The 56969-nt window shown below is 70.0% G+C and carries 50 protein-coding genes, 2 tRNA genes and 2 pseudogenes (2 of these 54 running past the window's edge); 29 read left to right on the plus strand and 25 right to left on the minus strand.

Going from position 1 to position 56969, the window contains the following annotated elements; genetic code table 11:
* Positions 1 to 162 carry the beginning of a VOC family protein gene (locus LVY72_RS13470; RefSeq protein ID WP_237821682.1) on the minus strand. 375 nt of this gene lie to the left of the window's left edge, so only the first 162 of its 537 coding nucleotides appear in the window; its start codon is at positions 160 to 162; its stop codon lies off the left edge, out of view.
* A 75-nt stretch (positions 163 to 237) separates the two neighbouring features.
* Here LVY72_RS13470 and LVY72_RS13475 point away from each other — a divergent pair, with 75 nt between their 5' ends.
* Positions 238 to 2190 (plus strand): FAD/NAD(P)-binding protein, encoded by a 1953-nt coding sequence (locus tag LVY72_RS13475; protein WP_237821684.1) that lies wholly within the window; start codon positions 238 to 240, stop codon positions 2188 to 2190.
* 73 nt (positions 2191 to 2263) lie between these two features.
* Positions 2264 to 2821: a DM13 domain-containing protein gene (locus LVY72_RS13480; protein WP_237821686.1), complete on the plus strand. Its 558-nt coding sequence runs from the start codon at positions 2264 to 2266 to the stop codon at positions 2819 to 2821.
* A gap of 77 nt (positions 2822 to 2898) precedes the next feature.
* On the opposite strand, the gene LVY72_RS13485 is transcribed toward LVY72_RS13480, so the two are convergent.
* From LVY72_RS13485 to LVY72_RS13500, 4 genes and pseudogenes are all read right to left on the minus strand, one after another.
* Complete coding sequence (locus tag LVY72_RS13485; protein WP_237821688.1) at positions 2899 to 5445, minus strand: ExeM/NucH family extracellular endonuclease; 2547 nt, start codon at positions 5443 to 5445, stop codon at positions 2899 to 2901.
* Positions 5446 to 5471: 26 nt separating this feature from the next.
* A pseudogene (locus LVY72_RS13490) lies at positions 5472 to 7331 on the minus strand (bifunctional metallophosphatase/5'-nucleotidase); the annotation flags it as partial.
* Between the two features lie 303 nt (positions 7332 to 7634).
* Positions 7635 to 8429, minus strand: a complete 795-nt coding sequence (locus tag LVY72_RS13495) for a VOC family protein (protein ID WP_237821690.1) — start codon at positions 8427 to 8429, stop codon at positions 7635 to 7637.
* A 142-nt stretch (positions 8430 to 8571) separates the two neighbouring features.
* Positions 8572 to 8659, minus strand: a tRNA-Ser gene (locus LVY72_RS13500).
* Between the two features lie 87 nt (positions 8660 to 8746).
* Between LVY72_RS13500 and LVY72_RS13505 the strand changes: the two genes are divergently transcribed.
* The 6 genes from LVY72_RS13505 to LVY72_RS13530 all read left to right on the plus strand — a co-directional run bounded on the left by LVY72_RS13505 (position 8747) and on the right by LVY72_RS13530 (position 14187).
* Positions 8747 to 9727 (plus strand): NAD(P)H-quinone oxidoreductase, encoded by a 981-nt coding sequence (locus tag LVY72_RS13505; protein WP_237821692.1) that lies wholly within the window; start codon positions 8747 to 8749, stop codon positions 9725 to 9727.
* Positions 9728 to 9887: 160 nt separating this feature from the next.
* Positions 9888 to 12188: a carbon starvation CstA family protein gene (locus LVY72_RS13510; protein ID WP_237821694.1), complete on the plus strand. Its 2301-nt coding sequence runs from the start codon at positions 9888 to 9890 to the stop codon at positions 12186 to 12188.
* On the plus strand, positions 12188 to 12400 hold the full coding sequence (locus LVY72_RS13515) for a YbdD/YjiX family protein (protein ID WP_237821696.1): 213 nt from the start codon (positions 12188 to 12190) through the stop codon (positions 12398 to 12400). Before LVY72_RS13510 ends, LVY72_RS13515 begins: the two co-directional genes overlap by 1 nt.
* A 199-nt stretch (positions 12401 to 12599) precedes the next feature.
* Positions 12600 to 12998, plus strand: a complete 399-nt coding sequence (locus LVY72_RS13520; protein WP_237821698.1) for a sortase — start codon at positions 12600 to 12602, stop codon at positions 12996 to 12998.
* Positions 12999 to 13075: 77 nt separating this feature from the next.
* The gene (locus tag LVY72_RS13525; protein WP_237821700.1) at positions 13076 to 13708 is read left to right on the plus strand and encodes a bacterial proteasome activator family protein; all 633 of its coding nucleotides are present in this window, start codon (positions 13076 to 13078) and stop codon (positions 13706 to 13708) included.
* A gap of 5 nt (positions 13709 to 13713) precedes the next feature.
* Positions 13714 to 14187 (plus strand): hypothetical protein, encoded by a 474-nt coding sequence (locus LVY72_RS13530; RefSeq protein WP_237821702.1) that lies wholly within the window; start codon positions 13714 to 13716, stop codon positions 14185 to 14187.
* On the opposite strand, the gene malQ is transcribed toward LVY72_RS13530, so the two are convergent.
* Entirely contained in the window at positions 14184 to 16355 is a 2172-nt protein-coding gene (gene malQ, locus LVY72_RS13535) for a 4-alpha-glucanotransferase (RefSeq protein WP_237821704.1), read from the minus strand. The genes LVY72_RS13530 and malQ overlap by 4 nt on opposite strands.
* A 158-nt stretch (positions 16356 to 16513) precedes the next feature.
* Positions 16514 to 16678 carry a hypothetical protein gene (locus LVY72_RS13540; RefSeq protein WP_237821706.1) on the minus strand — a complete coding sequence of 55 codons (165 nt, stop codon included), beginning with the start codon at positions 16676 to 16678 and terminating at the stop codon, positions 16514 to 16516.
* Positions 16679 to 17065: 387 nt separating this feature from the next.
* Between LVY72_RS13540 and LVY72_RS13545 the strand changes: the two genes are divergently transcribed.
* Both LVY72_RS13545 and LVY72_RS13550 read left to right on the plus strand, forming a co-directional pair.
* Entirely contained in the window at positions 17066 to 17923 is an 858-nt protein-coding gene (locus LVY72_RS13545) for an HNH endonuclease (protein WP_237821708.1), read from the plus strand.
* Between the two features lie 125 nt (positions 17924 to 18048).
* On the plus strand, positions 18049 to 18336 hold the full coding sequence (locus tag LVY72_RS13550) for a hypothetical protein (RefSeq protein ID WP_237821710.1): 288 nt from the start codon (positions 18049 to 18051) through the stop codon (positions 18334 to 18336).
* Positions 18337 to 18613: 277 nt separating this feature from the next.
* Here the strand turns inward: LVY72_RS13550 and LVY72_RS13555 are convergent, their stop codons facing one another.
* From LVY72_RS13555 to LVY72_RS13570, 4 genes are all read right to left on the minus strand, one after another.
* Entirely contained in the window at positions 18614 to 19432 is an 819-nt protein-coding gene (locus LVY72_RS13555) for a hypothetical protein (protein WP_237821712.1), read from the minus strand.
* Positions 19433 to 19812: 380 nt separating this feature from the next.
* The gene (locus LVY72_RS13560) at positions 19813 to 20310 is read right to left on the minus strand and encodes a hypothetical protein (protein ID WP_237821714.1); all 498 of its coding nucleotides are present in this window, start codon (positions 20308 to 20310) and stop codon (positions 19813 to 19815) included.
* 167 nt (positions 20311 to 20477) lie between these two features.
* Positions 20478 to 20945, minus strand: a complete 468-nt coding sequence (locus tag LVY72_RS13565) for a GatB/YqeY domain-containing protein (protein ID WP_237821716.1) — start codon at positions 20943 to 20945, stop codon at positions 20478 to 20480.
* A gap of 82 nt (positions 20946 to 21027) precedes the next feature.
* Positions 21028 to 21297: a helix-turn-helix transcriptional regulator gene (locus tag LVY72_RS13570; protein WP_269092517.1), complete on the minus strand. Its 270-nt coding sequence runs from the start codon at positions 21295 to 21297 to the stop codon at positions 21028 to 21030.
* 8 nt (positions 21298 to 21305) lie between these two features.
* Between LVY72_RS13570 and LVY72_RS24910 the strand changes: the two are divergent.
* A pseudogene (locus LVY72_RS24910) lies at positions 21306 to 21461 on the plus strand (anthrone oxygenase family protein); the annotation flags it as partial.
* A gap of 38 nt (positions 21462 to 21499) precedes the next feature.
* Here LVY72_RS24910 and LVY72_RS13575 read toward each other — a convergent pair.
* A complete protein-coding gene (locus LVY72_RS13575; protein WP_237821720.1) occupies positions 21500 to 21916 on the minus strand; it encodes an ester cyclase in 417 nt (138 codons plus the stop codon).
* 227 nt (positions 21917 to 22143) lie between these two features.
* Between LVY72_RS13575 and LVY72_RS13580 the strand changes: the two genes are divergently transcribed.
* Positions 22144 to 23580, plus strand: coding sequence for an amino acid permease (locus tag LVY72_RS13580; RefSeq protein WP_237821722.1), 1437 nt, complete (start codon positions 22144 to 22146; stop codon positions 23578 to 23580).
* 87 nt (positions 23581 to 23667) lie between these two features.
* Here the strand turns inward: LVY72_RS13580 and LVY72_RS13585 are convergent, their stop codons facing one another.
* Both LVY72_RS13585 and LVY72_RS13590 read right to left on the minus strand, forming a co-directional pair.
* Complete coding sequence (locus tag LVY72_RS13585; protein ID WP_237821724.1) at positions 23668 to 24690, minus strand: zinc-dependent alcohol dehydrogenase family protein; 1023 nt, start codon at positions 24688 to 24690, stop codon at positions 23668 to 23670.
* Positions 24691 to 24729: 39 nt separating this feature from the next.
* Positions 24730 to 25992, minus strand: coding sequence for a multidrug effflux MFS transporter (locus tag LVY72_RS13590; protein WP_237821726.1), 1263 nt, complete (start codon positions 25990 to 25992; stop codon positions 24730 to 24732).
* 100 nt (positions 25993 to 26092) lie between these two features.
* Here LVY72_RS13590 and LVY72_RS13595 point away from each other — a divergent pair, with 100 nt between their 5' ends.
* On the plus strand, positions 26093 to 26983 hold the full coding sequence (locus tag LVY72_RS13595; RefSeq protein ID WP_237821727.1) for a helix-turn-helix domain-containing protein: 891 nt from the start codon (positions 26093 to 26095) through the stop codon (positions 26981 to 26983).
* A gap of 44 nt (positions 26984 to 27027) precedes the next feature.
* A complete protein-coding gene (locus tag LVY72_RS13600; RefSeq protein ID WP_237821730.1) occupies positions 27028 to 27438 on the plus strand; it encodes a (R)-mandelonitrile lyase in 411 nt (136 codons plus the stop codon).
* A gap of 87 nt (positions 27439 to 27525) precedes the next feature.
* Here LVY72_RS13600 and LVY72_RS13605 read toward each other — a convergent pair whose 3' ends face one another.
* The 3 genes from LVY72_RS13605 to LVY72_RS13615 all read right to left on the minus strand — a co-directional run bounded on the left by LVY72_RS13605 (position 27526) and on the right by LVY72_RS13615 (position 30388).
* Positions 27526 to 28011 carry a hypothetical protein gene (locus LVY72_RS13605; protein WP_237821732.1) on the minus strand — a complete coding sequence of 162 codons (486 nt, stop codon included), beginning with the start codon at positions 28009 to 28011 and terminating at the stop codon, positions 27526 to 27528.
* A gap of 95 nt (positions 28012 to 28106) precedes the next feature.
* A complete protein-coding gene (locus LVY72_RS13610; protein WP_237821734.1) occupies positions 28107 to 29654 on the minus strand; it encodes an insulinase family protein in 1548 nt (515 codons plus the stop codon).
* Positions 29655 to 29731: 77 nt separating this feature from the next.
* The gene (locus LVY72_RS13615) at positions 29732 to 30388 is read right to left on the minus strand and encodes a TetR/AcrR family transcriptional regulator (protein ID WP_237821737.1); all 657 of its coding nucleotides are present in this window, start codon (positions 30386 to 30388) and stop codon (positions 29732 to 29734) included.
* Positions 30389 to 30528: 140 nt separating this feature from the next.
* Between LVY72_RS13615 and LVY72_RS13620 the strand changes: the two genes are divergently transcribed.
* The 3 genes from LVY72_RS13620 to LVY72_RS13630 all read left to right on the plus strand — a co-directional run bounded on the left by LVY72_RS13620 (position 30529) and on the right by LVY72_RS13630 (position 35807).
* A complete protein-coding gene (locus LVY72_RS13620) occupies positions 30529 to 31296 on the plus strand; it encodes an ABC transporter ATP-binding protein (RefSeq protein ID WP_237821739.1) in 768 nt (255 codons plus the stop codon).
* 2 nt (positions 31297 to 31298) lie between these two features.
* Positions 31299 to 33827 (plus strand): ABC transporter permease, encoded by a 2529-nt coding sequence (locus LVY72_RS13625; protein ID WP_237821741.1) that lies wholly within the window; start codon positions 31299 to 31301, stop codon positions 33825 to 33827.
* 876 nt (positions 33828 to 34703) lie between these two features.
* Positions 34704 to 35807, plus strand: coding sequence for a DUF998 domain-containing protein (locus LVY72_RS13630; protein WP_237821742.1), 1104 nt, complete (start codon positions 34704 to 34706; stop codon positions 35805 to 35807).
* 19 nt (positions 35808 to 35826) lie between these two features.
* Here the strand turns inward: LVY72_RS13630 and betT are convergent, their stop codons facing one another.
* Positions 35827 to 38094, minus strand: coding sequence for a choline BCCT transporter BetT (gene betT / locus LVY72_RS13635; RefSeq protein WP_237821745.1), 2268 nt, complete (start codon positions 38092 to 38094; stop codon positions 35827 to 35829).
* Between the two features lie 1241 nt (positions 38095 to 39335).
* Positions 39336 to 39411: transfer RNA gene (locus LVY72_RS13640), tRNA-Thr, on the minus strand.
* Positions 39412 to 39647: 236 nt separating this feature from the next.
* On the opposite strand from LVY72_RS13640, the gene LVY72_RS13645 reads away from it, so the two are divergent.
* Entirely contained in the window at positions 39648 to 40361 is a 714-nt protein-coding gene (locus tag LVY72_RS13645; RefSeq protein ID WP_237821747.1) for an HAD family hydrolase, read from the plus strand.
* On the opposite strand, the gene LVY72_RS13650 is transcribed toward LVY72_RS13645, so the two are convergent.
* From LVY72_RS13650 to tmk, 3 genes are all read right to left on the minus strand, one after another.
* Positions 40358 to 41878, minus strand: coding sequence for an alpha/beta hydrolase (locus tag LVY72_RS13650; RefSeq protein ID WP_237821749.1), 1521 nt, complete (start codon positions 41876 to 41878; stop codon positions 40358 to 40360). The two genes, LVY72_RS13645 and LVY72_RS13650, sit on opposite strands and share 4 nt — an antisense overlap.
* A 79-nt stretch (positions 41879 to 41957) precedes the next feature.
* Positions 41958 to 43097 (minus strand): DNA polymerase III subunit delta', encoded by a 1140-nt coding sequence (locus LVY72_RS13655; protein WP_237821751.1) that lies wholly within the window; start codon positions 43095 to 43097, stop codon positions 41958 to 41960.
* Positions 43094 to 43702: a dTMP kinase gene (tmk, locus tag LVY72_RS13660; RefSeq protein WP_237821781.1), complete on the minus strand. Its 609-nt coding sequence runs from the start codon at positions 43700 to 43702 to the stop codon at positions 43094 to 43096. The genes LVY72_RS13655 and tmk overlap by 4 nt, the downstream gene beginning before the upstream one ends.
* Positions 43703 to 44145: 443 nt before the next feature.
* Between tmk and LVY72_RS13665 the strand changes: the two genes are divergently transcribed.
* Entirely contained in the window at positions 44146 to 45312 is a 1167-nt protein-coding gene (locus LVY72_RS13665) for a trans-sulfuration enzyme family protein (protein WP_237821753.1), read from the plus strand.
* A 47-nt stretch (positions 45313 to 45359) separates the two neighbouring features.
* Positions 45360 to 45695, plus strand: coding sequence for a DUF2516 family protein (locus tag LVY72_RS13670; RefSeq protein WP_237821755.1), 336 nt, complete (start codon positions 45360 to 45362; stop codon positions 45693 to 45695).
* An 82-nt stretch (positions 45696 to 45777) separates the two neighbouring features.
* Here LVY72_RS13670 and LVY72_RS13675 read toward each other — a convergent pair whose 3' ends face one another.
* Positions 45778 to 46626, minus strand: a complete 849-nt coding sequence (locus tag LVY72_RS13675; RefSeq protein WP_372463710.1) for a class I SAM-dependent methyltransferase — start codon at positions 46624 to 46626, stop codon at positions 45778 to 45780.
* 264 nt (positions 46627 to 46890) lie between these two features.
* Here LVY72_RS13675 and LVY72_RS13680 point away from each other — a divergent pair, with 264 nt between their 5' ends.
* Positions 46891 to 47862, plus strand: coding sequence for an aldo/keto reductase (locus tag LVY72_RS13680; RefSeq protein WP_237821757.1), 972 nt, complete (start codon positions 46891 to 46893; stop codon positions 47860 to 47862).
* Positions 47863 to 47929: 67 nt separating this feature from the next.
* A complete protein-coding gene (locus LVY72_RS13685; RefSeq protein ID WP_237821759.1) occupies positions 47930 to 48688 on the plus strand; it encodes a phosphoglyceromutase in 759 nt (252 codons plus the stop codon).
* A 110-nt stretch (positions 48689 to 48798) separates the two neighbouring features.
* On the opposite strand, the gene phoU is transcribed toward LVY72_RS13685, so the two are convergent.
* A complete protein-coding gene (gene phoU / locus LVY72_RS13690; protein WP_237821761.1) occupies positions 48799 to 49446 on the minus strand; it encodes a phosphate signaling complex protein PhoU in 648 nt (215 codons plus the stop codon).
* Between the two features lie 185 nt (positions 49447 to 49631).
* Here phoU and LVY72_RS13695 point away from each other — a divergent pair, with 185 nt between their 5' ends.
* On the plus strand, positions 49632 to 50834 hold the full coding sequence (locus tag LVY72_RS13695; protein WP_237821786.1) for a sensor histidine kinase: 1203 nt from the start codon (positions 49632 to 49634) through the stop codon (positions 50832 to 50834).
* On the plus strand, positions 50831 to 51511 hold the full coding sequence (locus tag LVY72_RS13700; RefSeq protein ID WP_237821763.1) for a response regulator: 681 nt from the start codon (positions 50831 to 50833) through the stop codon (positions 51509 to 51511). Before LVY72_RS13695 ends, LVY72_RS13700 begins: the two co-directional genes overlap by 4 nt.
* 130 nt (positions 51512 to 51641) lie before the next feature.
* Here the strand turns inward: LVY72_RS13700 and LVY72_RS13705 are convergent, their stop codons facing one another.
* Positions 51642 to 52205, minus strand: a complete 564-nt coding sequence (locus tag LVY72_RS13705; RefSeq protein WP_237821765.1) for a hypothetical protein — start codon at positions 52203 to 52205, stop codon at positions 51642 to 51644.
* Positions 52206 to 52462: 257 nt separating this feature from the next.
* On the opposite strand from LVY72_RS13705, the gene LVY72_RS13710 reads away from it, so the two are divergent.
* From LVY72_RS13710 to rlmB, 5 genes are all read left to right on the plus strand, one after another.
* Positions 52463 to 52945 (plus strand): CarD family transcriptional regulator, encoded by a 483-nt coding sequence (locus LVY72_RS13710; RefSeq protein ID WP_237821767.1) that lies wholly within the window; start codon positions 52463 to 52465, stop codon positions 52943 to 52945.
* A 141-nt stretch (positions 52946 to 53086) separates the two neighbouring features.
* Positions 53087 to 53860, plus strand: coding sequence for a 2-C-methyl-D-erythritol 4-phosphate cytidylyltransferase (gene ispD, locus LVY72_RS13715; protein WP_237821769.1), 774 nt, complete (start codon positions 53087 to 53089; stop codon positions 53858 to 53860).
* Between the two features lie 2 nt (positions 53861 to 53862).
* The gene (gene ispF / locus LVY72_RS13720) at positions 53863 to 54369 is read left to right on the plus strand and encodes a 2-C-methyl-D-erythritol 2,4-cyclodiphosphate synthase (RefSeq protein WP_237821771.1); all 507 of its coding nucleotides are present in this window, start codon (positions 53863 to 53865) and stop codon (positions 54367 to 54369) included.
* A 261-nt stretch (positions 54370 to 54630) separates the two neighbouring features.
* Positions 54631 to 56118, plus strand: coding sequence for a cysteine--tRNA ligase (gene cysS / locus LVY72_RS13725; protein ID WP_237821772.1), 1488 nt, complete (start codon positions 54631 to 54633; stop codon positions 56116 to 56118).
* Between the two features lie 100 nt (positions 56119 to 56218).
* Positions 56219 to 56969, plus strand: the 5' portion of a protein-coding gene (gene rlmB, locus LVY72_RS13730; protein ID WP_237821774.1) for a 23S rRNA (guanosine(2251)-2'-O)-methyltransferase RlmB. It continues 233 nt past the right edge of the window; the window shows 751 of its 984 coding nt (coding positions 1-751); its start codon is at positions 56219 to 56221; its stop codon lies beyond the right edge, outside the window.

Here is a 56969-nt window from a genome sequence, read left to right on the forward strand (position 1 = left end):
CAGGTCCGTGCGGTCCACGAGCACGGCGCCGAAGACCCGGGCGTAGAAGCCCAGCGCCCCGGCGGCGTCGGCCAGGGCCAGGAACGGGGTCAGGGAGGTGAAGCCGCGCGGGACGCCGTGGACGGTGTGCTCGCCGTGCGCGGCCTGGGTGCTGGTATCCATGCCTCCACGCTAGGCGGGCCGCTGCCGGCCGGTCTTGAAGATTTGCGCCAACGTTGCGGCGATATTCTAGGGGACATGGATCGCAGGAAGGGCTACCGGGTAGCCATTGTGGGAGCCGGCCCGCGGGGCACCTCGGTGCTCGAACGGCTGCTGGCCAACCAGCGCCTGCGCGCGGACGGAACCGGCCTGCAGGTCCACCTGGTCGACCCGTACCCGCCCGGCCCGGGCCATGTCTGGCGGCCGGACCAGTCCCGGCTGTTCCTGATGAACACGCCCGCGCTGTTTCCCACCGTGGTACCCGCGGCCGGGGACAGCGGCGGCGGGCTCGAGGCCGGGCCGGTGGCCGGGATGTCCTTCGACGCCTGGCGCGAGGCCGCGGCTGCCGGCCGCCTCCAGGACATTCCGCCGGCGGACCGCGAGGAGGCGGCGGCGCTGGGCCCGGCCGGGTTTCCCAGCCGTGCGCTGTACGGCCGGTACCTGGCCTGGACCTTCGCCCGGCTGGCCGCGGCGGCGGCCGAGGCCCGGTCGGTGCGGCTGAGCGTGCATGCCGCCGACGCGGTGCGGCTTTCGGCTGCCGGGGACGGCTACGAACTGACGCTGGCCGACGGCGGCAGGCTCGCCGCCGACGCCGTCGTCCTGGCGCTGGGGCATGTGCCCGCGGCACTGAACGCCGAGCAGCAGGACCTGCAGGACCAGGCCGCCCGGCACGGACTGCACTACCTGCCGCCGAACGTGCCCGGGGACGTGGACTGGAACCGGATCCCGGCCGGCCGGACCCTGCTGGTGCGCGGCCTGGGGCTGAATTTCTTCGATCTGATGGTGCAGCTGACCGAGGGCCGGGGCGGACGGTTCCGTGCCGCGGCGGACGGGCGGCTGGCCTACGAACCGTCCGGCAAGGAGCCGCTGATCGTCGCCGGTTCGCGCCGCGGCACGCCGTACCGGGCCAAGGCGGCGCTGGACAGCTACATCCCGGCCAGCCTGTCGCTGGAGCACTTCACCCGCAGTGCCGCCGGGGCCCTGTACGAGGACGGGATCGTGCCCGGCTTCGACCACGACTTCTGGCCGCTGCTGCACCGGGACGTGCTGCGCATCTACTACGGCACGCTGGCGCGGGTGGAGCCCGGGGTGGTCAAGGGCCACCCGCTGGTGTTCCTCGAGGGCCTGGACCAGCTGCTGGCGCTGCAGTCCGTGCGCGGCAGCCGCGCCCTGTTGGACCGGGTCCGCGCCTACGTGGCGGACTTCGTCCCGGCGGAGCACCGGCTGGACGTGGAGGCGCTGGCCCGGCCGTTCGGCGGCCGGAACTTCGCCTCCGCCGCCGAGTACCACGCGGCGATGCTGGCGTACCTGGATGCCGATGCGGCCGGCTCGGCACGGGGCGAGGACGACCCGCTGAAGATGGCGATCGGGGCGCTGAACGCCGGCCGGAGCCTGATCAAGGAGCTGGTGGCCGACGGCGGACTGACCGAGGAAGCCTGGCAGTCCGAGCTGCGCGGCTGGTTCGAGCCGCTGGTGGAGGGGCTGGCCAGCGGGCCGCCGCCGCTGCGCATCAGCCAGCTCGCCGCCCTGGTACGGGCCGGGACCGTGGAGTTCGTGGGGCCGGACCCGCACTATTCGGTGGACCCGGAGACCGGCCGGTTCCGGGCCGTTTCGCCGTGGGTGGCGGACAGCGTGCACGAAGCGGCACACCTGGTGGAGGCGATGATGCCGGCGAACCGGGTGGGCCGGTCGCTGTCCCCGCTGCTGCGCCGGCTGCTCGAGGACGGCCTGGGCCGGCCGCGGCTGATGCTTGGGGTGGAAGGCGGGCCGGAGGAGACCTCGGGGCTGGACGTGACCAAGCCCCCGTACCGGCTGGTCGGCGCCAATGGCCGGGTGAACGAGGGCCTGTATGTGCTGGGGCTGCAGCTGTCCTCGGTGCAGTGGGGGACCTCCATCGCGGCCGAGGCCGGCGCCTCGGTGCACGGCGGTGCCCGGACGCTCAAGGACGCCGACGACATCGCCCGGGACATCCTGGACCGGGCCACCCGCTAAGCGCCGGCCAGTCCCCGTCCACACCCGGCGGACGGGGCCCGAACTATCGGTACGCCCACATCGTTGTATGGACATGAAACGCCGTTACCTGCTGATCGTTGCCGGCGTGCTGGGCGCGGCCGTCCTCGCCGCGGGCCTCTTCCTGTTCGAGCCGTGGCGGCTGTGGACCAGTTCAACCGTTGTCGAGCAATTGCCGGGAGCGCCGGCAAGCTCGGCACCGGCAACGGCCGGGGCACCCTCTGCGCAGGCGCCGTCCACGGCGCGGAGCGAAGCTGCGGTGCCCATCGTGCTGCGCGCCGGCCGGTTCATCAGCCACGAGCACGCCACCACCGGCCGGGCACTGGTGGTCCAGTTGCCGGACGGCAGCCGGGTGCTCCGCCTCGAAGGGCTGGATACCTCCGACGGGCCGGACCTGCGGGTCTGGCTCACGGACGCGCCGGTGCTGGAGGGCCCGGACGGCTGGCATGTCTTCGACGACGGGCGGTATCTGGACCTGGGGGCGCTCAAGGCGAACCGGGGCGACCACAACTATGTCATCCCGCCGGGGACGGATCTGGAGCAGTACAGTTCGGTGTCCATCTGGTGCCGGCGCTTTGCGGTCTCCTTCGGCGCGGCGTCCCTGGCCGCCTAAACCCCATCGACCTGCCAGCTAACGCCGTTCCCAGGGGTGAAAAGGGCGCTAAGTGGCAGGTCGATGGGGAGGAGGGGCTACTTCTTCTTGGCGTGCGCCTGGTCCCGGGCCGTAGGCAGGTCCAGGCCGACCACCAGCGGGTCATGGTCGCTGGCCCGGTACATGTCCGGGGCGTAGAAATTGGTGGCGTTGTAGTTGTACCGGCTGTACTCCAGCGCCACCGGCTCCACCGAGTTGATGTTCCAGATGTCCGCGCCGGCCACCCGGGCATCGGCCTCGGCGGAGGCGAAGACATGGTCCAGCGAGCCGGACATGCCGTCGAAGCTGTAGGAATACTTGCCGGTCTTGGCACCCTGGCTCACGTAGCCGGCCTGCTCGAGGACGCGGATGGGGTCTTCCTGCTCGTAGGAGTTGAAGTCCCCGGCCAGGAACACCTTGTCCGTGCCGGACCGCTTTTTCATGGTCTCGGCGAAGGCCACCAGCGCCTTGGCCTGGCCCACCCGGTCCGCGTTCCAGCCGCCCTGGCCGTGGTCGGCGTTCTCGCCGGACGCGGGGGCCGAGCCCTTGGACTTGAAGTGGTTGGCGACCACGATGAACTTGGTCTTTGCCGAGCCGTGCTTGACCTTGAAGGTCTGGGCCAGCGGCTCGCGGGCGTTGTCGAAGTTCACCTCGTCGGCCAGGATCACGGAGTCATCGATGGTCTGCACCGCGGTCCGGTTGTAGATGAACGCGGTGCGGATGACATCCTCGTTCTCCAGCGCCGGACGGTCCTCGGGCGAGCGGACGTAGTCCCAGGTTCCGGGCTTGCCGGCGGCGGCCAGCGCGGCGTTCAGGGCCTGGGCCAGCGTGGCCAGGGCAGCATCGCGGTCCCGGCCGAACTTGGCCGAGTTCTCGATCTCCTCCAGCGAGACGACGTCGGCGCCCAGGCCGTTGATCGCCGCGACGAGCTTGTCCTGCTGGCGCTGCAGGTTCGCAGCATCGGCCGCCCCGCGCGCGTCGCAGCCGCCGCGGACCGTCACCGGGTTGCCCGCACGGTCCTCGTAGTAGGTGCAGCCGGGCAGCTGGTCTCCGGTGGTGGTGAAGTAGTTGAGCACATTGAAGGTGGCGATCCGGATGTTGCCGCCGACCTCCGCGGGAGCCGGGGTGCGGGTGTCCTCGAACCGTGCCGGCTGCACGGCGGCCGCATTCTCCGCCGTCAGCTGCGCCAGCGGCTGGAAGCGCCACTGGTTGAACCGGTAGTCCAGCACCACGTCGGTGCTGAATTCTGCGGCGGCACCGATGCGCACCGGCGCGTCCGCGGCCAGGTACGGCAGCGGGATGTCCTTGCCGCCGCGCAGGAAGTCGGTGCTCGCGCCGTCGTCGAGGGTCACTGCGCGGGCGGCGTTTTCCTCGGTCTGGTGCCAGAACGCGTCCGAGCCGTACGCACCCACCGAAGTGGGCTGCAGCAGCGGGCCGTCGCCGGCGGCCAGGGCGATTTCGCCGTACTGGTTCAGTCCGTAGTTGTCCGTGACCGTGAAGCTCCCGGCCGGGCGCAGCAGCATGCCCTCGAACTTCTCGCGCTCCGCCTCGGTGGCCGGCCAGCCGATGGCCGCCGGCTTGACCGCTTCGGCCGGGGCGGACAGCTGGGTGAGCTTGCCGGCCGGGACGGTCAGTTCGGTCAGCCCGCCGAACTCGCTCACGGTGCCGGTGACCTCGACGTAGTCGCCCGGCCGGACCTGGCCCACGGTGTCCCGGGAGAACACGAAGACCGCATCCGAGGCGGTGCGCGCCGCGGCGTCCGTGTCCCCGCCGGTGCCCGGGGTCTGGAGGTAGTAGCCGTTGAACCCGCCGCTGGGGTAGGCGGCGGTGACGACGCCGCGGGTGGTCACCGTTTGCCCGGCCAGCGGGGAGGCAGCGCCGCTGCCTTGGATCTCGGCGATGGTCCGGAGCGCCGGCTGCGGGTCCGGACCGGGGCCCGGCTGCGTGCCGGACCCGGTCGGGGTGATGGCGGCGCTGAGGCTGAAGTCCGCCCGGTTGTCGTCGGTGTCGGCGGCCCCGGTGCGGTTGAAGGACTTCACGTCCGTGTTGCCCGACGGCGCCGCCGCGGCCCGGCCCTCGAAGGTGTTCGAGCTGCCGTAGCCAAGCAGGTCCACCACGTTGGCCCGCTCGCGCACGTCGCCGGTGCCCAGTCCCGCCACGGCGGCGGCCTGGCTGGCCAGCACCAGCGTTCCGGTGGTGCCCGACGGCGTCAGCGTGCTGAGCAGGTCCGGTGCCGGCAGGTCCGCTCCGCTGGCCCCGTTGGAATTGGCCTGGACCAGGTAGTAGCCCTTGGCCGCGATGCTGCCCTTCAGCGGCACCACCCCGGTGGGGTTGCCGGTGCCGGAGGCGGAGCGGTACTGCAGCGACCAGCCGTCCAGGCTGACCGCGGCATCGGTGGGGTTGTAGAGCTCGACGAACTTGTTCTTGAAGGCGGCTCCGGCGCTGCCGCCGGAGAGGTAGGCCTCATTGATGACGACGCCGGTGCCTGCGGTGTTCGCGGCCGCCGGCAGCGCCGCCAGCGGCACGGCCGCGAAGCCGGCGGTCAGCGCCGCGGCCAGGGTCCGGCGCACCGCGGAGGTTCGGGACGCTGTGTGCTGCCCGCTCATCGCTGCACCTTCCGTTCCGAACCTGGGGTGGCCTTGGCCGGGACCTCGGACGGCAGCCGGACCGTGGTGCCGGATTCCGCGGCCGTCAGCTCGAACCAGCCGCCCTTCAGCGAGGCCGGTGCCCGGAACGCCACGGCGGCGGTGCCGCCGGAGACCGGGTAGCTGCCCAGCTGCTTGGCCTTGCCCTTGTCCTCGACGTAGCTCAGCGTGAGCCGGGTGTTCGCTGGGCTGCCCAGCGAGGTCAGGTCCAGCTTGGACAGCGTCAGCTCCACCTGCTGCTTCGGGCCGATGCGGTCCGGGGCGCCCTGCACGACGGCGCTGCGGCGGGCGAAGTCCGGCGCCAGCGGCGAGTTGCCGCCCAGGTAGGCGATCCAGGCGTCGCGGTCGATCAGGCCCGAATCCTTGGTGTTGCTGCCCTCGGTGAAGACATGGAAGTTGTCCCCGCCCGTGGCCAGGAAGCTGAAGGTGCCCACGCGGTAGCCACGCTCAGGGCCCAGCGGCTGGCCGTTGATCCAGACCCCGGTGATCCGGCTGCCCTCGGGCCGGGACGGGTCGTAGGTGTAGTTCATATTCTTGGACAGGCCCAGCTGCAGGTAGGGCCGGCTGGGAACCGTGCCGTCCGCGCTGCGCTGCCACTGCTGTTCCAGCATGGTCTTGACCTGGGCACCGGTGAGCGTGGTGGTCCAGAGGTTGTTCAGGAACGGCAGCACCGCATTGGCCTCGGCGTAGCTGACCTTTCCGTCCGGGGCGTAGTAGAGCTCGTTGCGCAGGCCGCCCGGATTCACGACGCCGATTTCCGCACCGCCGCGATCGCCGGCGGCGAGGCTGGCCAGCACCGAGTCGGCGACCAGGTTGCCCAGCGTGGATTCGGAGGCACGGTCGTCGCGCTTGGGGGCGCTGCCCTGCGCGTCCGGCGTGAATGCCGTGGTGATGTCGGCGGTGACGGTGCCCACTTGCTGGGCCCCGACCTTCTCGGCGTGGGCCAGCGCCGCGTCCACGATGGACTTGACCTCGGCCACGCGCGGGTAGGCGTTCACCAGGGACGCGTCGGCGTCGGCGGTGCGCTTGACCACGGCGGCGGTGTGGGCGAGCACCTCGTCGGTGGCCGGATCCACGGAGAGCTTGACCTGGCCGACGTTCTCGCCGTAGGAACCGGTCTGAACCACCGGGCGGGTCCTGCCGGCGGCGCCGGGGACCGGGGCGTCGAAGCTGTAGCCCAGGTGCGTGTGCCCGTTGAAGATCACGTCCACCTCCGGCGAGGTTTCCTCCACGATCCGCTTGAAGACCGGGCTGGCGGCGGTAGCCTCGGCCAGGCCGGCGGCCGTGTTGGCGCCTTCGTGGTAGGAGGCGACGACGACATCCGCCTCGTCGCCGGTGCCGTCGCTGAGCTGTGCGGCCACCCGGTTTACCGCCGCCACCGGATCCCCGAACTCCACTGCGGTGATGCCGCCGGGGCTGACCAGCGTCGAGGTTTCCTCGGTGACAACCCCGATCACTCCGACCGTCAGGCCGTTGACCGGGACGAGCTGGTATTCCTGCAGGGCCGGGGTGGTGGTGCCGCGCTGGTAGACGTTGGCGCCCAGCTGCGGGTACTTGGACGCAGGGGTGACGCGCCCGGTCAGGTCCGCGAAACCGGCGTCGAATTCATGGTTGCCCACTGCCGTGGCGGCCAGACCCAGCGTGTTCAGGACATCGATGGTCGGCTGGTCGTGCTGGACCGAGGAGGCGAACACCGACGCGCCGATGTTGTCCCCGGCGGAGGTGAAGACCGTCCCCTGCGGGTTTTCCGCCCGCAGCCTTTCCACGGTGCCGGCGAACTTGACGGTGTTCGCGTCGATCCGGCCATGGAAGTCGTTGATGCTCAGCAGGTTCAGCTCGACCGGCGCTGCCAGGGTCGTATCGTCCGCCACGGCGGGTGCTGCCACGAAGCCGCCGGCCAGCAGGCCGACGGACAGGGCACATCCCCACGTGGTCTTCGCAGATGAAGCCATCGTTTCCTTTTCTCCAGTTCTTCCCGGGTTTGCCCACCGCGGATGGCACACGCAGGGCGTGGGCCCCGGGGAACATGGCGGAGGGACGGCGGCGCAGGCCTGTGCTGCGCCCCCAGGCCATCCCAGCCCGGGCGCATTAACCGGAGATTACCGAACGGTAATTGTGAAAGGAATAGTTCATGCCTTAAAGACGGCTGGTCAGGGGGAGGAATTGCCGGACCGCGCGTGCATGAGCATAAACGCCGCGCCGGTCGGATCGGCAACCTGGGCCATGCGGCCGTACGGGGAATCCCAGGCTGCGCGCAGCACCGTGCCGCCAAGTTCCTGCACCCGCCGCACCGCGGTGTCCGTGTCCGGGGTGCCCAGATAGAGCAGCCAGTGCGAGGACGCTCCGGCCGGCAGGGTGTCCCGGGCATCGAGGATGCCGGCGGTGGAATCCCGGGACGGGCGGTTGAGCGTGTAGCGCAGCTCGTCGGTGTCGCTCATGGTCTCCGGCCTCCAGCCGAAGGCCTTGGTGTAGAAGGAGACCGCAGCCTCATAGTCGGCGGCGAGCAGTTCGAACCAGCAGGGCGCTCCGGGTTCGGCGCTGAGCCCGAAGCCCTGGTGTGCCTCGGGCTGCCAGCCGCAGACCACCGCCCCGCCGGGGTCGGCGAAGACCGCCAGCGAGCCCTGGTTCCCCACCTGCGTCGGTTCCCGCAGGACGCGGCCGCCGGCCTCCGCGACCTTCCGGGCGGTGGCGGCGATGTCCTCGGTGGCGAGGTAGATGGCCCAGGCGTCCGGGAACTGTCCCTGGTCATTGCGGACCAGGCCGGCAATCGGCAGGCCGTCCTTGGAGAAGAGCCGGTATTCCCGGACGGTCCCGTCTTCCTCGCCCATGGTTTCGGACTGCCAGCCGAACAGGGTGCCGTAGAATTCCGTGGCCTTGTCCGGATCCGAGCTCACCAGGTCGATCCAGCACGGCGCACCGGAGGTGAAATCTGCAGGAACGGGCATGGCTGGCTCCTTCCACACTCCCGGATGCGGGTCCAGTATCGAGCCTAGCCCTCGGCTCCGGCAGCCACAACGGCCTGCCGGGAGCCGGACAAGGCCAGGGGCCGGCGGCTTCGCAGCGAAGCCGCCGGCCCCTGGTCCAGCGCGGAAGGTATGGGATTTGAACCCATGAGACGGGGTTGCCGCCTACTGGTTTTCAAGACCAGCTCCTTCGGCCGCTCGGACAACCTTCCCTCCCTGTAGTCTGACACGGACGGCCCGGCGGCGGCAAAAGCCGCGGACCGGCCCGATCACCCAGGCGACCTACCGGGAGGCAAGGCATGAAGGCGGTTTTCTACGACGGCGCGGGCGGACCCGAGGTCCTGGTGCTGCGGGAGGTGCCCGCACCGGTGCCGGCCGGGGGCGAGGTGCTGATCGACGTCGCCGCCGCCGGGCTGAACCGCGCCGACGTGCAGCAGCGCCTCGGGGTCTATCCACCGCCGCCGGGCGCCTCCGACATCCCCGGGCTGGAAGTCTCCGGCCGGATCGCCGCCGTCGGGCCCGGAGTGGCCGGCTTCGCGCCGGGGGACGAGGTCTGCGCCCTGCTGGCCGGCGGCGGCTATGCCGAGCAGGTGGCGGTCCCGGCCGGCCAGGTGCTGCCGCTGCCCGACGGGGTGGACCTGGCCACGGCGGCGGCCCTGCCCGAGGTGGCCGCCACGGTGTTCTCGAACCTGTTCATGGCCGCCGGTGTGCAGGCCGGCGAAAGCGTGCTGATCCACGGCGCCGCCGGCGGCATCGGGACCATGGCCGTCCAACTGGTGCGTGCCTTCGGCGCGGTGCCCATGGTGACCGCCGGCAGCCAGGCCAAGCTCGACGTCGTGCGTTCCCTGGGTGCCGAGGTGCTGATCAACTACCGCGACGAGGACTTCGTGGCGCGGGTCAAGGACGCCACCGGCGGCCGGGGCGCGGACGTGATCCTCGACGTCGTCGGCGCCAAGTACCTGGCCCGCAACGTCGAGGCGCTGGCCACCGCCGGCCGGCTGGTGGTGATCGGGCTGCAGGGCGGGGCCAAGGCGGAACTGGATCTGGGCCTGCTGATGCGCAAGCGGGCGGCCGTCATCGCCACCACGCTGCGGGCCCGGCCGGCGGAGGAGAAGGCGGCCATTATGCGCGCAGTGGCCGAGCACGTCTGGCCGCTGATCGCCTCCGGCGAGGTCGCGGCCCAGGTGGACCGGAGCTTCCCGCTGGCCGAGGCGGCCGCGGCGCATGAGTACTTCGATTCCGGCGACCACGTGGGCAAGATCCTGCTGACCATGTCCTGACCGGCCCGGCGCCCGGCAAAGCGCCGGCGGGAGGGCGGGGCGTCCGCCGGGTGCTCTGGAATGCTGCCACCTGCGCTGCTAGCGTGCTGTTCATACACAACCGGTCTCCATTTCTCAAGAGTTTGACGAGGGAATTTTCCGGGGGCCCTGGCGAGAGGGTATGAGCGAGATGTCAGAGGAACGCCCGGCACGGCCGGGTCCCGAAGATTCGCCGGCAGATGTCCTGGTCCAGGACCCGAACCTGCCTCCGGTGGCCATCGACCCGGGGGCCCTGGCTGCCGAAGAACGCCGGTGGACCCCGGCGAAGATCGCCATCTGGGTGGCGATCGCGCTGCTGGGCGGGGTGGCGTGGAGCATCATCGCGATCATCCGGAGCGAACCCATCAACGCCATCTGGTTCGTATTCGCGGCCGTGTGCACCTACTTCATTGCCTACCGCTTCTATTCCAAGTTCATCGAGGACAAGATCACCCGGCCCAATGACATGCGGGCCACGCCGGCCGAGTACAAGGCCGACGGCAAGGACTACTCGGTCACGGACCGCCGCGTGCTCTACGGGCACCACTTCGCGGCCATTGCCGGCGCCGGACCGCTGGTCGGCCCCATCCTGGCCGCCCAGATGGGCTACCTGCCGGGTACCATCTGGATCATCGTGGGCGTGGTCCTGGCCGGCGCGGTCCAGGACTACCTGGTCCTGTTCTTCTCGATGCGCCGCGGGGGCCGTTCGCTGGGCCAGATGGCGCGCGAGGAACTGGGCTTGGTCGGCGGCACGGCGGCGCTGATCGCCACGCTGGCCATCATGATCATCATCGTGGCCATCCTGGCGCTGGTGGTGGTCAATGCGCTGGGCGAGTCCCCGTGGGGCGTCTTCTCGGTGGGCATGACCATCCCGATCGCGCTGTTCATGGGCGTCTACCTGCGCTTCCTGCGCCCGGGCAAGGTCGGCGAGGTCTCCATCATCGGGTTCGTGCTGCTGATCGGGGCGATCATCGGCGGCGGCCTGATCGCCGACACCGCGTGGGGGCAGGCGGTCTTCTCGCTGGACCGCACCACCATCGCCTGGTGCATCATCATCTACGGCTTCATCGCCGCGGTGCTGCCGGTGTGGCTGCTGCTGGCCCCGCGCGACTACCTGTCCACCTTCATGAAGATCGGCACCATCCTGATGCTGGCCGTGGCGATCGTGGTGGTCCGCCCCGAAATCAAAGTGCCGGCGGTGAGCGAATTCGCCAGCCGGGCCGACGGACCGGTGGTGCCCGGCACGCTCTTCCCGTTCCTGTTCGTGACCATTGCCTGCGGCGCGCTGTCCGGCTTCCACGCGCTGATCGCCTCCGGCACCACGCCGAAGATGCTCCACAAGGAGCGGCAGAGCCGCTTCATCGGCTACGGCGGCATGCTGATGGAGTCCTTTGTGGCGATCATGGCCCTGGTTGCGGCGCTGTCGATCGACCGCGGTATCTACTTCGCGATGAACGTCTCCACCGCCGCCACCGGCGGCACGGTGGAGGGCGCCGTCGCCTTCGTGAACAGCCTCGGACTCTCCGGAGTGAACCTGACCCCGGATATGCTCACCACGCTAGCCTCCAATGTCGGCGAGGAGTCGGTGGTCTCGCGCACCGGCGGCGCGCCGACCCTGGCCGTGGGGCTGTCGCAGATCATGCACGGGTTCGTCGGCGGCGTGAGCATGATGGGCTTCTGGTACCACTTCGCGATCATGTTCGAAGCACTGTTCATCCTGACCGCGGTGGACGCCGGGACCCGGGTGGCGCGGTTCATGCTGCAGGACACCATCGGCAACGTCATCCCGCAGTTCAAGAACGTCTCCTGGCGGCCCGGTGTCTGGGTCTGCACGGCCATCATGGTGGCCGGCTGGGGGTACATCCTGATCCTGGGCGTAACGGACCCGCTGGGCGGCATCAACACCTTCTTCCCGCTCTTCGGCATTGCCAACCAGCTGCTGGCGGCCATCGCGCTCGCCGTCTGCATGGCGATCGTGGCCAAGCAGGGCACGTTCAAGTACCTGTGGGTCGTCGCCGTGCCGCTGGCCTTCGCGTCGGTGGTCACCATCTCGGCCTCGATGCTGAAGATCTTCTCGCCGGATCCGAAGGTGGGCTACTGGGCGAACCATTTCGCCTACCGGGACGCCCTGGCCGCCGGGGACACCAGCTTCGGCCCGTCGAAGGATGTGGCCTCGATGGAAGCGGTGGTGCGCAATACGACGGTCCAAGGCACCCTGTCCATCGTGTTCGTGGTGCTGACCATCATTGTCATCGTCGCGGCCATCCTGGCCACGATCAAATCCTGGCGCAACGGAGGCGGCCCGAGCGCGGAGGAGCCGGCGGTGGTCTCCCGGACCTACGCGCCGGCCGGGCTGATCCCGTCCCCGGCCGAGAAGGAGCTCGAGGCCCGGTGGAACGCCCTGCCCGTCGAGCACCGGCCGTTCCTGCACCGGAGCCACTGATGGCCGCGGCGGCCCAGGCCCTGGACGCGCTGCGCCGGGGCTGGCGCGGCTTCGTCTGGTTCTACAAGGGAGTCATGGGCGAAAACGCCTACCAGGCCTACCTGGACCACCACCGGGTGGCGCATCCGGGCACCTTGCCGATGAGCGAACGGGAATTCTGGCGGGACAAGATGGACCGCCAGGACCGGAACCCGCAGGGCCGCTGCTGCTGACCCGCACTCCGCCCCGCCCGCGCCTTGAGTACGCTCGAATCTCCCGCGGGGATCACTGACTGTGCGCCACACCCACGACCGGGCCCCGAAACGTGGGCCTGGCGCACAGTGAGCGGACAGCTGCGGCCCGGCGGCGTCACCGCGCGTCACTTTGCCGGTGCCGCGGCCGTCCCCGGGCACCCCGGGATACCATCTGGCTATGCCCCAAGTGCTTGATGCAGCCGGACTGATCTCCGAAGTGCTCACCTGGGTGATGCTCGGCCCGGGACTGCTGCTGCTGCTCGCCGGCGGGGTGGTCCGCCTGCTCGGTGCGAGCTGGCACCGCGCGGAGGGCGTGGCCTTCGCCGACGGACGCCGCCGCGGGGTGCGCTGGTTCGATCACAAACATGGCTTCGTGGAAGGTGTTTTCCCGGACGGGGACGCCGCGCCTCCGGCCGCCGGAACCGACGTGCTGGTCTATTACGACGCCCGGAACCCGGCCCGCTGGCAGGTCGACGAGCCGCAGCTGCCCGGCCATACCCTGCTGCTGCTCGGCAAGATCCTCACCGGCGTGGGCGTGCTGGCGGCGGTGGTCGGGCTGGTGGCGATGCTCTTCTGACCGGCGCGTTCCCCGGACCCGGGGAGCCGGCGGCAGGTCCATGACGGTTCACCGGATCCGTCTGGCAAGATGAGACCATGAGCGATGAGCAGCCGACACGGGCAGACGAACCAGTGATCGAGGGCGCGCTCGCCGGCGGCGCCGAAGCCGCAGCGGCGCCGGCGGACCGGCACGGCCGGAACGGCAAAAGCAGGCCCTCCTCCCTGCACGACCTGGTGGACGAACCGGCCAAGGTGATGCGCATCGGCACCATGGTCCGCCAGCTGCTCGAGGAGGTGCGCAGTGCCCCGCTCGACGACGGCGCCCGGCGCCGCCTGGCTGAGATCCATGCGCGTTCCATCAAAGAGCTCGAAGACGGGCTGGCCCCTGAACTGGTCGAGGAGCTGCGCCGGATCGACCTGCCCTTCCCGAAGGAATCCACGCCCACGGACGCCGAGCTGCGCATCGCCCAGGCCCAGCTGGTCGGCTGGCTCGAAGGGCTCTTCCACGGCATCCAGACGGCCATCGCCGCCCAGCAGGCAGCCAACCAGCACCTGGCGGCGCAGCTGCAGATGCGCCAGCTGCCGCCGGGCACCATGATCGCCCCCGGCGTCGTCATCGGCGAGGACGGCGAGCCGCGGCGCGCTGCCGGCTCCGAAACCGAGAACACGCCGCGTCCGGCCGGCCCCCGCGACGAGGGCCAGCCCTCGGGTCCCGGCCAGTACCTGTAGCACCGGTGGCGTTCTTCGGGGCCGCCCGGCAGGCCCGCCGGGACGACAAGGAACTTGGCAAGGGGCTCTGGCGCCGCCTGCACGACAGGTACCGGCGCGGACTGGACCGCTACCACCAGATCCTCGAGGGTGTGGCGGACGAGGCCCTGTATGCCGAACTGGTGGCCGTGGCAGACCAGCTCTCCGGCCAGCTGCCCGAAGTGCGCCGCTGCTGCACGGCTGCCCAGCGCGAAGCGCCCAGCGAGGGCATGGACGTCCCCGGCGGCCGGCTCGGACGGATGCACCGGTACCTGTCCAAGGCCGGCAACTCGGTGGCCGCCGCGGCCGAGGCGGCGGCAATGGCCAGGCTGGCCGGCGAGCAGCGCGGTCCGCTGGGCGACGCCGGGGTCCCCGCCGCGGTGGCCAGCGTCCGGCGCCAGGCCGCGGTGGTGCTCGAAGACATTGCCGAAGCGGTCCGCTGCCTCGAAGCGCGGGACTAGGCCGGCTGCCGGCGGCGCAGGCTTTCCTCCACCGCCGCCAGCAGCGAGCCGAACCGGGCATCCCCGGCCAGGTCCTCGATGAGCACCGCGTCCCCCTCGGCATCGGCCAGCGGCACCCGCCAGTTCGGGTACTCGTCCCGGGTTCCGGGCTGGTTCTGCGCCCGCCGCTCGCCGACGGCGTCCACCAGGGACACCCCCAGCAGGACCGACGGCGACTGCGCCAGCAGCCGGTAGAGCGCCTCGATCACCTGCCCGTCCGGCAGCCGGCCGGTGTCCGCCGGCAGCAGGCCGCGCCGGCGGACCAGATCCAGCACGGCCGCCAGGGCCTCCTCATGCAGGGCTTGTTCGTCCGTCAGCGCGCGGTTGAGCAGACCCAGCTGGTCCCGCAGCCGGACGTGCTCCCCGGCCAGGTAGCCCGCGGTCGGCGGCAGGTCGTGCGTGTTGACGCTGGCCAGGCACAGCGCGCGGTATGCCTCCGGGGGCAGCGGGGCGCCGGCGTCGTCGGACTCGAACCAGAGGATGGAGGTGCCCAGGATGCCGCGCTCGGCCAGATAGTCCCGCACCCACGGTTCCACGGTGCCCAGGTCCTCGCCGATCACGACGGCACCGGCGCGCTCGGCCTCGAGCGCGAGGATGCCCACCAGCGCCTCATGGTCGTAGTAGACGTAGGCACCGTCGCCGGGGGCGTTGCCCTCCGGCACCCACCACAGCCGGAACAGGCCCAGAATATGGTCCACCCGCACGCCCCCGGCGTGGCGCAGCACCGTGCGCAGCATGTCGCGCAGCGGCGCATAGCCGGCCTCGGCGAGCCGCTGCGGATGCCACGGCGGCTGCGACCAGTCCTGGCCCTGCTGGTTGTACATGTCCGGCGGCGCGCCCACGCTCATCCCCGGAACCAGCACCGGGCGCAGCGTCCACGCGTCGGCGCTGGCCAGGTCCGCACCGACGGCCAGGTCGTGCACCACGCCCAGCCGCATGCCGGCGGCCGTGGCGGCACGCTGGGCGGACTCCAGCTGCTCGTCGCAGAGCCACTGCAGCCAGCAGTGGAAACCGACCCGGTCCGCCAGTCGCGCGCGGGCCTGCTCCGCCGCGACCGAGGCCGGGCCGCCGAAGTCCTGCCAGAACGGGTCCTCGGGCCCAAGTTCCTCGCGCAGCGCACTCCAGAGCGCAAAATCCTCCAGCCCGGACCCCTGCTGGGCGCGGAAGGCCTCGAAGGACTGCTGGCGCGCCGGCGAGCGCTCCACCGCGTAGAGCAGTTCGAGCGCCTCCAGCTTCGCCGCGTAGGCCGTGTCCCGGTCCAGCTTCCCGGCATCCAGGTTCAGCGGGTGCACCTGCTTGGCCAGCTCGTCCACCTGCCGGCGCAGCTTGCGCTTCAGGTAGGCCAGCTCCGGCACCGCCTCGATGCGCAGGTAGAGCGGGTTGAAGAACCGGCGGGTCGACGGCGAATAGGGCGAGGGCTGCAGCGGCGGTGCCGGCTCGGCCGCGTGCAGCGGGTTGACCAGGACAAAGTCCGCCCCGTGCCCGCCGCCGAGGGCGGCCAGATCCGCCAGATCGGCGAAGTCCCCGATGCCCCAGGACCGCTTCGAGCGCACCGAGTACAGCTGCGCGGCCAGGCCCCAGCCGCGGCGCTGCTCCAGCGGCGCGGCCGTGGTGAGCCGCTGTGGCACCACCACGAGGGTGGCCTTCGTGTGCCGGTCGCCGGAGGCAGCGTGCAGCACGTGCCAGCCCAGCGGCAGGTCCCGCGGCAGCTCGAAGGTCGCCCGGCCGGTCAGCACGCCGTCGACCAGCCGCGGGTTCACCCAGAGGTCGCGCTGGACCGGGTGGTGCCTGCCGCCGTCCTCGGCCTCGATCCACAGCCGGACCGGCTCGCCGTGTCGGACATGCACCGGCACCAGGGTTTCGGTACCGGCGCGGCCGACGACGGCGGGCGGCAGCATCCGCCGCCACGGCGCCAGTTCGGCGTCCTCGAGGGCGGCGTCGAGCAGTTCGTCCGTCCCGGCCTTCACCCCCAGCCCGGCAATGATCTTCACCAGGGTCTCCGGCGCGACGTCGTGCGGCTGCCGGTCCCAGCCGGAGAAGGAGGTCCCGATGCGGTGCGCCTGAGCCAGGGCCTGGAGCCTGGCCAGATCCAGCCGGCTGGTTCCGGGTGCAGTGGGTGCTGTGTTCATCAGGTCCGCCTCGTTTCCTGCCGCGGCGGTGCCGGGCCGTTGCGATCTGGAAGGGAACTGATGATCAGCCTAACCGATCGGCCGGCCCCCTGCCGCCGGGGCCGGACCCGCCACTTGCATGTTGATATGTCCCCAAATGCAGGATCCGCAGCGCCCGGTCAGCCCCCGGCCGGCAGCCAGCTGCGGACAACCCCGCCGTAGGTACCGGGCGCGGCCGGCTCGATGGCCCGGTCGCGGATGCCGAGGATCCCGGTCCAGGCCTTGTGGACCAGGTCGTAGCTGTCGACGTCGGCATCGGTCTCGCCCGGTTCCCGGTAGGTCATCCACTTGTCCCCGCCGGCATGAAGAGATTGAGCAGGTACCGGGTGCCGTCGCGCACCTGCACGTCGTTCGTGGTCATTAAGAGCAGGATCGCGACGAGGATTTTTCTCGTAAACACTGTCTCCTGGGTGAGGACCTCTGGACCGGTTTCCTGGCGCCGCTCCTGTATGGTTCCGGGCGGGAGCACAGTCTTCCGGCGGGACGGTGGAACTGGGGCAAGACTAACCGGCGGCGGAGCGCCCGGCCAGACTTCGCCGTCGCCGGCTGTCCCCAAGCGTCCCGATCGGGGAACCGGCCCCGGGCCCTCGTCCGCCCGCACGATGTCCGGCCGCCGGACCGTCTACGCTGGAAGGCACGAGCCGGCAGGCGGCCGGCCCGGAGGGGAGAGCATGGCGGCAATCATCTTGGCCTGGAACCCGGAACTGTGGGACGGGTGGCAGCCGGCCTATCCGGAAGCCGTCGATCTGGTCGCCGCCACGGGCGCCTTCCAGGCGCACTGGAGCGTGGGCCGGCACCGGAACATCGAAGCCGGCAGCGAGGCCTGGCTGCTGCTGCAGGGCGGGCAGGGCCGCGGGCTCATCGGCCACGCCACCGTTACTTCCGAACCCTACCCCGGGCCCCATTTCCGCCGGCCCTCCGCCACGGCCAACTACGTGGAGGTGGTCTTCGACGTGCTGCTGCCGCGCGGCGACGAAATCCCCGCCGCCGAACTGCTCGCCCGCGTGCCCGGGATCCCGTGGAAGGCGGTGCGCGGCTCCGGCCTGGCCGTGCCCGCCGGCAGCGAACCGGCCTTGCGCACGCTCTGGGCCGACCATGTCCTGCCATCCGCCCAGGACCCGACGCTGCCGGTGCCAGGCACGCTGCCCGGGGAGGCCGTGACCCGGGTGCTGGCCAACCGGTACGAGCGCGATGTCCGGGCCCGCCGCGACTGCCTCGAACACCACGGGCTCAGCTGCGCCGCCTGCGGCTTCAATTTCGAGGCCGTCTACGGGGAGATCGGGCACGAATTCATCCACGTCCACCACCTCGTGCCGGTGGCGCTGCTCGGCCCCGGCTACGAGCTCGACCCGCTGACGGACCTGGTCCCGCTGTGCGCGAACTGCCATGCTATGGTCCACACCCGTCCGGACCCGATCCGGCCCGCCGAACTGCGCCGGATCATCGATGCCTCGCGCGCCGTCGCCGCCGAGGTGGCGACGCCGGAAGAGGAAGCAGCCCTGGACGAAGCCCGCCGCATGCTGGGCTGAAGCCGCCGCGGCGGGCCCGGCGCGTGACGTGCGAGGCCGCGGCGCTTACGATATGGGAAGCCGGACCAGGACGGCCGCGCGGGCGGGTTCCGTGGTCCGCCGGCACAACCAGGCAGGAGAACGACTTGGCTGAAGACGACGTCATTTTCTCCGTGACCGCGACGCCGCGGGCAGGCGGCGGGCAGGGTTTCCGCAACGGCATTGAGCAACTCGCGGCCGCCCGCGTGGGTGGCGCCGTCTTCCGGGTCAACGAAGTGGACGATGACAGCGCCAGGCTGACCGGCAGGATCCCGGTCAAGCTGGCCACCAGCGATGCAGAACTGGCCGCCTACCTCCAGGACGAGATCGAGTCCCAGGAGGGCATCAGCCTGGACCTGGACGTGACCATCGAGGGCGACGTCGAGGCCGGCTGACGGCCGGGCGCGGCGCCTCCGCTTCGGCTGCCCGGAGGGGGCCGGGAGCCCGACGACGGTGCGGGCGCCGGACCCCCGGCCGGCGGCGGAGCCTGGCTCAACGCCGCCCTCCCGGGACGGGAAATCGGTCCAGCCGGTCCGTTGGGGGATGGCCGGTGGATCGGTTAACCCGCGACTCCAAGAATAGTAGCGCCGCAGGTCAGGGCAAGGTCCGGCACCCGGATCCGCCCGAGCGGGTACCCGAAATTCATCGGGCCCGCCGGCTGGCCGGGACGGGTCAGTCCAGCAGCCGCTTCAGCGTGTCGCGGGCCTCGTCCAGGGCGCACCTGAGCCGGGGCATCCTGCTGCCGGGCAGCAGCACCCGCGGCCCCTTGCTCCAGACCTCGGACAGGTCGGCGATTTCCGGCGTGTCCCAGGCCGCCAGGCGGAACGCCTCGACGGCGGGCAGGTAGGCCGCGCCCAGTTCCGCCGCCCCCGGATGGGCGATGATGCCGTACCGGCCGAACAGGCAGGTGACCCGGTCCACGAGGTTCGGTGTTTCCAGCAGCAGGTAGCGCGGGTCCTGCCCGAGCTGTGCCGCCGCGTGCCTGGCGTACTTCAGGGCCCGGCCGGTCTGGCTGCCCCGCCGGCTGTGCTCCAGGCTGTAGGAGACCATTTCCAGCAGGCTGTAGATCCTGGAACCGAAGTCGAATTCCAGCCAGTCCTGGATCGTGGCCGCCTTGTCCCAGGCGTCGCTCCGCTCCGGCGTCTCCGGCGGACTGTCCCGCCGCGTGTCCCAGATCCGCACCGTTTCGTTCAGCGCCTCGTCCAGGGTGTCGTGCAGCACCGAGCAGAGCAGGACGCCCATGTCGCCCACTCCCCAGCGCAGCAGGCACAGCGTATTGCGCAGGATCCGGTCCAGCCGCAGGTTGCTGAACGGCCCGGGCGGCTCGTCCAGGATCTGGCCGTGGTGCACGCGGACGGCGGCATCCAGCGCGTAGCCGAGATACTCCTTGTCCGCGTCGGCAAAATCCTCGGTCATCTGCATGATCCCGGCCAGGAGCAGTGCCGTGTCCGTCCGGCTGGACCCCGTGGCCGCGGGGGAGTCCGGCGTCATGCGCCCATCATCCTCCGGCGCCCTGACGCTGGGAAGACCCGGGGCGCCGGCGCGCTGCCGCCCTGCCAACGCTGCAGGGAGCTGCTTTCCGGGCCGTCAGGCAGCGCTCAGGCCGCGCGCCAGCGCAGCCGGTTTTCCGTGGCGGAGGTCCTGCAGGTGCAGGTCCTGCCGTTGGTCTTGCCGGTGTCCTTCCGGTCTTTCAGGGACGAGGCGCAGAAGGCACCGGGGGAGACTTCATTCCTCTGCGTTTCCGGCTGTGGCCAGATACCTGAATCTGCGGCGCTGGGCCCGGGACGACCCGGCGGCCGGCGGGATCGACTCCCGCCGGCCGCCGGACCGCTATGGATTGTGCTGGCTGCTTCTACTGCTGCGCCGCCGGGTCAGGCGGCGTCCTGCTCCAGCTCATCGGCGTCCTGCTCGAGCTCGGCTGCTGCGGCTTCCTTGGCGGCGGCCTTCTTCGCGGCCTTCTTCGCCTCGGCCGCAGCCTTCTTGGCGGCGATCCTGGCCTTGACTGCTGCCTTCTTCGCAGCGGCGGCCTCCTTCTTCAGGGCCTTGGTCGCCTTGGCCTGCAGCTTCTTTTCCAGCGCCGCGGACTTCGCCTCGGCCTTCTTCGCCTCGGCCGCAGCCTTCTTGGCGGCCGCCGCTTCCTTCTTGGCCGCGACCTTCGCCTTGACGGCTTCCTGCTTGGCGGCGGCCGCCTGCTTCTTCAGCGCCGCGGCGGCGTGGGCTTCGGCAGACTTGCCGGGAGCAGCCGGGGCCGACGCCGAGGGCACCGGAGCGGGAACGGTTTCCTCCGCCGCCACGGCGGCGCCGGCCCCGCCGGAAAGGATGACCCCTGCCGCGAGCAGGCCGGCGGCGAATTTCGATGCGAATGACATGAACGTATACCCCAATGCTGTAGAACCGAGATGCTGCCGGGATAAACCTTTTACCCCGGAGCCGATCCTAAAGTCTTTTTCGCACCTGTACAGGGGTGCGGCACGAAAGCGGCGGTCCCGGGCCCGAATTCTCCAGCAGCGTCCCCCACGGATGCCGCGGGCCGGCGCTACGCTGCCAGGCGCCGCCGGACGATCTCGCTGACGGCCTTGCCGTCGAAGCGGCCGGCGACCCTCGCGGTCACCGGCTTCATCACCAACCCCATCTGGCGCGGGGACAGTTCCATTCCGCCGGCTTCCAGGGCGGCGATTTCCTCGTCGACGATGGCCTCCACCTCGGCGGTGGTGAGCGGCTGGGGCAGGTAGGCCTCGATGACCTCGGCCTCGGCGATCTCCGTGGCCGCCCGTCCGGCCTCGCCCGCCTCGGAGTAAATGCGGGCGGTGTCGCGCCGCTTGGCGGCCTCCTTCTGCAGCAGGGCGGTGGTCTGGGCATCGTCCAGTTCAACCGGCGTCTTGCCGGACTTCTCGCGCGTGGCGATCTCGCCCAGGACATTCCGCAGGGTGGTCAGGGCCGTCTTGTTGCCTGACTTCATATGGGTGACGACGTCGGCGTGCAGGCGCTCTTTCAGGGTGCTCATGGTGTCCTTCGTTTCTGCGATGGCATTGTTCCGCCGGATCCGGCGTTGCCAGCAAAAACACTAGTACCGTCTCCGGCCGCCGTTAGGCATCGCTGGGGAATTCGTGCCGCCGGGGCGGGTACTTGAGCCGGCGGTATTCGGTGGGGCTGAGGCCGAAGCGGCGTTTAAATGCCGTGTTGAGCGCGAACGGCCCGCCATAGCCCACTTCGCGTGCGATCCGTGCGGTGGTCATAGTGGGGGCCGCGAGCAGTTCGCTGGCCAGCAGCATCCGCCAGTTTGCCAGATAAGTCATGGGCGGTTCGCCCACGGCGGCGCGGAAGCGGCTGGCGAGCGTCGCACGCGTGACGTGCAGCCAACGGGCCGCGCAACAATGCCCTGGGACGAATCACCGCCGACGGCACCGGCGCCGCGAACGCTCGGCAAGACTTCGAACGCCCCTGGAACCGGGCCAACCACACCCGGTGCGTACTGGCGCTGGCCGGCGCCGCCGGTCTGGCGGTTTCACTGGCACGGTAAGTTCCGGCCCCACCCCGCTGCCAGGAGTCCAGACTGCGCTATTGTTCGACCGCTCCAATCTGCTTCATCAGCCCCAGCATGTCGGTGGCGCCCCAGTGCTCGGTGACCTTGCCGTCCTTCGTGCGGATGATGTCGATGCCTCCGAACTCGACCGTCCGCCCGGTGGGTGCCACACCCATCAGTTCGCCCTGATGGGTGCCGGTGAGGACAACATGGACCGCTTCCAGGTCCCCGTCGACCAGAGCCGGCTCCAGGGTCTTTACCGTGATGTCCGGGAAGGCCGTCCGCATCACGTTGACAAAGAACCTGATCCCTTCCCGTCCGGCCGGCTGCCCGGGCAGGGCGTCCTCATGATCGGTATAGTCCTCCGCTGCCCGTTCATCGATGAGCGAGAGGTCCCCACCCTGCAGGGTTTCCCTGTAGAACCGCTGGATCAGCCCAGTTCCGCTTTCCATCTCCGACTCCTTGAATCCGGGTCCTGCATATCGTTGGCGCACGGGCCGGTGACCTCGTCCCGGCCCCGCCATACCGATGATGCACCGCTGCCGTTACCGGATCCGGTCCAACTCCCTCAAACTGCTTGACTCGCGTGCCGTTCCCTGCCCACTGTGGAGCTATAGGTCGGGGGCCGATTGCACCCGCAAGCGGCGCCGGCATGGCTCTTCCGCAGGAAGTGAGCGTCATGGCTTCTCACCGCGAACTCAAGAAGACCCTCAAGCCCCGGCATCTGTCGATGATCGCCATCGCCGGCGTCATCGGCGCGGGGCTCTTCGTTGGCTCCGGCGCGGCGATCCAGCAGGCCGGGCCGGGCATCCTGGTCGCCTACATCGCCGCCGGCATCGTCGTCGTCTTCGTGATGCGCATGCTCGGCGAGATGGCCGCCGCCAACCCGGAGACGGGCTCGTTCTCCGCCTATGCCGACAAGGCCCTGGGCCGGTGGGCCGGCTTCAGCATCGGCTGGCTCTACGCCTGGTTCTGGATCATTGTCCTGGGCATCGAGGCCACCGCCGGTGCGGCGATCATGCACCGCTGGGTCCCGGGAGTCGAGCAGTGGAGCTGGGCGCTGATCCTCATGATCGCGCTCACGCTCACGAACGTGTGGAGCGTGAAGTCCTACGGTGAGTTCGAGTTCTGGTTCGCCTCGATCAAGGTCACGGCCATCATCCTCTTCCTCATTGCCGGCGTCGCCGCGATCCTGGGCCTCATCCCCGGCGTCCCGGCCCCCGGCCTGTCGAACCTCGTCGGCCACGGAGGATTCATGCCCAACGGCGCCAGCGCGGTCCTGGCCGGCATCCTCGTGGTGGTGTTCTCCTTCTTCGGCGCGGAGATCGCCACGATTGCCGCCGGCGAATCCGCCGACCCGGTCACCGCCGTGCGCAAGGCCGTGACTTCCACGGTGTGGCGGATCCTGATCTTCTATATCGGATCGATTGCAGTGGTCGTGACCCTGCTCCCGTGGAACGACGCGTCGGTGGCCAAGAGTCCCTACGTTGCGGTGATCGAGAGCTTCGGCATCCCGGCCGCCGGGACGATCATGGACATCGTCGTGCTCACCTCGGTCCTGTCCTGCCTGAATTCGGGCCTCTACACGGCCAGCCGCATGATCTTCTCGCTCTCGACCCGGGGGGATGCTCCGGGAGCCTGGAGCCACATCTCACGGCGCGGCGTGCCGGTCGGTGCGGTCCTCGCCTCGACAGTCGTGGGCTTCATTACGGTCGGGTTGAACTATCTCTGGCCGGACACCGTCTTCCTGTTCCTGGTGAACACCTCGGGTGCGATCGCCCTGTTCGTCTGGCTCGTGATCGCCTGCTCACAGCTCGTGCTGCGCCGCCATGCCGACGCCGCCGGCACCAAGCTGGCCATCCGGATGTGGCTCTACCCATATCTGACGTGGATCTCGATCATCGCCATCCTGGCCATGATCGTGGGCATGCTCGTCCTCGACAGCACACGCGAGTCGCTGCTCCTCTCCGTCGGGCTCGCCGCCGTCGTCGTGGCGATCGGCGTGATCCGGTACCGGCGCCAGCTCAGCCCGGTCGGCCCGCACGAGCACACCGCGGCCGAAGACCGCGCCGAGCTCCTCGAGGAGGACGCCGAAGCCCACGGCCACGGAGCCTGAGCAGGGCCGCCGGCCCCGGCCGCGCGCAGCGGCCGCCCCGGGTGCGGCCCCTTCCCGGCAGGAAGGGCCGCACCCGCTGGGTGGGTTTCAGGGAGTGAGCAGGACCTTGATGGCGCGGCGCTCGTCCATGGCCCGGTAGGCCTCGGCGGCCTGCTCGAGCGGCAGGGTGAGGTCGAAGACCTCGCCGGGGTTGATCTCGCCGTTCATGATCAGCTCGATCAGCTCGGGCAGGAAGCGGCGCACCGGGGCCGGCCCGCCGTGCAGGTGGACGCCGGAGAAGAAGAGCTTGGCGCCGTCCAGCGAGACCCCGTGCGAGACGCCGACGAAGCCGACGTGGCCGCCGGGCCGGGTGGCATGGATGGCCTGCATCATCGACTCCTGGGTACCCACGGCCTCGATGACCGAGTGTGCGCCCAACCCGTTGGTGAGCTCCTTGATCTTCGCCACGCCCTCGGCCCCGCGTTCTTCGACGATGTCGGTGGCGCCGAACTTCGTCGCCAGGGCCTGGCGGTCGGCGTGCCGGCTCATCGCGATGATGCGCTCGGCCCCGAGCCGGCTGGCGGCAAGGATGCCGAGCAGCCCCACCGCCCCGTCGCCCACGACGGCGACCGTCTTGCCCGGGCCTGCTTCGGCCGCGACGGCGGCGAACCAGCCGGTGCCGAGCACATCCGAGGCGGCCAGCAGGCTGGGGATCTGCTCCGGGGTTGGCTGGGTGCCGGTGGCCACGAGCGTGCCGTCGGCCAGCGGAATGCGGGCGTATTCGGACTGCGCGCCGGTGGCGGCGCCGGGCTGCCGGTTAATGCAGTGCGTCTGGTAGCCGGCCTGGCAGATCTCGCAGGTGTTGTCCGAGGCGAGGAACGAGCCGACGACGAAGTCGCCGACCTTGATGTTCCTGACCTCCGGTCCGATCTCCTCGACAACGCCGACGTACTCGTGGCCCATCGGTGAGGGTCCGTCGACCGGCTGGAGGCCGCGGTAGGGCCACAGGTCCGAGCCGCAGACACAGGCGGCGGCAACGCGGATGACCGCGTCGGTGGGCTCGACGATTCCCGGGCGCTCGCGTTCCTCGACGCGGACGTCGCCGGGGGCGTACATGATGACTCCACGCATGGTGGGATTCTCCTTCTCCTGGATGGTTTCGGGGTCAGATCAGCGGGCGGCAGAACCTGCGGTTTGCGGTTCTGCGGCGGATTCTTCCACGGCGCCGGCCGGAAGCCGCCGGATCAGGAACACCGCGTGCGCGGCGACGGCGAGGGCGGCCGAGACTGCGGTGACGACGCCCAGCGGCAGCATCGTGGCGGCGCCGGCGAGTCCCACGAAGGGGGCAGCGATCCCGCCGAAGGCGAACCGGGCCATGCCGAGCAGCGAGGACGCGGTGCCGGCCAGTTGCGGATAACCCGCCAGGGCGAGCGCCGTCGTCGGCGGGGTGGTGACGGCGACGCCGCCGACCATCACCAGCAGCGACACGACCACGGCGGCCAGCGGCAGGGCGGACAGCCCCGCGGCGAGCAGGCCGAGCGCGCCGGAGGCGCACATGGCCAGACCGACGGCGAGTGTTCCCCGCATGCTCCAGCGCTCGCTCGTGCGGCCGGCGAGGTAGCCGAAGACCATGAATCCGGCCGAGTTCAGGCCGAACGCCAGCGCGTACTGCTGTGGGGAGAGTCCGTAGCTGCCCTGCAGCACGTAGGTGGCCCCGGCAAGGTAGGCGAACAGGGCGGCGTTGACGAACCCCTGCACGAGCACGGCGCCGGCGAACGCACGGTTCGACAGCAGCGCGCGGAAATCACGGCCGGTCTGCGCCAGTCCGCCCATGGTGCGGTGCTGCGGCGGCAGGGTCTCGCGGTAGGCGAGTGTGACGGCGGTGAGGAGGGCCGCGCCGACCGCCGCGAGGAACACGAACAGGCCGCGCCAGTCCGTGACCGTGGCGAGTTGACCGCCCAGCAGCGGCCCGATCACGGCGGCGAGACCGCCGAGCACCGTCATGCGGCCGTAGTAGCGGATCAGCTCCCCGCCGGAGTAGATGTCACGGCCGGCCGCTTGGGCGATCACCAGGCCCGCCCCGCCTGCGAGGCCTTGGGCCAGGCGGGCCAGGATCAGCGTTTCGACGGTCGGGCTGGCCGCGCACACCAGCGAGGTGGCAATGTAGGCGGCGACGCCGGCGTACAGCGGGAGGGATCGTCCGAACCTGTCCGAGAGCGGTCCGGCGAGCAGCTGGCCGAGCGCCAGTCCGACCAGGCACGCGGTGACGGTCAGCTGGGCCACCGACGTCGCGGCGCCGAGTTCGTGCGTCAGTGCGGGCAGCACCGGCAGGTAGAGGTCCATCGAGACCGGACCGAACACGGTCAGCGCCAGCAACAGCGCCGGCAGCAGCCGCCCGGCGGGCCGTTGGGGGAGGGCAGGGAGATTGGGCACCCTTCCAGTAAAGGACGTCCGGCCGCGCAGTGGGAGTCCCTGTCAAGGGGTGTACTGGCAGGGCACCCCAAGCCTGCCGGGGCCGACCTATCCTGACCGTATGGACAGTCGGGAAGAAGTCCGCGAATTCCTCATGTCGCGGCGGGCCAAGGTCACCCCGGAGCAGGCCGGGATCGCCGCCGGCCCGAAGCGGCGCGTTCCCGGCCTGCGGCGGACCGAGGTCGCGCTGCTGGCCGGGGTGAGCGTCGAGTACTACGCCAAGCTGGAACGCGGCGCGATCGCCGGGGCATCCTCGTCCGTGCTCGACGCCGTCGCGCGGGCCCTGCAGCTGGACGACACGGAGCGCACGCACCTCTTCGACCTCGCGCGCGCCGCCGACGGCATCCCCACGTCCGGGCGTCCGCGCCGCCGCGCGACCCGGCAGGCCGCCGCCCGCCCCAGCCTGCACTGGGCGCTGGACGCGATCACCGACGGCATCGCCTTTGTCCGCAACCAGCAGCAGGACCTGCTCGCCGTCAACGCGCTGGGCCGCGCCTTCTACTCACCGATGATCGGCGACGGCGGGCGCACCCCGAACCTGGCCCGCTTCCAGTTCCTCGATCCGGCCTCCCGTGAGTTCTACCCCGACTGGGAGGCGTTCGCACAGATGTGCGTGGCGATCATGCGTGCCGAGGCAGGCCGCGACCCTCACGACCGCGGCCTGCAGGACCTCGTCGGCGAGCTCTCGACGCAGAGCGGAACCTTCCGCAGGCTCTGGGGCGCACACGATGTGCGGACCCACGGCACCGGCACCAAGCGGTTCAACCATCCTGACGTCGGCGAACTCGTCCTCGCCTACGAGGAACTGGCCATCACCGCCGAACCCGGGCTGGTCCTGATGATCTACACCGCCGAACCCGGCAGCGCATCCGCCGAGCGTCTTCGGCTGCTGGCCTCCCTGGCAGCGGAGCAGACGGCCCAGATTGCATTGCAGCGCGGCCACCTGCGCTGACCATGCAACCGAAAGAACCCGGAAGAACAACGGAAGGAACCTGCATGAGCACGCAGCTGCAACCGAAAACCCCGACCGTAAAGGGGCCGGCCGAATGGTTCACGGGGGATGTGTACTTCAACGCCTACTATGCAGGAAGCGAGCCTTCCCGGACCCGTCTGAACCTGGTGCGCTTCACCCCGGGCGCGCACACGGCCTGGCACAAGCACGCCGTCGGGCAGACGCTGCACGTGACCGAGGGGGTCGGGTACGTGCAGTCCCGCGGCGAGGAGATCATCGAACTGCATCCCGGCGACACCGTATACACCCCGGCGGGGGAATGGCACTGGCACGGCGCCACGGCCGGCAACTTCATGTGCCACCTCGCCCTGTGGGAGGCCCCCGCACCCGGCAGCGGCGAGCCGGAGACCACCTGGGGCGAGCTGCTCACGGCAGACGAGTACCCCGCGGCGTGAGCCGGACGGCGGAACAGCTTCCGGGAGTAGGCACAGGGTTCCCCATGCAACATTCGTGCGACATGGTCGTCCGATTCCCGACGGCAGTCAGCGCCAGGGGATCCGTGAACGGACCCGGTCGATTTCCGGGAGCGCGTATCCGGAGTCAACCGGGATTCCCCACCGGTCGGTCCAGCGCCAGAACCGTTCCGCCTCGGCGAGCAGCTCGCGGCAGAAGGTGATGGGTTCGACGCGGGCCTTGGTGTCACCGATGGTGATCAGCGCACCGCCGCGGATCCGTTCCAGGATGATCGGGGCGGGACTGTCCGGGAAGGACATTTCTCCCCGGCCGGTGGACAGGTATCCGTCGACCACCTCAACCAGGTAGTGCCAGAGGCCGCAGATGTCGTCCCACATTGGGACACCGACCAGGGGGATCCCCTGCCAGCTAAGGGTCACGACGCCGTCGTTGTACGTGAAACGGTACCGTTCCCCGGTGCGCAGCCAGGCCTTCTTGGCCGCTTCCTCGTCGGCGTAGAGGTCCACCAGGCACTTATCCGGATTCTCGGTGAAGTCCTCAAGATCCTGAACCAACCGCACGAGAATGCCGGTTGTGCCGATCAGGTGCCGTGTTTCCGAAGTCCAAGCTCTGGGCTCCTTCAGGTCTGCCGGTCCTGGCACTGTTGGGCTTACGAGGTTGCGTGGCTGCTGCCCCTCGGGTTTTCGATAGCGCCAGGACTGGCAATGCACTGTAGCCGTTCCGGGACGGCGGAGCGGATTTGCGTGACGGCGTCGTCGCCGCGGCGGAACCAGGCCGAGACGAAGCCGAGTTGGAATGCGTCCCGCGTGTACAGTGTGATCCCCTCGGCGCCGCCGGCGATTGGTTCCCGTTCCAGTCCGACGATCGCTTCCCAAGGCATGGCCGTGGTCTCGCCGAGCAGGGTCAGCACCAGGCCCTCCTCGCCGACGACGAGACGGGTATCCTCCGGGACGCCGGCGAATCTGGCCATCAGCCCCCGTTTGTAGGTCCGGCCCTGCACATGGGTCTTTTCCTCTGTCCGGCGCGGCGGGAAAACGACGCCGGTGCGTGCATCCACGTCCTCGGGGATGGCCTCCGCTGGGAGCCCGACCAGCAGCGTGCTGTCCAGGTCGGCCAGCAGGCTGGCGGTGAGCGCCGGCGTGTAGTTCCGCACTGCCGCCGCGACGTCGTCCCAACGCCAAGGGCGCTGGCCGCACAGTTCGGCTACTGCCGTCTGGTAGGCATCGTCCTGTTCGGCCCCGGGCTCGGCCCGGTCCGAGGCCAGCCGGACTGCGGCGCGGCGCGCTTCCTCCGGGGAAATCCCTGCATCCCGAAGGCTCCGCAGTTCGTCGATGACGCGGCCGGCCGCTTCGGCCGCGTTCCGCGGGGCCACGTCAATGGTGGCGACCATGAGCCCGCTGTGGTCATCGACTGTGACGCCGCTGCAGGCGGCGCCGTAGACCAGCCCGTCCCGGCGGCGCAGTCCCTCGTGGATGCGCCGTTCCAGCGTCCGGCAAACCAACGGGGCGATGCCGGCGGTATCGTCCTGGTCGCCGGGAACCTGGAAGGAGAGCACCAGTTGCGTTCCGCCGCTGGCGTATTCGGCCGGACCGCGTGCAACGACACGGGCGGCGGCGCGCAAGGGCCGCCGCGGTCCCTCGGGCAGCGGCAGGCGCAGGCCGGCCGGTGGGGCCGCCGTACACACCAGGACAGCATTGCCCCGGGTGAAGTATTCCGCAGCGTGCCTGGACACGTCCGCGGCCGTGAGGCGGTCGAGGTACTTCTCCTCGACGGCGGCCAGCCCGGGCCCGGCCAGGCCGTAGTGGTTCGACAGTGCTTCGGCGATTTCCGCCGGAATGGGTGTCGTCCTGCCCTCAGCCTCGAGCACGGCGCGTTCCCTGGCCAGCATGGGTTCGTCGATACGCCCCTCGGCCAAGGCCGAGAGTGATCCGCACACGGCTGCCAGGGACCGTGCGACCTCTCCGGGGGCGCCCTCGAACGTGAACTCCGTGATGCCCAGGGCCACCTGGCCGTTGAACTCGTGGTCGGGAACCGGGATGGCGGCGAACGCCAGGTGTTCGACCAGGTGGGTGATCCCGGCCGTGCCGAACGTTTCGTCCCGCACTCCGCAGCGGAAGACCAGCGACGCGGCGAAGCGGCCGGGCTGTTCGGTCCAACGGACCGGTACACCATCGACCACGGCGGAATGGATCGTCACGTTCGTCAGCCCCTAACAGCAGGTGGGAAGGCCCCGGTTGGTGCCTGCGGCGATCCTATCCGGCGGCCGGCCCGGTGTCAGGGACCGTCCAGGCTCGCCTCGGGCTGTGTCATGAAGCGGTCCAGAGTCAGGTCCAGCCCGTACTCGAACTCCGCCGCGTCGTCGAGCTGGTCCAGGTACGGTCCGATTTCGGCCACGTTCGGCAGGTGCCGGGTAATGGTGCGTTCGCTCAGCGGTCCGGCCGCCAGCTGTGTGGCCGGATGCTCGGTGAAGTAGCGGCCGGCCTCTGTCATGGCCGTCCCCAGCGAGTAGGCGGCCAGCGCCCGGTAGGCCCGAGCGGTGTCCCGGGCGCTGATACCCTCCCGGCGCAGGGCCCGGCAGCCGGCCTCGACGAAAGCCAGGGCGTCCAGCGTGCGCGGCGGCCGGCTGGCAATCAGCGTAATGGCGTTGGGGTGGCGCAGCAGCATCCCGCGGACCGACATCATGATCCGGATCAGCGTGTCGCGGGGCCCACCCTGGCTGCCGGACGGAGCCTCGATTTCCCCGTAGAGCAGCTGGGCCACGCCGTCGAGCAGCGCATCCCGGTCCGTGAAGTAGGAATAGATGGTCATCGGGGCCACACCCAGGGCGGCCGCGAGCTTGCGCATGCTCAGCCCGTCGAGCCCCAGTTCGTCGATCATTTCCAGCGCCTTGCGGGCTACGTCTTCGCCGGTGAGGTGGGTTCGGTGCGGCATGGATCCTCCTCGTGGCAAAGCGTGAGCAGCCACTATACACCCGCGCGTTTTTGTACGTTGTACAATTCCGACGTACAACGTACAAAACAGCTTGTCAACGCCATTCTTCATCCCACTTGCACCTTTTGAAAGGATCTTTCATGACCAGCACCTCCGTGGCGAAACCGCCACGCGGCACCGGGCAGTCGATTGCGGCACGCGTCGAGCAGGCGACGAAAACCTACGGCAGCGGGGATGCCGCCGTCGTCGCCCTCGACGCGGTGACCGTGGACTTCGCCGCCGGCGCGTTCACGGCGATCATGGGCCCCTCCGGCTCGGGCAAGTCCACGCTGCTGCACTGCATGGCCGGGCTGGACACGCTTTCCTCCGGGCAGGCCTTCATCGGCGGCACCGACATTGCCAGCCTGTCGGACAAGGAGCTGACTCTGCTGCGCCGGGACCGGTTGGGCTTTATCTTCCAGGCCTTCAACCTGCTGCCGGTGCTGACCGCCCGGGAAAACATCACCCTGCCGCTGGATCTGGCCGGCCGCAAGGTCGACGGCGAATGGTTCGAGAAGGTCATCGCGAGCCTGGGGCTGGGCGAACGGCTGGGCCACCGGCCCGCGCAGCTTTCCGGTGGCCAGCAGCAGCGCGTGGCCGTGGCCCGCGCCCTTGCCACCAAGCCGGAGGTGGTCTTCGGCGACGAGCCTACCGGCGCCCTGGACTCGCGCACCGGGGCCGAGCTGCTGGGGTTCCTGCGCTCGGCGGTGGACGACCTCGGCCAGACCGTGGTCATGGTGACGCATGATCCGGTGGCTGCCTCATATGCGGACCGTGTGGTCTTCCTGGCCGACGGCCGCGTGGTGGATGAGCTGCAGGCTCCCACCCGGGACGGCGTGCTGGAAATGATGAAGCGGCTGGGAGGCTAGCCATGCTGCGCTATTCGCTGCGCTCGCTGCTGGCGCACAAGCTCCGGCTCGTGCTCACCGTCGCCGCGGTCACGGTCGGGGTGGCTTTCGTGTCCGCGTCCTTCGTCCTCTCGGACACCATGGGCAAGGCGTTCGACGAACTCTTCGCCGGCCTGGCGAAGGGCACCGACGTCGTGGTCCGCGCCGAGTCCATCGACGCCAATGCCACCGCCCGGGGCCAGGTCCGCCCCCTGGACGAAGACATTGTCGACACCGTCCGGAAGGTCTCCGGGGTCGCCGCGGCCGAAGGCTCGGTGACCGGCTTCGCACTGATCCTGGACAAGGACGGCCAGCCGATCCAGCCCGGCGGCGCCCCCACGCTGGGCTCAAGCACCTCCACGGACAGCGACCTGTCCGGCAATTTCTCCCTCCGTTCGGGCCAGGTGCCCGCCGCGCCGGACGAGATGGCCGTGGATGCCGCGTCGGCGGCCAAGGCCGGTTACAAAGTCGGGGACCGGGCCGCGGTGATCTTCGAGGACGGCACCGAGGAGTTCACCATCACCGGAATCGTCGGTTTCGGGGACACTGACAGCCTTGCCGGCGCCACGCTGGCTTCGTTCGAAACCGCCACGGCGCAGAAACTGCTGGGTAAGGCCGGGAAGTTCGACCAGATCGACGTTCGCGCCGCCGACGGAATTTCCGCGGTGGACCTGCGCGACGAACTGGCACAGGCCCTCCCGGCCGGTACCGAGGCCCTGACCGCCGACCAGGTGTCCGGCGAATCCGCCCAGGCCATCCGCGATGGTCTGGGTATCTTCACCAACGTGCTCCTCACCTTTGCCGGTGTCTCGCTGCTGGTGGGCTCCTTTGTCATCTGGAATACGTTCAATGTCCTGGTGGCGCAGCGCCGCCGCGAGGTGGCGCTGCTGCGCGCCGTCGGCGCCAAGGGAGGCCAAGTGCTCGGCGGCATCATCCTGGAAGCCGGGCTGATCGGCCTCGTCTCCGCAGGCCTGGGGCTGGCAGCGGGCGTGGGCCTGGCCGGCGGCATCCGCTCGCTGCTGGCCGCGGTGGGGATTGAAGTGCCCACCACTGCTGCCGTGGTCGAACCGCGGACGATCGTCGCCGCGCTGCTGGTCGGCGTGGTCATTACCGTCGTTGCCGCCGTCGTTCCTGCCGTCTCCGCTACCCGTGTGGCCCCGATGGAGGCGCTGCGGACCGCCACCCCGGCGGACGGCAGCATCGGCCGGAGCCGCTCCACGGTGGGCATCCTGCTGCTGGCTGCCTCGGCCGCAGCCTTGGCCACCGCGGCGCTGCTGAAGGACCAGTTGGTGCTGACCGGCCTTGGTGCGCTGGCCGGCTTCGCCGGCCTGGTAGTCGCCGGACCGCTGCTGGCCCGCGCGATGGCGGGACTGGCCAACCGTGGCCGTGCCGGCGGCGGATGGAGCCTGGCCGCGCGCAACATCACGCGTGCCCCGAAGCGCGCCGCCGCCACTGCGCTGGCCCTGACCATCGGCCTGACCGTGGTCTGTGCCGTCGCCGTGGTGGCATCATCAACCAAGGCCTCGGTGACCGACCTGCTCAGTGGCGGCAACAGGGCGGACCTCATCCTCCAGGCCGCCTCACCGACCGGTGGCGTCAGCCCGGCGGTGGCCCGGATCCTGGACCAGCAGGCGGAGGTCGACGCCGTGCTGGAACTGCGCTTCTCCCAGGCCACTGTGGCCAACAAGTCAGCCAGCATCATCGGCCTGACCCGGGACACCGTGGACCACGTTATGGACCTGGGCATTACCGCCGGTTCACTGGCCGACTTCCGCAACGGCAGTCTGCTGCTCTCCACCAAGCAGGCGAAGCAACTCGATGCCGGCGTCGGCGACACGGTAACCATCACGTTCCCGGAGACAGGTGAGCGAAGCTACGAGGTCGCCGCCCTCTTCGAGCGCGACGCGCTGGTCGGGGCGGGCTACCTGCTGACCCTCGACGACTATGCCGGCAATGTCACCTCGCGGATGGACGCCGCCGTCATGGTCACGGCCGCATCCGGGGTGGCAGCCGGAAAGCTCCAGCAGCAGGTCGACGACGCGTTGGCGGACTTCCCGAATGTGCAGGTCAGCGATCCGACCGAGTTCGCCAAATCCCAGCAGGCCTCGGTGGACCAGATGCTCGGCCTGGTCACGGCGCTGCTGGCGCTGGCTGTCATCGTCGCGGTGCTGGGCATCATTAACACCTTGGTGCTTTCGGTGGTCGAACGGACCCGGGAACTGGGCCTGATGCGTGCCGTCGGGGCCACCCGCCGCCAGGTCCGCACCGTGATCCGGCGCGAGTCGGTGCTGATGTCCCTCTTCGGCGCCATTGCCGGCGTGCTGCTGGGCACGGGAGCCGGCATCGCGCTGGCCCGCGCGATGAACGGCGAAGGCATCAGCAGCCTGGATGTTCCACTCGCCTCGCTGGCGGTCTACGTGGTCGTGGCGGCCGTGATCGGGGTCCTGGCCGCCATCGGCCCTGCCCGCCGGGCCAGCCGGGTGGACGTGCTGCGGGCCATCACCGTGGATTGACTTCCGTGCCTGCCGGCGGCGGCCGCCGGCAGGCACGGAAGCGACGGACTGTCGACAGCACCGAGCCAGCTAACTAGAGTGCGAACCGTGGAGTTCTTTGCTGCGGGCAGGGCCCGCGCCTGAGGGACGGCCCGATCGGCCGTGACCAGAACCGTTGCCGCGCAGGCAGCGGGTATCCATCAAACCCTCACCAGAAAGGCATCCCATGGACATCCGTCCGCTCACACCCCAGGACCTGCCCGTCCTCCTTGATCTCACCATCGGCACCTTCGGACCGTTCTACGAGGACTCTTAGCGGCCGCTTGTCGGTGAAGCCGTCTTCCGGAACCGCCGTGGCCGGTGGCGCGAGGATTACCATCGGCATCTGGCCGCCCTCGACAACCCCGGCGAGGGCCGGTCCGCCTCGGTTGCCGATGACAACGGAACCGTTCTCGGTTCCGTTGGTTGGACCGTGCAGCCCGACGAGGCCCACGGAGAGATCGACATTCTTGCCGTCAGCTCATCCACGTTCACTATCGTCAATTACACCAAGGCAGTCTGACGGAATGGCGCGGGCGGGCTTACCGGCCCACCCGCGCCATTCAAGGCGGTCAATTACCGCTCACTCCTGTCTGGGCCATCCGCCGCCTCGCAGCCCAGCCGGGGATGCAGGAGCCGGTCCGGGTTGGCAGTCCTGCGGCGGGAAACCGCCCTGGTCAGCCACAGATGCTCTTTGGCAGCCCCGCGGGCGAGCGGCCGGTGCCTGCGGATGACAAAGTCCGCCCTCCTCGGATAAGCTCCCGACATCGTCCATCCAAGGGGGCAGCATGAAACCCGTGCGGTTGTGGCACGACGCTTTTACTGGCGTCCCGGCATGCTGCTGACGTCCGGCACACCATGAGCCGGCCGCTTCCGTTTGGGCGGATCCGCCGCCACCTCAGCCAGAGCGCGGCGCCGGTCGAATCCGCGGCGGTGATCCTCGCGGGGGCCATGTTCGTGATCTCGGCACTGGCCGCGCTGGTGGTGTTCCGGGGCCGGTACGTCCCGATTTCCGGGCGCGGCTCCATCGGCCAGTTCGTCGCGCTGGCAGGGGCGGCCGCCGCCGTCGTCGTCCTGGTCGGGGCGGTGATGGCGGTGCGGACCCGGCACCCTTCGGCGGCCGGTGCGGGGCCCTCCGGCCCGCCGCGCGAGCGCCTCGGCTGGTACGACATCGCCGCCTTGGCCCTGGCCTATGCACTCATTGCGCTGCTCGGCTGGACCGCCATCGCCAACGTGGTCAGCGACAGCTTCCAAGGCGCCGTGGTCTACAGCCTGTCCGCCGCCCTGCTGGCGGGCGTCGCCGTCGCCGTGACAAGTTACGCGGTTTTCCTGTCGGCGACCCACCTCACGCCGATGTCGCTATCACTCACGCTCGCCCTGTTCCTTGTGGTGGGAATCTTCGCGAGCATGCTCACCGCCAGTGATCCGCTCTGGTGGCAGGAGAACCTGAGCATGCTCGGCGTCACCGGGGACCTGTCGGCCCGCACCTTCAATCTCACCCTCATCATCGCCGGCGTCGTCATGACGACGATCGCCCACTATGCCACCTCGGCGCTACCCGCCCGGACGCGCCAGGAACAGCGGGGACGGCGCCGGGTCCGGTCAGGCCTCGCCCTGATCGGCATCCTCCTCGCCTGCGTCGGCATCTTCCCGGTGGACGAGTTCCTGGTCCTGCACACCCTCGCCGCGAGCGGCATGGCGGTGGTCTACATCGCCTTGGTCGCAGCACTGGGGCGGCTCGTTCCCGGCCTGCCGCGGACCTTCCTCGTGCTGGGGTACGTCTTTATTGCGGTGATCCTTGTCCTGGCAATGTTCTTCGCCACCGGCTACTACACCCTGACGGCGGTTGAGCTCGTCGCCTTCCTGCTCATCTTCGGCTGGCTCATGGTCCTGATCCGCAACACCGGCGCGATGCGCACCTCGGCCCAGGCCGCGGAGCCCGTGGACCAACGGGCGGGCTGAAGCCCGGGCCGCCTGCCGGTCATTCCCGCCCGCCGCCGCCCGCCGCCTCGTCGTCGGGCTCCTCGGCAGGCTGCACCTGCATGATGCCGCCGGTGACCGGATCGACCGGAGGGGTGAGTACCGAGGCGTAATCGCGCTCGCTGGAGTACGTTAGGAAGCCCAGATGCGCCTCGTAGCGGTCCAGGACGTCGTCGATGACCTGCTGACGGGTCACCCCCATCAGGTCGTAGCCCTCGGATCCGGTCTGCGTGAACACTTCCACCCGGTAGTAGACGTCGGTTTCGCGGGACATGCGTCCGCCGAACATCGGCACCGGGGCTTCTACGGCCTGCACCTGGTACAGGAAGCTGCGGTGGTCCGGAATGGTGACCACCAGGACATGACTGGCGATTCCGCTCTGTTCGTTCGGCGCGATGTCCAGGGAGGCCTGGTAGCCCTGCTTCGCGAACTCCTTGACCACATCGCCCAGCGCGGGCTGCACCGTGCGTTCCATGAACTGGGCCACCTGCTTCTTCGATGGATAGGCACGCATGCCCGCCAGCCGCTGGCGCCAGGTGCGTTCGGGCGCGTAGCCGCCGTGGGCCGCCATGGAATGCCGGCGCAGCACCTGGCCCTCGCGGTCGGCCCGCTCCATCCGCAGGACCTTGGAGAACGAGGCCATCACCAGGTAGGCGATGACCGTCACCGGCAGGGCGAAGATGAGCGTGGCATATTCCATGGTGGTCACGCCGCCGGCGACCAGCATGGCGATGGTCAGCAGCGCGGTGAGTACCGCCCAGAAGATGCGCAGCCATTTGGCCCCGTCCTGGGACGGATCCGGGATCGAGGAGGAGAAATTGGACATCACCATGGCACCGGAGTTGGCGCTCGTGAGGTAGAACAGCAGTCCGGACAAGGTGGCCAGCCCGATCAGGAAAGCCGCTCCGGGGAACATCTCCAGCAGGGCATACCAGCCCTGTTCCGGACTGTCCATGGCCAGCCGGGCGAACTCCTTGTTCCCGTTAAGCACCTCGTGCAGGGCGCTGTTGCCGAAGATGGTCACGATCAGGAAATCGCACAGTACCGGGGCGGTGATGGCGGCGATGACGAACTCGCGCAGCGTCCGGCCGCGCGAGATGCGGGCCAGGAAGAGACCCACGAATGGTCCCCAGGCCAGCCAGAAGGCCCAGAAGAACAGGGTCCAGGCCGCCATCCACTCCGAGCCGCCCTCTTCGTAGGCAAAGGTCTGCAGGGTGCGCGCGGGCAGGGTCAGCACGAACCGGCCGATGTTCTCCACGATCGCGTTGAGCAGGAACGAGGTCCGGCCGGTCACGAGGATGTACAGCAGCATGGCCGCCGCACTCCAGATGTTCAGCTCGGAGATCCAGCGGATCCCCCTGTCCACTCCGGAGGTGCAGGCCGCGACGGTCATGACGACGGCGACGATGACCAGTGCGATCTGCAGGGCCAGGCCCTGCTGCAGGCCGAAGAGCCACGCGAAGCCGACGTTCAGCAGCACGACGCCGATGCCCATCGAGGTTGCCACGCCGAACACCGTGCCGACCAGGGCAACGATGTCGATCACGTCGCCGGCGGCGCCGCGGACGCGCTTTCCCAGCAGCGGATATAGGGCCGCCCGGATGGACAGCGGCATGCCCCAGCGGTAGGCAAAGTAGCCCATGGCCATGCCGAGCAGTGCGTAGATGGACCAGCCGGCTATGCCGTAGTGGAACATCGTCCACACCACGGCATCCTGGGCGGCGGCGGCCGTCTGGCCCTCACCTGCCGGCGGGTTCACGTATTGGGTGATGGGTCCGGTCACGGAGTAGAAGAGCAGATCGATGCCCACGCCCGCGGCGAACAGCATGGCCACCCAGGTGAAGAGCTTGTACTGCGGACGGGAATGGTCCGGTCCGAGCCGGACGGAGCCTTCCTTGGAGAAGGCGACCCACAGGACGAAGAGGATCACCAAGGTGACGGTGAGGACGTAGTACCAGCCCAGGTTCTCCGCGATCCATTCCACCACGGTGTGCATGATGCCGGCCGCGTGCGTGGGCGTGAGCATGGCCCACACGGAGAAGACGGCGGTGATGGCCGAGGCGATGATGAATACGCGCCAGTTGATCCGGGGCCCGGGCTCCTCGGTCAGCTCAGCGGGCCCCCGGATGAGCTCCTGGCTGGAGACGGGAGGGCGGTTCTCTTCATCGAAGCCGGGGCGCCGCCGCTCCGTGCCGCCGAGTTGCCGCCGTTCGACCAGGGCCTTCGTTGGCTCGTCCTCCGTGCGGCGCTTGTCTTCCGCGTCAGGCATGCGGTCCTCCTCGATCCGGCGATGAACTCGGGCCGCCGTCGCCATGGACGGATATCGTTGGCCTCAGGTCCGGTTGGAGAGGAGGTCTTGCACCGAGGGCGCCTTGTCTTATTGCTTGCAGGTCATGCTAGTACCGCCGCCGCAGTCGCTTCAGCAGAATAAGTGGCCGGATCCACCCGGCAGGGACGCGTGGGGATCCCGCTGCCGTCACAGGGGCAGGCCCCCGGAGAACGAGGACCCGGGGTCGAGGCAGCTACCGGAGCCAGAGCCGGCGATGTCGTCCCGGGGCTGCCGGCCCTACCGCCAGAGGAAGGCCAGGGCGGCCGTCCCGATGCTGCACGGAATCCAGGACAGGCAGAAAAGCAGGATGGCATCACGGTGCGCTTTACTGCCTGAGCCACGGGGGACAATGAACGATCGAACGGCCATGTATAGCGCGGAGAGCATCATCCCGGATCCCCAGTTGACACGCGCCGGAAGCCCGGCCAGGATCCCAAGGACGGCGGCAGCGGCACCCAGCAGGCAGGCGAACAGCACCGCCTGCGGTACCAGGGGCAGCGACCGGAGCCGGGCAACCGGGCGGGGCCATTCGTGAAGGCGGCCGCTGGCGCGTCGCTGGAACGCCTTCTGTAGATCCCTGCCGGTAGCCGGATGCGGGTACCAGACGTTGGTGCATCCGGGCCCGGTGCACCTGAGCTCGACTATGGCTTCGCTGCTTCCGGGTTCGCCCAGGTAAACGGTGCATGTTTCAAAGGCCAGACCGTGGCATGGCGTGCCGGACCCCAGGACGTCGGAATGCTCGGCCATGTCTGTCCCCCCTCGGAATCGGATGGCGTTGCTCACCATGGATAGCAGCCGGAACGGCAGCTTCCCAATTCCGCCGTGTAATGCGTGTCACAATCGGGTGCTCCAGTGCCGGGCCCGCACCGGCGGACGCGGCTGCTCTCCCCGAACCCGCCGCCTCTTCGGCAGCTGGCGGGGGCTGGACGTCGAACTGGGCGGCCAGACCGGACCGGCCCGGGAGGGGATTGGCAAGGCAGTCACGGACTGCCTTGCAGCCGGTGCCGGATATCCGTGGGCCACAGGCTGGTCGTGCTGATCTGCGGTACCTGGCTGATGGGGAACGGCAAGAGCCTGGAGTAATTGTGCCGGAAAGCCTCGGCGTATTCAGGCGTGGCCGGGCGGCCGTTCCGGTGGCAAGCAAAAACCCCCGGAACCGCGGGGGTTCCGGGGGTTTTCCCTGGAGCCTCCTGCCGGAATCGAACCGGCGACCTTTTCATTACGAGTGAAACGCTCTACCAACTGAGCTAAGGAGGCCTGCGGACCGTCCCGGCTGCCCGGGTCGAATCCAACAAGGATCAACTATAGGAGAGCGGAGGCGGGGCGGTCAAAGCGACACCGTGTGGGTGATGCAGGCCACAGTTCCGGTGATGTTCACCGGCCGGTCCGGTGCACGTAAGGCATTGTCGGCATGGCCGGGGCAGCATGGAGGGCACTCGCGGCCCGGTATGGCGGCCGCCCCAGTTACTGCACAGAGCAAGGAGGGCCGGCGCATGACGGACAGGACGGCAGGGCTGCGCCTGGCAGTGCTGGATTTGGCCGGGACCATGGTGGACGACGGCGGGCTGCGCGGGCAGGCGCTGGCTGCGGCGCTCGGGCCTTGGGGCGTGCACCCCGGCCCGGCCGGACCGGAGGCGGTGGCGTCCGTGGCCCGGCAGGCGGCCGGCGCGGCGGAGGAGCAGCTCTTCGAGCGGCTGTTCCCGCAGGACCGGGCCACCGCCCGGCAGGCCGCAGCGGTTTTCGAGGACACCTACCAGGCACTGCTGGCCGAGCACGGGGTCCGGCCGGCGCCCGGGGCGGCGGAAGCTGTCGGCCGGCTGCGCGAGGCGGGCCTGGCGGTCTGCCTGTGCAGCGGCGGTTCGCGCCGCAGCCTGAACCTGGTCCTGGACGCGCTGGACTGGATGGGGCTGGCGGATCTGAGCCTGTGCCCCTCCGACGCCGGGCGCGGCCGGCCGTATCCGGACATGGTGCTCACCGCGCTGCTGGCCCTGGACGTCGAAGATGTCCGGCAGGTACTGGTGGCCGGCGGCACGGCGGCGGCCGTGCAGGCCGGCCTGCGTTCCGGGGCCGGGCTGGTGGCCGGCGTGCTCACCGGCGCGCGCAGCGCCGGTGAGCTGACCGCGGCCGGTGCCTCCGCCGTCGTCGGCTCGGTCCGGGAATTGCCGGACCTGGTGTGCGGCGCCGGCCGGCTACGGCAGGCCGGCTAGCACTTGGTCCCGTCCGCCGGCACCTTGCCGTCGACAAAGTAGTTGTCCACCGCGTCCTTGATGCAGCTGTTGGCTCCGCTCCGGTAGGCGGTGTGGCCCTCGCCCTTGAAGGTGACCAGCGAGGCCGAAGACAGCTGGTCGGCCAGGGACTCCGCCCAGGCATACGGGGTGGCGGGATCCCCGGTGGTGCCGATGACCACGATCGGCGCGGCACCCTCGGCCTTGACCGGGGCGGGTTTGCGCACCGGCTTGTACGGCCAGTTCTCGCAGGTGGTGCCGCCGTAGGCCAGGTAGCGGCCGAAGGTGGGGGAGGCCTGTTCCAGCTCGGCGGCCTCCTTGCGCATGGTCGGCAGGTCCGAGGCCATCGGGTAGTCCAGGCAGTTCACCGCGGTGAAGGCGAAGGTGGTGTTGCCGGTGTAGTGGCCGTCCGGGTCCCGCTGCGCGTTCTGGTCAGCCAGCCAGAGCATCTGGGTGGGGTCGCCCTGCAGGGCCGAGGTCAGGGCCAGCGTCAGCGCCGGCCAGTTCGCCTCGTCGTACAACGGGGTGATCAGTCCGCTCACGAAGGTGTTCACCGGGACCAGCCGGCCGTCCTGGGCCGTCAGCGGGCTGGCCTCGACGGAGCGGATCAGGTCCCGCACCTGGGCCACGGCCTCGTCCGCGCTGCCGCTGAGCGGGCAGCCGGAGCCGGCCAGGCAGGATTCCACGTAGCTGCGCAGCGCCTGCTCGAAGCCCTTGGCCTGGCCCAGCGTCACCGCCTGGCTGTCCAGAGCCGGATCCAGCGCGCCGTCGAGCACTAGGCGCCCCACCCGCTCCGGGAACAGCTCGGCGTACTGGGCGCCGAGGAAGGTGCCGTAGGACCAGCCCAGGTAGTCCAGCTTCGCCTGGCCGAGGGCGGCGCGCAGGATGTCCAGGTCCTTGGTGGCACTGAGCGTGTCGACGTGGCCGAGCACGGGGCCGGTCTTTTCAGCGCACTTGGCGCCGAGCTCGGTCGCGTCCTTGACCGCCTGCGCGATCCCCTGGTCCGAGTCGATGTCGTAGGACTCCTCGCGGGCGGCGTCCTGCTCCTTGTCCGTCAGGCAGGTCACCGGGGCGGAGCGCTTGATCCCGCGCGGGTCGAAGCCCACGATGCTGTAGCTGCCGCGCAGCTTGTCGGTGGTCATGACGTCCACGCCGTCGCGGACAAAGTCATAGCCGGAGGCGCCGGGACCGCCGGGGTTGACCAGGATCGAGCCCTGGGAACCGCCGGTGGTGCGGATGGCGGCAATCTTGATGCGCTTGCCGCCGGGGTCGGCATAGTCCATCGGCACCTCGATGTCGGCGCATTCGAAGCGGCCCTCGCACCGTTTCCAGTGGACCTGCTGCTCGTAGTACGGCCGCAGCCCCTCCGCAACCTCCCCGGTAACGTCCGCGGTGGCCTGGCCGGTGGACGCCGGGGCGGAACAGCCGGCCAGCAGTGCGGCCAGGGCGGCCGCCCCGGCGATGAGTGCCCGGCCGGTGCTGCGGCGGGATCGGGGCATGGTGTCTTCTCCTGGTCGGCTCGGGTGTGTTCTCAAGGGTGGTGGGGTGGAGTCCGGCCCGTGGTCCGCCGGGAGGGGCCTAAAGCAGGCTGACCGCCATGGCCTCCATGGCCAGGACGGGCGAGACATTGGTGCTCAGGCGCTGCCGCGCTTCGGCGATGGCGTCCATTCTACCCAGCGTCTGTTCCGGCCCGGACCGGCCGGCATAGGCCTCCAGTTCGCTGCGCAGCTGTTCGTTGATCAGCTGGGTGCCGGTCTCCAGCTGCAGGGTCAGCACGTCCCGGAAGAACGTGGTCAGGTCGATCATCACCCGGTCCAGCGAGTCGCTGACGCTGCGCTTGGCGCGGCGCTTCTGCTCCTCCTCGAGCTGCTTGAGCTGGCTGCGGATGGCCGGCGGCAGGGTGCCCGTCTCCGGGGCGCCGAGGGCACGCAGCAGCGCCTCGCGTTCGGCCTCGTTGCGGGCTTCGGAGGCGGCCGCCGCGTCCGCGTTGGCGATGTCCACCAGCTCGCCGGCGGCGATGACGGCGTCGGACACCCCGCGCAGGCGCAGCGGCAGGCGCACGATCCGGTCGCGGCGCTCGCGGGCCTCCTGGTCCGTGGCCAGCCGGCGGGCGATGCCGATATGGCTCTGCGACACCCGGGCGGCAAAGTCGGCCAGGGCCGGGTCCGCCCCGTCGCGGCGCACCAGCAGCTCGGCCACGTCCTGCTGCGGCGGCGTGCGCAGGCCCACCGGCCGGCAGCGCGAGCGGATGGTCACCAGCACGTCTGCCGGGCTGGGTGCGCACAGGATCCAGATGGTCCGCGGCGGCGGTTCCTCGATGGCCTTCAGCAGCACGTTGGTGGTGCGCTCGGCCATCCGGTCCGCGTCCTCGACGATCATGATCCGCCAGCGGCCGGAGGAGGGCTTGTCCTGGGCCTTGGCCACCCATTCGCGCACCTCCTGGATGGTGAAGGACACGTTCTCGGTGGCCATCACCATCACGTCGGCATTGGAGCCGCTCATCGCGGTGTGGCACGCGCGGCACTGGCCGCAGCCGCGGGCCGCCGGGTCCGGCTGCTCGCAGAGCAGGGCCGCGGCGAAGGCGCGGGCGGCATTGGTGCGGCCGGAACCGGGCGGGCCGGTGAACAGCCAGGCGTGGGTGGGCCGTTCCGACGCCGCGGCCCGGCCGAGCTGTTCGACGACGGCGCCCTGGCCGGGCAGGTCGGTCCAGACGCTCACGGCAGCAGCTCCGTAATCCGGCCGGCGACGGCCTCGGCGAGCTCGTCCCGGCCAGCCCGCGCATCCAGTACCAGATAGTGGTCCGGGTCCGCTACGGCCAGCTCCAGGAAGGCGGCGCGGATCCGGGAGTGGAAATCGTCCGGCTCGGACTCGAGCCGGTCCTCGGCAGCGTCCTGGGCGGTGCGGCGGTGCCGGCCCTGCTCCGGGTCGACGTCCAGCAGCACCGTCAGGTCCGGCAGCACCGCTTCGGTGGCCCACAGGTTCAGCCCGCGCACCGTGGCCAGGCCCAGGCCGCGCCCGGCGCCCTGGTAGGCGATCGAGGAGTCCATGTAGCGGTCGCAGATGACAACGTCGCCGCGCTCGAGCGCCGGCCGGATCACCTGGGCCACGTGGGCGGCGCGGGAGGCGGCGAACAGCAGCGCCTCGGTGCGCGGGTCGATGCTGCCGTGGCCGTGCTCGAGCACCAGTGCGCGCAGCTTTTCGCCGATCGGGGTGCCGCCCGGTTCGCGGGTGCGCAGCACGGTGCGCCCGGCGGCTTCCAGCCGCTGCTGCAGGGCCGCGGCCTGGGTTGATTTGCCGGCGCCGTCGCCGCCTTCGAAGGCGATGAAGACGCCCGGGTAGCTGTGCTGCGCGGCCGGGACCTCCGGCCGGGCGGACGGGAACGGGCTCTGGGAACTCACCTGTTCAGCCTACCGTTCGCTGCCTTCCCCGCACGCTTCGCGCACGGGGGCCCCGGGCAGCTCTCTGGCCGAGGGTCCCGCCGCGAGCGGGTGGGGTAGGCCCTGTCGCGTCGCTGGCGCGCCACACCGGGACCCGGCTGCCCCACCCTTGCGAGCGGTGGGAGGCGGGGAGGTGCTGCCGTCCGCTACGGGTCCCATCCACGGTGCGCAGGACACTGCTTTGGAACGAGTGTGCAGCAGACCCTTGTATGGCGCCCCCAGGCTGCGCCCGGTGCACACTCATTCACCGGATTGCGTGCCAACCGGAACGGACGCCGCCGGAACCGCCGGATTAACGGGCGCCGGGGCCACCGGACTAACCTGCTGTCATGACTGACGCCCCCTCCGCCGCCGGAAGCCACCCGGACCACCTTGCCCCCGACACCGTCGTCGTCGCTGCCGGCCGGCCCGAACGCACCCACGATGCCCCGGTGAATCCGCCGGTGGTGCTGTCGTCCACCTTCATCGGCCGGGGCGAGGTTGTGCACGGGGACCGCGCGTACGGGCGCTACTCCAACCCGTCCTGGGATCCGTTCGAGGAAACCCTGGCCGAGCTCGAGGGCTCCGGGCTGCCGGCGCTGGTGTTCGCCTCGGGCCTGGCGGCGGTCTCCGCGGCGATGTCGCTGCTGCCGCCCGGCGGCGTCCTGGTGATGCCGCAGCACAGCTACCAGGGCAGCCTGGCCGTTGCCGAACAGCTGGCCGCCCGCGGCGCCCTGACGCTGCGCACCGTGGAGATCGCGGATACCGAGGCGGTGAAGGCGCAGCTGGCCGGCGCGGGCATGCTGTGGCTGGAAAGCCCGACCAACCCGATGCTCGAGATCGCCGAGTTGCAGGTCCTGGCCGAGGCCGCGCACGCCGCCGGCGCCTTGGTGGTCGCGGACAATACCTTCTCCACGCCGCTGGGCCAGCGCCCGCTGGAAAGCGGTGTCGACGTCGTCGTCCATTCGGTGACCAAGTACCTGGCCGGCCATTCCGACGTCGTGCTCGGCGCCGTGGTGACCCCCGACGAGGAGCTGCGCGCCCGGCTGGTCGAGCACCGCTCGCTGCACGGGGCCATCGCCGGACCGTTCGAAACCTGGCTGGCGCTGCGCGGGGTGCGCACGATGGCGCTGCGGATCGAGCGCTCGCAGGCGACGGCGGCCCTGCTGGCCGAGCGGCTGCTGGGGCATCCGGCGATCGAGGCCGTGCGCTACCCGGGGCTGCCGCAGGACCCCGGGCACGAGCGCGCCAAGGCCCAGATGGACGGCTTCGGTTCGATCGTCGCGATCGTGATCAAGGGCGGCGCGGAGGCGGCGGACATGGTGGTCGAGGCGCTGCGGCTGTGGGTTCCGGCCACCTCGCTCGGCGGTGTGGAGTCACTGATCGAGCGGCGGCGCCGCCACGTGAACGAGCCGGCAAGCGTGCCGCAGGGCCTGCTGCGGCTGTCCGTGGGGATCGAAAACGCCGAGGACCTGTGGGCCGACCTGGCCCAGGCGCTGGAAAAAGCGCAGGCCTGAGGGCCCCGGTCATTCTGCGCAGCGCCATCTGCGGTTAGGCTGTAATCGTGGAGATTGTCTTTTTGCTCGAGCAGTGGTTGTGGCTGGCCCTCGGCGTGGTGGCCCTGGCCATCGAACTGTGGGCGCTGGCCGATTGCCTCAGGCGCAAGGGGGACCACTTCCAGGTCGCCTTCAAGCGGACCAAGGGTTTCTGGACCGGCCTGACGGCAGCCTCCGCGGCGGTCGGGGCGCTGGCCCTGTTCGGTTCCGGTCTGCCGACGCTGATGCTGTTCCAGCTGGCCGCGGTCAGCGTCGCCGCGGTGTACCTGGCGGACGTCAAGCCGGCGCTGAACGAGCTCAAGGGCTCCGGCGGCAGTGCCTACGGGCCCCACGGTTCCTGGTAGCCGCGCACCCTCGGCGTTCCCATCGACTTGACGGATAATGCCCGTTTCAGTGGCTGAAACGGGCATTATCCGTCAAGTCGATCTAATTTGGGGGCGACGCGGGCGCGACGGCCGGCCAGGCGACGGTCACCTCGCCCAGCCGCCAGCGGTCCGGGCCGTCCAGCAGCGGCCAGCCGGCCGCGCGCAGGGCCCGGCACATCGCCAGCCAGCGCTGCCGGTTGCCGAAGGAGGCCAGCGCCGAGGCCTCAAGCCAGGCCTGGTCCAGGGCCTGCAGGTAGCGGTGGACCGGCTCGCCTGCGACATTGCGGTGGATCAGGGCCTTGGGCAGGCGTTCGGCCACATCCGAGGGCAGCTCGAAGGCGCCGAAGCGCAGGGAAATGCTCAGCGAGAGCGGGCCCTTAGGACCGATGGCCGCCCAGCTGGCCCGCCGGCCGATCTCATCGCAGGTGCCGTCGATGAACAGCCCGCCGGGGGCCAGCCGGGCCCGAACCGTGTCCCAGTGCGCGGCGTACTCGGACTCGTCGTACTGGCGCAGCACATTGAAGGCACGCACCACGGCGGGGCGGCGGCCGTCCACCGGAATTTCGAAGCCGCCCTGCCGGAAGGACAGGCCCGGGCGCTCCAGCGGCTTGGCGCGGCGCACGCGTTCGGGTTCGATCTCGATGCCGACCACCTCGACGTCGGCGCGCACCCGGCTGAGCCGGTGGTGGAGCTCGACGGCGGTGGTCGGGGCCGCGCCGTAGCCCAGGTCCACGACCAGCGGGTCGGCGGCCTGCCGCAGGCGCCGGCCGTGCGGGCCGGCCAGCCAGCGGTCCATGCGCCGCAGCCGGTTCGGATTGGTGGTGCCCCGGGTGATGCTGCCGATGGGTTTGCCGCCGCGCCGGCTGCCGGGTCGTCCCGGGCCGGTGGGGAGGGTCAGCTGCTGGGGCACAAGGCACAAGGATAAGGGCCCGGCAGGCACGCCCCGGCCGCTGCCGCCGTCCACGTGGGCAACGTCACGCCGGGCATTGACCCGGACCACACCCGTGGCCCTGGCGTCGTCGTCGCCTCCCCGTTCGCAGCCTCCCCCGCACGCTTCGCGCACGGGGACCCCTGGCCGCTCTCTTGGCTCGCTTCGCTTCGCCGCGGGACCCTCGGCTCCTAGACTGGGGAGGGGACCGAGCACGCGGCGCTACTGCGAGAGGACTTTCCGATCATGAAGCACACCACGTTGGGCCAACTGGAGGTGTCCCGGCTGGGGCTTGGCTGCATGGGCATGTCCGCGTTCTATACCGGCGCCAATACCGACGACGCCGGCTCCGTCCGCACCATCCAGCGCGCCCTGGAGCTGGGCATCACCTTCTTCGATACGGCCGAAATCTACGGCCCCTACAAAAACGAGGAGCTGCTCGGCCGGGCGCTGGGCAGCCGGCGGGACCAGGTGGTGGTGGCGACGAAGTTCGGCACGATCCTGCACACCAAGGACGGCGGCCGCGGCCTGGACGGCAGTCCGGCCAATGTGCGGCTGTCCGTGGAAGGGTCGCTGCGGCGGCTGGGCACCGACTACATCGACCTCTACTACCAGCACCGGATGGACCCCGCCACCCCGGTCGAGGACACCGCCGGGGCACTGAAGGAGCTCATTGAGGCGGGCAAGATCCGCCACTACGGGCTGTCCGAGGCGTCGCCGGAGACCATCCGCCGCGCCCACGCGGTGCATCCGGTGACCGCGGTGCAGACCGAATACTCGCTCTGGTCCCGGGACCCGGAGGCAGAGATCCTGCCCCTGGTCCGCGAACTGGGCATCGGGTTCGTGCCGTACTCGCCGCTGGGCCGGGGCTTCCTGACCGGGACCATCCGGTCCCTGGACGGGCTGGACGAGCACGACTTCCGCCGGCACAACCCGCGGTTCGCCGGCGGAAACCTGCAGCGCAACCTGGGGATCGTCGAGGCCGTGGACGCCGTGGCCCGCGAGGTGGGGGCGACCCCGGCGCAGGTGGCGCTGGCCTGGCTGCTGGCCCAGGGCGGGCATATCGCCCCGATCCCCGGCACCAAGCACGCCGGCCGGCTCGAAGAGAATGCGGCCGCGGACAGCCTGGAGCTCAGCGCCGGGCAGCTGCAGGCCCTGGCCTCGGTCGGTACCGCGGCGGGGGACCGGTACGCCGACATGACCCCACTGAACAAGTAGGGCCGGCCGGGCGTAACCTGCCGTCCCGGCGGGCCGACGCCGGGACGGCTCGGCTAGGATTGCAGCCATGACTGCTTCCGCAAAATACAAGCTTATTCTGCTGCGCCACGGCCAGAGCGACTGGAATGAAAAGAACCTTTTCACCGGCTGGGTGGACGTGCCGCTGACCGAGCAGGGCCGCAAGGAAGCGGAGCGCGGCGGCGAACTGCTGGCCGAGGCCGGCCTGCTGCCGGACGTGCTCTACACCTCCCGGCTCAAGCGCGCCATCGTGACGGCCAACCTCGCCCTCGAGGCCGCGGACCGCAGCTGGATCGACGTCAAGCGCAGCTGGCGCCTGAACGAGCGCCACTACGGGGCGCTGCAGGGCAAGGACAAGGCCCAGATCCGCGAGGAGTTCGGCGACGAGCAGTTCATGCTCTGGCGCCGTTCCTACGACACCCCGCCGCCGGGCCTGGACGATGCCAGCGAATGGTCGCAGGTCAACGACCCGCGCTACGCGGACCTGGGCGCGGACGTACCGCGGACCGAATGCCTCAAGGACGTGCTCGAGCGCTTCCTGCCGTACTGGGAGTCGGACATTTCCGTGGACGTCAAGGCCGGCAAGACGGTGCTGGTGGCGGCGCATGGCAACTCGCTGCGCGCGCTGGTCAAGCACCTGGACGGGATCAGTGACGAGGACATCGCCGGGCTGAACATCCCCACCGGCATCCCGCTGGTGTACGAACTGGACGAGAACCTCAAGCCGGTCAAGGCCGGCGGCACCTACCTGGATGCCGACGCCGCGGCCGCGGCCATCGAAGCGGTCGCCAACCAAGGCAAAAAGTAAGGCCGGAAACCAGATACGGCGGGAGGCCGGGGCAGGTGCCCCGGCCTCCCGCCGTCGTTCTGCGGCCGGTCCTGCTTACCGCAGGCCTGTGCCGGGCCCGGACGCCCTGGTTAGGCGGGCTGCCATTCGCCGGTCACCAGGTAGGTGACCTTGCGCGCCACCGACACCCCGTGGTCCGCGAAGCGCTCGAAGTACCGGCTGGCCAGGGACACGTCCACGGTCGTCGGTGCCGAGGCGGCCCAGTCCGGGGAAGCAATGGCCGTGAAGACCCCGGCATGCAGCTCGTTGACCCGGGCATTGTGGGCGTTGATCTCGTTGGCCAGCTTCAGGTCCCGGTTATCCAGCAACCCGGTGAGCTTGCGGGCAATGGCGATGTCCAGTTCGGCCATCTCGGCGAAAGTGTCCTTCATGGACTCCGGTACCACGTGCTCCGGGAACCGCATCCGGGCCAGCTGGGCGACGTGCCGCGCCAGGTCGCCCATGCGCTCGAGCGAGGCGCTCATCCGCAGCGCACCGACGATCATCCGCAGGTCCGAGGCGACCGGACCCTGCAGCGCGAGAATGTCGATGGCCCGTTCGTCCAGGTCCCGCTGCAGGAAATCGATCCGTGCGTCCGCGGCAATGACGTCCTGCGCCAGTTCGGTGTCCGCCATGGTGAAAGCCTCGTTGGCCTTCTCCATGGCTTCGGTGACCAACTGGGCAATCTCGATCAGTTCCTCGCCTACCTGGTGAAGTTCGGCCTGGAAAACCTTGCGCACTGAGAGATCCTTTCGATAGCCCTAAGCTCGGCGGTGGTCATAGGCATGGCCACCATAGTTGGACGCTGCCAGTGCAGCATGAACTGCCGGCATGCTTTTTATGAACGTTAGTTGAACCCCCGTCCGAAAGCCACAAAGGGGCGTGGGGCCCGGAAACCAGCCGTTAAGCTGGTTACGTGACTCCACTGATCATCGCGCTGCTTTCGGGGCTCATCGGCCTCGCACTGGGTGCCTTTGGCGTCCTGGCGTTCCACCTGAGCGAGCGCCAGCGGCGGGAGCGCGTCGAGGTCGGGGAGCCGGTGCTGCCCGAGGGGGCCGCCGAGGTGCTCTCGGTGATCGGGCGGGCCTACGTGATCGTGGATGTGATCGACGGCGTGGTCCGGGCCAGCCCCGCCGCCTACGCCTTCGGGCTCGTCCGCGGGCACACGGTGGTGCACAAGGAGCTGCTGGAGCTGACCGGCCGGGTGCGCCGCGACGGCGTGATCGAGGAACGGCAGCTGGAGCTGCCGCGCGGGCCGCTGGGCCAGGGCACCATCATCGTCCAGGTCCGGGTTGCGCCGATCGGGGACGAGTACATCCTGCTGCTGGCCGATGACCGGACCGAGATCACCCGGACCGAAGCGATGCGCAACGACTTCGTCGCCAACGTCTCGCACGAACTGAAGACCCCCGTCGGGGCCATTTCCCTGCTTGCCGAAACGATTGAGGGCGCCGCCGACGACGAAGTCGCCGTGCGCCGGTTCGCCAAACGCATGCAGAAGGAATCGGTGCGGCTGACCGCGCTGGTCCAGGACATTATCGAACTGGGCCGGCTGCAGGGCGCCGACGTGGTGCGGAGCGGCAGGCCGGTGGACCTCAACGCCGTGGTGGCCGAGGCGGTGGACCGGAACAAGCTGCCGGCCGAGGCCAAGGACATCAGCATCGTCGTCGGCGGGAAGCTGTCCCTGCCCGTCTTCGGGGACCAGGACCTGCTGATGACGGCGCTGCGCAACCTGATCGACAACGCGATCCGCTACGCCCCGGAGCACACCAAGGTCGGGGTGGGACTGCGCTCGCGCGAAGGGCTGGCGGTCATCTCGGTGACCGACCAGGGGCCGGGCATCCCGCCGGACGAGCAGGAGCGTATCTTTGAACGCTTCTACCGGGTGGATGCCGCCCGGTCCCGCCAGACCGGCGGCACCGGCCTGGGGCTGAGCATCGTCAAGCACGTCATCGCCCAGCACGGCGGCGAAGTGTCGGTCTGGTCGCAGCCGGGCCAGGGATCCACCTTTACCGTGCGCCTGCCCGAAATGGAGCAGGACCTGGATGAAGGCCAGGCCGGGGACACCCCGGCCAGCCAGCGCACCGATGGTGCCGAAGATAGCCGCGAACAAGGAGTGAGTGCTTGACCCGCATTTTGATCGTCGAGGACGAAGAGTCGCTGAGCGATCCGCTGAGCTACCTCTTGGACAAAGAGGGCTTCGAAGTGGAAGTAGTCGACAACGGCCTGGACGCGATCGTCGAATTTGACCGCTCGGGAGCGGACCTGGTGCTGCTGGACCTGATGCTGCCGGGCCAGTCCGGCACCGAGGTCTGCCGCCAGCTGCGCCAGCGCTCGAACGTCCCTGTCATCATGCTGACCGCCAAGGACGCGGAGATCGACAAGGTGGTCGGGCTGGAGCTCGGCGCCGACGACTACGTGACCAAGCCCTATTCGTCCCGGGAGCTGGTTGCGCGCGTGCGCGCGGTGCTGCGCCGCCAGGCCGAGCCGGAGGAACTGATTTCCAACACCGTGCAGTCCGGGCCGGTGCGGATGGACATCGAACGGCACGTGGTCAGCGTCAACGGGGAGCAGGTTGCCCTGCCGCTGAAGGAATTCGAGCTGCTGGAAATGCTGCTGCGCAATTCGGGCCGGGTGCTCACCCGCGGCCAGCTGATCGACCGCGTCTGGGGCTCGGACTACGTGGGGGACACCAAGACCCTGGACGTCCACGTCAAGCGGCTGCGCGGCAAGATCGAACCGGACCCCTCGGTGCCGCGCTACCTGGTCACGGTCCGCGGGCTGGGCTACAAGTTCGAGCCGTAAGGGCCGCCTGCCCACTGAGCCAACGCGAGGGCCGCATCCGGATCGGATGCGGCCCTCGCGCGTTGTCCTGGTTTCCGCGGTGCCGGCCGGGGCGGCGTCCGACGACGGCGCCCCGGCCCCGGCTGCCTGGTTACGGGGTGTGGGTGGTTGCCTCGGGTGCGGCGGTGGCTTCGCCGCTCGGCGTGGCTTCCCCGGTCGGGGCCGCGGTGCTGGTCGGCTTCGGGGACTCGAGGTACGGGCCGTATTCGACCAGCGAGTCGTTCAGGACCGGGACCTGGAGTTCGGAGGAGTCCGAGTTGACCCGCAGGGTCATCGGTACCAGCGCACCCGGCGCGGCGCCGAGGGCGTTCAGGGTGGTCGCGTTCGCCTTGTCCTCGAACCGGATCTGGCCGTTGGCGGGAACGGTCACGCTGGCGGTCGAGGAGGCGGCGGTCAGGTTCAGTTGGACCGGGGAATCCGAGGTGTTGATGGCGGTGCCCAGGATGCGGCCGGAGGACTGGGGGTCCTCGGAGACGACCAGCAGGTTCCGCAGGTTGACCGGGCCGACGCTGGCCACCAGGCCGTCGCTGGCCGCGTACTCCCGGGTGGTTGCCTGCTCGTTGACCGCGCTGCAGCCGGCGGTCCCGAGGAGTGCAAGGACTCCTGCACCAACTACAAGGGCGCGCTGGACACGGTTCTTCGGCGCAATTTTCACGGCAGAAACTCCTCAACTAAAGCCCGGTCCCGACGGGACGACAGGTGAACACAAGTCAGCCCCCAGCCTATCGGGAAAACCCGGAAAAGTAGGATTCAGGCCGCGTAAGACAGCCGTGTCGAAGCATCAAAAAGGCGATCCGTCAAGAGGGCTGCGCCGCCCAGTTTGCCCCGCCGAGGGGCTCCGATCGGCTAAATCTCGCGGAAGTAGCCCCGGTATCCATGCTAAACTGGTCTGCGGGAAAGGGGATTATCCACATGGTATTTGAGGTCGGCGAAACGGTAGTTTACCCTCACCACGGTGCAGCCAAGATCGAGGAGATCAAGATGCGCACCATCAAGGGCGAAGAGAAGATGTATCTCAAGCTCCGGGTTGCACAAGGTGATCTGACAATCGAGGTTCCGGCGGAAAACGTCGATCTCGTGGGTGTCCGCGACGTCGTGGGCCGGGAAGGCCTCGAGCACGTGTTCGACGTGCTGCGTGCAGAGTTCACCGAGGAGCCCACCAACTGGTCCCGCCGCTACAAGGCGAACCTGGAGAAGCTTGCTTCCGGCGATGTCATCAAGGTGGCCGAGGTCGTCCGCGATCTGTGGCGCCGCGACCATGACCGCGGGCTCTCGGCCGGCGAGAAGCGCATGCTGGCCAAGGCCCGCCAGATCCTGATTTCGGAACTGGCGCTGGCGGAGAAGACCGACGAGGAGAAGGCAGCCGAGGTGCTGGACGGCGTGCTCGCCTCCTAAAGCTTTCGCCCGGCCGCCCGCAGGCGGCCGGTGACATGCCGGGTTTTTTATGGAGGCCGGACCCCCTGGGGTCCGGCCTCCCGTTTATTGGCCGGGGCGGCTGCGGATATCCGGCCGGTTGCTCCGGTATACGCTGGGAAGATGTCCAGCAGTTCCCCCCACCCGGCGCCCGCGGTGCCGAAGGTTGCCGTCATCATCGTCGCTGCCGGCTCCGGACAGCGGCTGGGCTACGGCCTGCCCAAGGCACAGGTGCCGCTCGGCGGCCGGACCATCCTGGAATATGCCCTGCAGGGGGCCGTCGAGTCCGGGGTCGCCGACAGGATCTGTGTCGCCGTTCCGGCAGGAGACACCGCGCTGCGGGCGATCTGTGCCCGGTTCCACAGCCCGGTGCCGATCAGCACCGTCGACGGCGGGGCAAGCCGGAGCGAATCCGTCCGCCGCGCGCTTGCCGGCATCGGCGGCGGGCCCGGCGGCGTGCTGGTCCACGATGCGGCCCGCGCGCTGACGCCGCCGGAGGTCTTCCGCCGGGTGGCCCGCGCGCTGGCCGGCGGGGCCAGCGCGGTGGTCCCGGCCGTCGCCGTCGTGGACACCATCAAGACCGCCGCGCCCAGCGGCCCGGACCAGCAGCAGATCGCCGCCGAAAAGGTCGCCGGCACGCCGGACCGCTCGCTGCTGCGCGCCGTCCAGACCCCCCAGGGGTTCGACGCCGCCACGCTGGCCGAGGCCCACCGGAACGCGGCGGGGCTGGACCCGGACGGCATCACCGACGACGCGATGCTGCTGGAGACAATCGGCCAGGAGGTCTTCCTGGTCAACGGCTCGCCGCTGTCGCTGAAGATCACCAGCCCGCTGGACCTGGTCGTGGCCGAGGCCCTGCTGGCCGGCCAGCAGCCCAAACGGATCATGGAAGGCTGAGCATGCCCGACGAACCACAGGTTGCCCTCCCGCGCACCGGCATCGGCGTGGATGTCCATGCCTTCGCCCCGGCCGGCGACGAGCGCCCGCTCTGGCTGGCCGGCCTGCGCTGGGACGGCGAGCGCGGGCTGTCCGGCCATTCCGACGGCGACGCGGTGGCGCACGCGGCCGCCGACGCCTTGTTCTCGGCCGCCGGCCTGGGGGACCTCGGCACGCACTTCGGCACCGACCGGCCCGAATACGCCGGCGCCGCGGGCACCACGCTGCTGGCGGAAGCGGCCCGGATCGTCCGGGAGGCGGGTTTTGGCATTGGCAACATCGCCGTGCAGCTGGTAGGCAACCGGCCGAAGTTCGGCCCCCGCCGGGATGAGGCCCAGGCCGCGCTGTCCGCGGCCGCCGGCGCGCCGGTCTCCGTCTCGGCCACCACCAGCGACGGTCTGGGCTTCACCGGCAGAGGCGAGGGGATCGCCGCGGTGGCCACCGCCGTCGTCGTGCCCCTCGGGCAGTGAGCGTTAAGCCCCCGGCCTTGCCGCCCAGCTTTACGCTTCAAGCAACGCATTGTGCGAGGTCAGTGCGTTGCTTAAAGCCGGGAACGAACGGTTGAAGCAGAGAAGTCCGGTTCCGCAGGACCCGGTTGAGGCCGCCCCGCACCTCATCCGTGCCATCCATGCCGCCCCTGCCGGCTCGCGGCGGGGCCCTCGGCCAGGGAACTGCCCGCGGTCCCTGTGTGCGAAGCACATGGGGAAGGCCGTGAGCGTTAGGCTGGACCGGTGAGCCTGAGAATTTATGACACCGCCACCGCCGAGGTCCGCACCTTCGTCCCGCTGCAGCCGGGCAAAGTCGGTCTGTACTACTGCGGGGCCACGGTGCAGGGGGATCCGCACGTGGGCCACATCCGCTCCGGCATTGCCTTCGACCAGCTGACCCGCTGGCTGCGCGCCAGCGGCTACGAGGTCACGGTGGTGCGTAATGTGACGGATATTGACGACAAGATCCTGGCCAAGTCCGCCGCTTCCTTCCAGGCGTTCGATCCGGCGGACCCGGACGCGCCGGCGGTGCCGAACGAACCGTGGTGGGCGCTGGCGTACCGCTACGAGCAGGTCTTCCAGCGCGCCTACGACGTGCTCGGCGTGCAGCGGCCCACCTACGAGCCGCGCGCCACCGGCCACATCACGGAGATGCACCAGCTGATCCAGCTGCTCATCGACCGCGGGCACGCGTATCCGGCCGCCGACGGCTCCGGCGATGTCTACTTCGACGTACGTTCCTGGGATAAGTACGGCAGCCTGACCCGCCAGCGGATCGAGGACATGCAGGCCGCCCCCGACGTGGAGCCCGAGTTCGCCGGCCGGAAGCGGGACCCGCGCGACTTCGCGCTGTGGAAGGGCTACAAGGACGGCGAGCCGGCGACGGCGGCCTGGCCGAGCCCGTGGGGCGCGGGCCGTCCGGGCTGGCACGTGGAATGCTCCGCCATGGTGACCAAGTATCTGGGCACCGAGTTCGACATCCACGGCGGCGGGCTGGACCTGCGCTTCCCGCACCATGAGAACGAGATGGCGCAGTCCCAGGCCGCCGGGCACGGCTTCGCCAGCTTCTGGATGCACAACGGCATGGTCACCTTCGAGGGCGAGAAGATGTCCAAGTCGGTGGGCAACATCGTCACGCCCACCGAGATGCTCGAGGTGGCCGAGCCGCTGGTGGTGCGCTACTACCTCGGGCAGGCGCACTACCGCTCGGCGCTGGACTACAACCCCGGTTCGCTGGCCGAGGCGGCCGCGGCCGTCGAACGGATCGAAGGGTTCATGCAGCGGGCGCTGAAGTTCGCCTCGGAAGGCGAGGCGGCCAGGCAGGTTGGCGCTTTCGTGGCCGGCCCCGTTCCCGCAGCCTTCCGCGACGCGATGGACGATGACCTGAACGTGCCGCAGGCACTGGCGGCCGTCCACGAGGCTGTCCGCCGCGGCAACACTGCCTTGGGTGCCCAGGACAAGGACGCCGTGCTTGAAGCGCTGCGGGAGGTCTGGGCGATGACGGACGTGCTGTTCATCAATCCGCTGGACGAACACTGGAGCAAGGGTGGCGGGGAGGCGGAGTACCGGGCGCTGGACATGCTGGTCCGTTCCCAGCTCGAGGAACGCCGTGCCGCGCGCGAGGCCAAGGACTGGGCCCGCGCCGATGCCATCCGCGATACGCTCGCCGAGGCGGGCATCCTGGTGGAGGACTCCGTGGACGGTGCGGCCTGGAGCCTGGGCGACCGGTAAACTCTTAGTCATCGGGTATTTCCATGCGCCGGCTACCGCCGGCCGCGGCGGAACCGATTCGACATTCCTGATCCCTGATTTCTGACCGAAGGTTACAACCATGGCCAACAAAGGACGCCCGGGCGCCATCCGCAAGAAGAAGAAGGGCCCGACGACGGGCACCGGCGGCCACGGACGCAAGGCCCTGGAAGGCAAGGGCCCCACGCCCAAGGCCGAGGACCGCGTCTACCACAAGGCCTACCGGGCCAAGCAGCTCTCCGAGCGCTCCGCGGCCAAGCGCCAGGCCCCGGCCCAGCGGACTGCTTCCCGCGGCCGCCGTTCGTCGGATGAAGTGGTGACGGGGCGCAATTCCGTGGTGGAGGCCCTGCGGGCCGGGGTGCCGGCGAAGGCGCTGCACGTGGCTGTCCGGATCGAAGTGGACGACCGGGTCAAGGAGTCCCTGAAGCTCGCGGCCGAGCGCGGCATTCCGGTGATGGAATCGCACAAGCCGGAACTGGACCGGATGACCGACGACGCGGTCCACCAAGGCCTGGTCCTGCAGGTTCCGCCGTACGAATACGCGGACGCGCTGGAGCTGGCCGAAGAGACGATGGCCAAATGGACGAAGGGCTACATCCGCAATGCCCCGCTCCTGGTGGCCTTGGACGGGGTCACCGACCCGCGCAACCTCGGCGCCATCATCCGGTCCGTGTCCGCGTTCAGCGGCCACGGAGTGGTGGTTCCCGAGCGCCGCGCCGCCGGCATGACGGCCTCGGCCTGGAAGACCAGCGCCGGTGCGGCGGTCCGCGTGCCGGTGGCCCGCGCCGCGAACCTGAACACCGCACTGAAGGCCTACAAGGACCTGGGCATCT

This window comes from Arthrobacter hankyongi (assembly GCF_022012395.1).
GTDB classification, from domain to species: Bacteria; Actinomycetota; Actinomycetes; order Actinomycetales; family Micrococcaceae; genus Crystallibacter; species Crystallibacter hankyongi.

Bases quoted from the DNA above. Each gene is read 5' to 3' on its own strand.
- LVY72_RS13475 (WP_237821684.1), top strand. From the start codon at position 238: ATGGATCGCAGGAAGGGCTACCGGGTAGCCATTGTGGGAGCCGGCCCG.
- LVY72_RS13480 (WP_237821686.1), top strand. From the start codon at position 2,264: ATGAAACGCCGTTACCTGCTGATCGTTGCCGGCGTGCTGGGCGCGGCC.
- LVY72_RS13485 (WP_237821688.1), bottom strand. From the start codon at position 5,445: ATGAGCGGGCAGCACACAGCGTCCCGAACCTCCGCGGTGCGCCGGACC.
- LVY72_RS13495 (WP_237821690.1), bottom strand. From the start codon at position 8,429: ATGCCCGTTCCTGCAGATTTCACCTCCGGTGCGCCGTGCTGGATCGAC.
- LVY72_RS13505 (WP_237821692.1), top strand. From the start codon at position 8,747: ATGAAGGCGGTTTTCTACGACGGCGCGGGCGGACCCGAGGTCCTGGTG.
- LVY72_RS13510 (WP_237821694.1), top strand. From the start codon at position 9,888: ATGAGCGAGATGTCAGAGGAACGCCCGGCACGGCCGGGTCCCGAAGAT.
- LVY72_RS13515 (WP_237821696.1), top strand. From the start codon at position 12,188: ATGGCCGCGGCGGCCCAGGCCCTGGACGCGCTGCGCCGGGGCTGGCGC.
- LVY72_RS13520 (WP_237821698.1), top strand. From the start codon at position 12,600: ATGCCCCAAGTGCTTGATGCAGCCGGACTGATCTCCGAAGTGCTCACC.
- LVY72_RS13525 (WP_237821700.1), top strand. From the start codon at position 13,076: ATGAGCGATGAGCAGCCGACACGGGCAGACGAACCAGTGATCGAGGGC.
- malQ (WP_237821704.1), bottom strand. From the start codon at position 16,355: ATGAACACAGCACCCACTGCACCCGGAACCAGCCGGCTGGATCTGGCC.
- LVY72_RS13540 (WP_237821706.1), bottom strand. From the start codon at position 16,678: ATGACCTACCGGGAACCGGGCGAGACCGATGCCGACGTCGACAGCTAC.
- LVY72_RS13545 (WP_237821708.1), top strand. From the start codon at position 17,066: ATGGCGGCAATCATCTTGGCCTGGAACCCGGAACTGTGGGACGGGTGG.
- LVY72_RS13555 (WP_237821712.1), bottom strand. From the start codon at position 19,432: ATGACGCCGGACTCCCCCGCGGCCACGGGGTCCAGCCGGACGGACACG.
- LVY72_RS13560 (WP_237821714.1), bottom strand. From the start codon at position 20,310: ATGTCATTCGCATCGAAATTCGCCGCCGGCCTGCTCGCGGCAGGGGTC.
- LVY72_RS13565 (WP_237821716.1), bottom strand. From the start codon at position 20,945: ATGAGCACCCTGAAAGAGCGCCTGCACGCCGACGTCGTCACCCATATG.
- LVY72_RS13575 (WP_237821720.1), bottom strand. From the start codon at position 21,916: ATGGAAAGCGGAACTGGGCTGATCCAGCGGTTCTACAGGGAAACCCTG.
- LVY72_RS13580 (WP_237821722.1), top strand. From the start codon at position 22,144: ATGGCTTCTCACCGCGAACTCAAGAAGACCCTCAAGCCCCGGCATCTG.
- LVY72_RS13585 (WP_237821724.1), bottom strand. From the start codon at position 24,690: ATGCGTGGAGTCATCATGTACGCCCCCGGCGACGTCCGCGTCGAGGAA.
- LVY72_RS13595 (WP_237821727.1), top strand. From the start codon at position 26,093: ATGGACAGTCGGGAAGAAGTCCGCGAATTCCTCATGTCGCGGCGGGCC.
- LVY72_RS13600 (WP_237821730.1), top strand. From the start codon at position 27,028: ATGAGCACGCAGCTGCAACCGAAAACCCCGACCGTAAAGGGGCCGGCC.
- LVY72_RS13615 (WP_237821737.1), bottom strand. From the start codon at position 30,388: ATGCCGCACCGAACCCACCTCACCGGCGAAGACGTAGCCCGCAAGGCG.
- LVY72_RS13620 (WP_237821739.1), top strand. From the start codon at position 30,529: ATGACCAGCACCTCCGTGGCGAAACCGCCACGCGGCACCGGGCAGTCG.
- LVY72_RS13625 (WP_237821741.1), top strand. From the start codon at position 31,299: ATGCTGCGCTATTCGCTGCGCTCGCTGCTGGCGCACAAGCTCCGGCTC.
- LVY72_RS13630 (WP_237821742.1), top strand. From the start codon at position 34,704: ATGAGCCGGCCGCTTCCGTTTGGGCGGATCCGCCGCCACCTCAGCCAG.
- betT (WP_237821745.1), bottom strand. From the start codon at position 38,094: ATGCCTGACGCGGAAGACAAGCGCCGCACGGAGGACGAGCCAACGAAG.
- LVY72_RS13645 (WP_237821747.1), top strand. From the start codon at position 39,648: ATGACGGACAGGACGGCAGGGCTGCGCCTGGCAGTGCTGGATTTGGCC.
- LVY72_RS13650 (WP_237821749.1), bottom strand. From the start codon at position 41,878: ATGCCCCGATCCCGCCGCAGCACCGGCCGGGCACTCATCGCCGGGGCG.
- LVY72_RS13665 (WP_237821753.1), top strand. From the start codon at position 44,146: ATGACTGACGCCCCCTCCGCCGCCGGAAGCCACCCGGACCACCTTGCC.
- LVY72_RS13680 (WP_237821757.1), top strand. From the start codon at position 46,891: ATGAAGCACACCACGTTGGGCCAACTGGAGGTGTCCCGGCTGGGGCTT.
- LVY72_RS13685 (WP_237821759.1), top strand. From the start codon at position 47,930: ATGACTGCTTCCGCAAAATACAAGCTTATTCTGCTGCGCCACGGCCAG.
- LVY72_RS13710 (WP_237821767.1), top strand. From the start codon at position 52,463: ATGGTATTTGAGGTCGGCGAAACGGTAGTTTACCCTCACCACGGTGCA.
- ispD (WP_237821769.1), top strand. From the start codon at position 53,087: ATGTCCAGCAGTTCCCCCCACCCGGCGCCCGCGGTGCCGAAGGTTGCC.
- ispF (WP_237821771.1), top strand. From the start codon at position 53,863: ATGCCCGACGAACCACAGGTTGCCCTCCCGCGCACCGGCATCGGCGTG.